Raw genomic sequence first — 44,004 nt, forward strand, 5'->3', positions numbered from 1 at the left:
CCGCCGCGATCTGGCACAACCACAAGACCGGCCAGCCCGTCATACGCTCCTTGATCGCTTATGACCACTGATCACATCGGAATGACTCGTCTAGGGCGTGTCCGATGGGTCTTCGGGCTGCGGGCCGTCGTTGCCGCCGAGCGCCCTGCGGGCGCGTCCTCAATCTCCCCCGGCTACCGCTGGGAGGTGCTCCCGGACAGGCTGTTTCCGCTGAGGTCAGCCGAAACAGCCTGTCCGGCGATTGAGGACACCGCCGCGCAGCGGTGGTGCGCCCGCGTGATCCGCCAGTCAGGTGCTAGCGGCTCGCCGCCCGGACGAGCTTCAGATACCGGTCCCAGTCCCAGTGCGGGCCGGGATCGGTGTGGTCCGTGCCCGGCACCTGGGAGTGGGCGACGATGTGGTCCCGGTCCGCCGGGAACCCGTAGCGCGCGCAGATCCCGGCCGTGAGCGCGGCCGACGCCCGGTACATCGCGTCCGTGAAATCGCCGGGCCGGTCCACGTAGCCCTCGTGTTCTATGCCGACGCTGCGCTCGTTGAAGCGGCGGTTCCCGGAGTGGAAGGCCACGTCCAGCTCGCGGACGGTCTGCGCGACATGGCCGTCCTTGCGCACGACGTAGTGCGCGGCGGCCTGGTGCAGGGGATCGCGGAAGACCCGGAGGGCGTCGCCGTAGCTGCCCTGGACCACGTGGATGACGACCCGGTCGACGGTGTAGTCGGCCGGCCGGTCCGCCCACCGCCAGTTCGCCGACGACGCGGCGACCCACTCGGCGCCGTCGTGGTCGAGCTCGCCGTCCGTGCGCGGATGCTCCAGCCCGGCGGCCCGATAACACCAGCGCACGAGCCCGTCCCGCCCCGCGTACCCCGCGGCCCCGGCGGCCATCACGGCGGCCCCGCCGCCGATCAGCAGCCCGCGACGGCTGATGCGTTTTCGTTCCACGTGTGACCCCCTGATGCGCAGAACGTGTGCGGCGCCGCTCTGGTTCCAGCCGGGGCTCCGCCCCGGACCCCGGTCCTCAAGCGCCGGACGGGCTGGTTTTCCAGCCCGTCCGGACGCACCCCTTACTCTGGTAGAGCTATGACTGACTTCCCCGGTGCACCTTCAGGGCCTCGTGACGGCCGTCGCCTCCGCGTACTCGCCGCAATGTCCGGCGGTGTCGACTCCGCCGTGGCGGCCGCCCGCGCCGCCGAAGCCGGGCACGAGGTGACCGGTGTGCACCTCGCGCTGTCCGCGAACCCGCAGTCCTTCCGTACGGGCGCGCGCGGCTGCTGCACCATCGAGGACTCGCGCGACGCCCGCCGCGCCGCCGACGTCATCGGTATCCCCTTCTACTGCTGGGACCTCGCCGAGCGCTTCCGCGAGGACGTGGTCGAGGACTTCATCGCGGAGTACGAGGCCGGGCGCACGCCCAACCCCTGCCTGCGCTGCAACGAGAAGATCAAGTTCGCGGCGCTGCTCGACAAGGCCCTCGCGCTCGGCTTCGACGCGGTCTGCACCGGCCACTACGCGACGGTCGTGCTGAACGAGGACGGCACCCGCGAGCTGCACCGCGCGAGCGACATGGCCAAGGACCAGTCGTACGTCCTGGGCGTGCTGGACGAGAAGCAGCTGGCCCACGCGATGTTCCCGCTGGGCGACACCCTGACGACCAAGGAAGAGATCAGGGCCGAGGCGGAGCGCCGCGGTCTGGCCGTGGCGAAGAAGCCCGACAGCCACGACATCTGCTTCATCGCCGACGGAGACACCCAGGGCTTCCTCGCCAAGCACCTGGGCACGTCCGAGGGCGACATCGTCGACGAGACCGGCACCAAGGTCGGCACCCACGAGGGCGCGTACGGCTTCACCATCGGCCAGCGCAAGGGCCTGCGCATCGGCCACCCGGCCCCCGACGGCAAGCCGCGCTACGTCCTGGACATCTCCCCGGTGAACAACACGGTGACGGTCGGCCCGGTGGAGGCCCTGGACGTGACCGCCCTGACCGCGATCAAGCCCCGCTGGTGCGGGGTGGCCCCGCAGGGCGTCGGCACGTACACGGCGCAGCTGCGCGCGCACGGCGGCGAGACGTCGGTGACGGCGGAGCTCGTCGGCGAGGAGCTCCGCGTGTCCTTCGACGAGCCCGTCCGCGGCGTGGCCCCCGGCCAGGCCATCGTGCTCTACGACGGCACCCGGGTCGTCGGCTCGGCCACGATCGCCGCGACCGACCGCGTCCCGGCGGGCGCGGCCCACAGCGGCTGACGACTGCCGAACGACTGTCCCGGTACGCCCGGCCCGCACACACGGCGGCGCCGGGCGCCGGTGTTTCCGGCACCCGGCGCCGCCGGACGAAGAGGTGTCCCTCGGAGGTCAGTGCTGCGTCGTGGTGCGCACGACGTTCGTGACCTCGCACTTGCCGCCGCTCGTGGGGCCGCCCGGCTTGGGGACGTAGGGGGTCGAGACGTCGAGGTTGCTCGTCTTGCCCGGCTGGACCCACGGGATGGACGGGTTGCGGGTGCCGACGACGGCACCGTCCGGGCCGGTGAACTTCACGGTGATGCGGTAGTCGTAGGAGGCCGTCGAGCTGCTGTTGGTGGCGGCCAGCTTCGCGGTGATGCCCAGCCGGTCGGTGTACGCGCAGTCGAGGATCTTGATGTCCCGCATCGCGGAGTTCCGGCTGCCGCTGCCGCCGGTCGAGCCGTAGGTGGTCGAGCCGGAGGAGGTCGTCGAGTCGCCGGACGTGCCGCTCGTCGTGCCGGAGGTCGTACCGGAGGAGGTCGTGCCGCCGCTCGTGAGGCCGCTGGTCGAGTCACCGGACGTACCGCCCGAGGTGCTGCTGCTGCCGCCGGAGGAGGACGAGGAGCTGTGGTGGCTGGACCCGCCACCACAGCTGCCGCCGTGGCTGCCGCGCGCACCGGTCAGGGCGACGACGGCGATGGCGAATACAGCGGCGCCGCGGACATGACGAAGCTTCACGTGAGAACTCCCCCGAGGAATGGCTTGATTACGCCCGTTTGACGAGCGCACGTCAGGCTAGCAATGCCGGGCCGAGCCCCCAAATCGCGGCGGGAACTGTGACGGGGTCGCGACGGAACAGATCCGGAAACGGGACAGAGGATGTCCGAAAGCAGGTCATAGCGGAGGTCCGTACGATTCGCGCCCTTGTTCCGGCGGGGTCGAGTCGCCGTCGGGCCGCATATCCGCACGCGTACCGTGGGCTTATGCGTATTTCTGTCTTCTGTTCCGCCGCCGACCTCGACGACCGCTACACCACCCCCGCCCGGGAATTCGCCGAACTCATCGGCAAGGGCGGGCACACCCTGGTCTGGGGCGGTTCGGAGTCCGGCCTGATGAAGGTCATGGCGGACGGCGTCCAGGCGCACGGCGGGCGGCTGGTCGGGATCTCGGTGGAATTCCTCGCGGCAAAGGCCCGTAAGGACGCCGACGAAATGGTGATCACCAAGGATCTCGCCGAGCGCAAGGCACAGTTGCTCGCGCGGGCCGACGCAATCGTGATCATGGTCGGTGGCACCGGAACGCTCGACGAGGCGACGGAGATCCTGGAGCTCAAGAAGCACGGAATGCACACCAAGCCCGTGGTGCTGCTGAACGCCGCGGGTTTCTACGACGGGCTGAAGCAGCAGTTCCAGCGGATGGACGCGGAGGGTTTTCTGCCGCTTCCCCTCGCCGACCTGGTGTTCTTCGCGGAGGACGGCGTGGGCGCGATGGCGTACCTGGAGGAGTCCGCGGGGATTCAGTAGGGCAAGCTGGGCGGTATGGCAACACATCTGATCACTGGGTCCGGTTCCGGCATCGGGGCGGCGGTCGCCCGGCGGCTGCTCGAGCGCGGCGACGAGCTGTATCTGTTCGCGCGGGACGCGGGCCGGGCCAAGGAACTGGCCGCGCAGTTCCCCGGCGCCCGCACGCTCGTCGGCGACCTGTCCAACCCCGACCGGCTGGCCTGGGCCCTCAGCCAGCAGACACTGCCCGACCACGTCGACTCGCTGCTGCACATCGCGGGCGTCTGCGACCTCGGCGGCGTCGGTGACCTGGCACCCAAGGCGTGGAACCGCCAGCTCGCGGCGAACCTCGTCTCCCCGGCCGAGCTGACCCGGCTGTTCCTGCCGCAGCTGCGGGTCACCAAGGGGCACGTGGTCTTCGTCAACTCCGGTGCCGGGATGCGCGCCCATGCCAACTGGGGCGCGTACGCGGCGAGCAAGCACGGCCTCAAGGCGCTCGCCGACGCGCTGCGCGAGGAGGAGCACGGCAACGGCGTCCGGGTCACCAGCGTCTACCCCGGACGCACCGCCACCCCCATGCAGGCGAAGGTGCACCAGCAGGAGGGCAGGGAGTACGACCCGGCGGCGTACATCGACCCCGAGTCCGTCGCGACGACCATCCTGCTCGCCATCGACCTGCCGCGGGACGCGGAGATCAACGACCTGACGGTCCGGCCGGGCCGCTGAGCGGACTCCGGCGGGCCCGCGGTCGGCCACCGGCGCGGGCATGAGACCGGTCCGGCCCCGTACCCTTCCTGCGTGAGCGAGAAGAGCAAGTTCAGCTGGGGTGCGGGCGTCGCCACCGGGGTCGGTTCGATGCCCGGGACGGACGCGCGAGAGGCCGCGAAAACCGTCACGGGGTCGCTGGAGGCCCTGCCGTATCTGCCGGAGCTGCCCGCGCGCGGGCCCGGCGCCGACATGATCGGCAGGACCGCCGGGCTGCTCGTGGAGGTGTTCGCGCACGTCGAGCCGAGCGGCTGGCGGATCAGCGACCGGCCGGGCCGGGACACCCGGCGCGCACGGTCGTGGCTGGGTGAGGACCTGGACGCGATCGAGGAGTTCACCCAGGGGTACGAGGGTCCGCTCAAGGTGTCGGCCGTCGGCCCGTGGACCCTCGCCTCCGCCCTCGAACTGCGCGGCGGCGAGGCGGCGCTGAGCGACCCGGGCGCCTGCCGGGACCTGGCCGCCTCCCTCGCGGAGGGGCTGCGGAACCATCTGACGGAGGTGCGGCGCCGGGTGCCCGGCGCCCAGGTGGTGCTCCAGCTCGACGAACCGTCGCTGACCGCCGTGCTGCTCGGCCAGGTCCGCACGGCCAGCGGCTACCGCACCTACCGCGCCCCCGACCGGGCCGTCGTCGAGGGCGCGCTGCGCGACCTGGTGAGCCTCGCGCGGGACGTCACCGGCGCACCCCCCGTCGTGCACTCGTGCGCCCCCGGTGTGCCGTTCGCACTGCTCCGCCGAGCCGGCGTCGAGGGCGTCTCGTTCGATTTCTCTCTGCTCACCGAGCGTGATGACGAGGTGATCGGCGAGGCCGCAGAGGCCGGCACCAAGCTCTTCGTTGGCGTGGTGCCGGGCGTGGACGGTCCATTGTCAGACCCTGCCGGTAGCGTCATGGGTGTCAGGACGCTGTGGCGCAGGTTGGGGCTGTCGCCGGGGACTCTCGCGGAGTCCGTGGTGATCACCCCGTCGTGCGGGCTCGCGGGCGCTTCGCCCGCATATGCCCGGGCGGCCCTCGGCCACTGCGCCCGGGCGGCGAGATCACTCGCAGACAACCCTGAGTGACTGCGCTCTGGAATAAACGGGAGGACGAGACGGTGGCTGGCGAACAGCACGGCGAACAGCTCGAGGCGAAGACGCCGCTTGCTACGGCACCCGCGGAGGCGCGGGAGAGGCACGCGCTGCTGGCCGAGCAGATCGAGGAGCACCGCTTCCGGTATTACGTGAAGGACGCCCCGGTCGTCAGCGACGCCGAGTTCGACCAGCTGCTGCGCTCGCTGGAGGCCCTGGAGGAGGAGTATCCGGAGCTGCGCACCCCCGACTCGCCCACCCAGAAGGTCGCGGGGTCCTACGAGACGGAATTCAGCGCCGTCGAGCACCGCGAGCGCATGCTCTCCCTCGACAACGCCTTCGACGACGAAGAGCTGGCCGGCTGGGCCGAGCGCGTCGCCAAGGACATCGGCGAGGGCACCCCGTACCACTTCCTGTGCGAGCTCAAGGTCGACGGACTCGCCGTCAACCTCACGTACGAGCGCGGCCGGCTCGTCCGCGCCGCCACCCGCGGTGACGGCCGCACCGGCGAGGACATCACGCCCAACGTCCGCACCATCGAGGAGATCCCCAACCGGCTCCAGGGCGACCGCGTCCCCGCCTTCGTCGAGGTGCGCGGCGAGGTCTACTTCCCGATGGAGAAGTTCCAGGAGCTGAACGCCCGCCTGGTGGAAGCCGGCAAGCCGCCCTTCGCCAACCCGCGCAACGCGGCGGCCGGCTCGCTGCGCCAGAAGGACCCCAAGATCACCGCGACCCGGCCGCTGCACATGGTGGTGCACGGCATCGGCGCCCGCGAGGGCTTCGACATCGACTGCCAGTCGCACGCGTACGAACTGCTGCGTGAGTGGGGCCTGCCCACCGCGGCGCACGCCAAGGTCGTCGATTCGCTGGCCGGGGTGCGGGAGTTCATCGCCCACTACGGCGATCCCGAGGTCCGGCACTCGATGGAGCACGAGATCGACGGCACGGTCGTCAAGGTCGACGAGATCCCCCTCCAGGGCCGCCTCGGCTCCACCTCGCGCGCCCCGCGCTGGGCCATCGCCTGGAAGTACGCCCCGGAGGAGGTCAACACCAAGCTGGTCGACATCCGTGTCGGCGTCGGCCGCACCGGGCGCGTCACCCCGTACGCGGTGGTGGAGCCGGTCACCGTCGCGGGCTCCGAGGTCGAGTTCGCCACCCTGCACAACCAGGAGGTCGTCAAGGCCAAGGGCGTCCTCATCGGCGACACCGTCGTGCTCCGCAAGGCCGGCGATGTGATCCCCGAGATCCTGGGCCCCGTGGTGGATCTGCGCGACGGCACCGAGCGGGAGTTCGTGATGCCCGCCGAGTGCCCGGAGTGCGGGGCCGGGCTACGCCCGATGAAGGAGGGCGACATCGACCTCCGGTGCCCCAACGCCCGGTCCTGTCCGGCACAGTTGCGGGAGCGCATCTTCTACCTGGCGGGCCGTAAGGCGCTCGACATCGAGGCGCTCGGCGAGGAGACGGTCCGCGCCCTCACAAGCCCCGACGAGGGCCCCCGCGCGCTCACCACCGAGGCCGACCTGTTCGACCTCCAGGTCGAGGACCTGCGCGACGTCCGCATGTGGCGCCGCGACACCCGCAAGGGCGCGGCCGAGGACGACCGCCTCCTCGTCCCGTACTTCTACGGCCAGGGGAAGACGGTGGGCCGGGGGGAGGAGAAGCGCACGCTGCCTCCCGAGCCGAAGGAGAACACCAAGAAGCTCATGAACGAGCTGGAGCGGGCCAAGTCCAGCCCGCTCTCCCGCATCCTCACCGGGCTCTCCATCCGCCATGTGGGGCCCGTCGCGGCGGTCGCGCTGGCCCGGGAATTCCGCTCGCTGGACCGGATCGCCGAGGCGAGCGAGGAGGAGCTGGCCGCCGTCGAGGGCGTCGGCGGCACCATCGCGGCCTCGGTGCGTCAGTGGTTCGCCGAGGACTGGCACCGCGAGATCGTGGAGAAGTGGAAGGCCGCCGGCGTCCGCATGGAAGAAGAGGTCGGCGAGGACGAAGGCCCCCGCCCGCTGGCGGGGCTGACGGTCGTCGTCACCGGAACGCTGGCCTCCCACACCCGTGACGGAGCGAAGGAAGCCCTCCAGAGCCGGGGCGCGAAGGTGACCGGATCGGTCTCCAAGAAGACGGACTTCGTTGTCGTGGGGGACAACCCCGGGTCGAAGTTCGACAAGGCCATGCAATTGAAGGTCCCCGTCCTGGAAGAGGACGGCTTCGCCGTGCTGCTCGCCGAAGGGCCCGAGGCGGCCCGCGCGGCGGCGGTCCCCCAGGAGGGTGGCGCGGGCGCCGGCACGGACGACAGTTCGGGTGACGGCGCGGGGGCCGGTCCCGATGCCGGTTCGGGTGCCGGCAAGGCCGACGTACCCGCCGCCGGCTAGCCAGCTCACCGGCTCGCCGGGGGGCGCGCGGGGGTGGCGGCACCCAGGTCGCCACCCCAGCGGAGTAATGCCCGCATAGTCAGTGGGCATTACCTCTACAGCGCCTACCAAAGGCCGGAGGAGGGCGGATCGCAATCGGGCAACCGCTGCCGATCGCTGCCCGTCGTGGCCTTCTGCGGCCTACTGTTGAGATGTGCGCCTGCCGTGGCGCGGGCACCGCCGGCTGTGAGAGGGACGGGCATGAAACCCACCGACAGCGCCGAACCGGCCTCGCGGCTGCGCCGGGTCCCCCCGCCCGCGCTGCCGGCGGTCTGTGTCGTGATGGCCGCGCTCGCGCTCGCCACCGGAATCTGTTGGGCACTCAGCACCGGACACGGGCTCTTTCCCGGCCGTGCCGTCGGCTGGTCGCTGGCGACGCTGACGGCGCTCATCGTCGCCCATCTCGTCGCGCTCGGCCGGGACCGCTGGTGGGGCGGCACCGGCTCCGGCGCCGCCCTCACCCTCGCCGTCCTGATGCTCTACGGCTGGGTCCCGGCCGCCCTCATCAGCATCGCCGTCGTCACCCTCGTCGCCGCCGCCCGAAGGCACCGCTGGCGGCAGGCATTACTCCACGTCGCGGTGGACATCCTCGGGATCGTCGCCGCCGGTCTCGCCCTCGCCCTGTGCGGGACGGCCGCCACCGTCGAGGACCCCTGGCTCCCGGACACCTGGCAGCTCACCGACATCCCCCAGATCGGCGTCGCCGCCTTCCTCTACCTCGTCGTCACCCGCGCCCTGCTCTGGTACTCCATGGCCCCGCGCAACGGCGGCATCAGCAGCATCGCCCGCACGGCCCTGGTCCGGCAGGCGCTCGTCGGCGGCGCCCTCCTCGGCATCGCCCCGCTCATCGCCGTCGTCGCCGACCACGCGCCCCTGCTGCTGCCGCTCTTCGCGGTCCCGCTCATCGCCCTGGACTCCACGCTGTGGATCGCCCACGCCCGCGCCGAGGAACAGCTCCGCGACCCCCTCACCGGGCTGCCCAACCGCCAATGGCTGCTGGAAAGCACCTGGAACGCCCTCGACGAGGCCGAGCAGGCCGGCGACCGCGCCGCCCTCGTCCTCATCGACCTCGACCGTTTCCGGTCCGTCAACGACACCCTCGGCCACCTCGCAGGCGACCGGCTGCTGCTGCAGATAGCCGAGCGGCTCCGGCTCGCGCTGCCGCACGGCGCGGAGGCCGCCCGGCTCGGCGGCGATGAATTCGCCGTACTGCTGCCCACCACCGACTCCCTGACCAGCGCCCAGCGGGTGGCCCGGTCGCTGGTCGCCGCGCTCGGCTCACCGCTCGACCTGGACGGCCTCACCCTCGTCCTCGAAGCCAGCGCCGGCGTCGCCGTCTACCCCGACCACGCCCTCGACGCGGAAGGGCTGCTGCGCCGCGCCGACGTGGCGATGTACCAGGCCAAGCGGGATCGCAGCGGAGTCGAGGTCTACGAGGCCCGTCGCGACGGCAACACCCCGGACCGGCTCGGCCTGTTGGGCGATCTGCGGCGCGCCCTGGACGCGGGCGACGTCGAGCTGCACTACCAGCCCAAGGTCGGCTTCGACGGTCACGTCGCGGGGCTGGAGGCGCTGGTGCGCTGGGTGCACCCCGAGCGCGGCAGGGTCTCGCCGGACGAGTTCATCGCGATAGCCGAATCGTCCGGCCTGATGCCCCGGCTGACCGAGTACGTCCTGGAGACCGCCCTCGGACAGGTCGCCAAGTGGCGCGCCATGGGCCTGGAGGTGCCTGTCGCGGTCAACGTCTCGCCGCGCGACGTCCACACACCGGGCTTCGCGGGCTCGGTCGCCGCCCGCCTCGCCCGGCACGGCGTCCCCGCCGGATCGCTCCAGCTGGAAATAACGGAGCACGTCCTTCTGGAGGACCCGCAGCGCGCCGCCGACACCCTCGCCGGGCTCACCGGCCACGGCGTGAAGATGTCCCTCGACGACTTCGGCACCGGCTACTCCTCCCTCGTCCACCTGCGTCGGCTGCCGGTCAGCGAGCTCAAGATCGACCGTTCCTTCGTCGCCCGCCTCGCCATCGACAACGAGGACGCCGAGATCGTCCGCTGCACGCTCGACCTGGCCCATTCCCTCGGCCTGGTCGTCGTCGCCGAGGGCGTCGAGGACGACGAGACCTGGGAGCGCCTGCGGGACCTGGGCTGCGACGCGGTCCAGGGCTGGCTGGTCGCGGCGGCGATGCCGCCGGACGAGACGACGGCGTGGCTGCGACTGCGCAGCGAAAGCGGTTGGCACCGCGAGGACGAACCCCTCCACGCGGCCGCCGCCGCGGCGGCGGCCGCGACGTCCACGGCCCCGGCGGAGGAGGAAGCGGACCAGCCCGTGACCTAGCGGTCGGGCTGGTACGGCGGTTCCCCCCCACGGGTCGGTTCCGCCAGGGCCCGGGAGCGGTGGCCGGTGGGGCCACGCCCCAGGCCGGTCCGTCGGGCACCGCCGGACCGCGCCGTCGTGGGTGCGCGCCGTTGCGGCGGGATGGAGTGCCGGCCCTGGGCGGGCGCGTCGCGCCGGGGAGACAGCACAACAGCCCGTCCGGCGTTTGAGGACGCGCCCGCAGGGCGCTCGCCGCCGCAGGCGGCACAGCGGTCAGCAGCCGAAGGCCCGCCGGTCAGGCGAGTGGCGGCAACGACGGGCCCGCAGCCGAAGCCCCGTCGGACAGGTCCGAGGCCCGGGACCCCACTCACAGCCCGCCGCAGGCGGCCCGCGCGGCGCTGCGGATCCCTCCCCGACGGTGCGGAAATCGGCATCGGCACAGCGCCCAGCGAAACCGTTTCGCGGGCAGTGCTCGCCGCGCCATAGGATTGGGCGCAATAACCCGCCCAGAACCGTCACGAACCCTGAGGATCGCCGCATGCCTGGCATCACGCGCGAGGAGGTCGCCCACCTCGCACGGCTGGCACGTCTGGAGCTGAAGGACGAAGAGCTCGACCACTTCGCCACGCAGCTCGACGACATCATCGGCGCGGTCGCCCGCGTTTCCGATGTGGCCGACGAGGACGTACCGCCGACGTCCCACCCGCTGCCGCTGACCAACGTCATGCGCTCGGACGACGTCCGTCCGTCGCTGACCCCGCAGGAGGCGCTGTCCGGCGCCCCGGCCCAGGAGCAGCAGCGTTTCAAGGTGCCGCAGATCCTGGGGGAGGACTGACATGACCGACCTGATCAAGCTCACCGCGGCCGAGATCGCCGCGAAGATCGCTTCGGGCGAGGTCACCGCCGTCCAGGTGACCGAGGCGCATCTGGCCCGCATCGAGGCCGTCGACGAGAAGGTGCACGCCTTCCTGCACGTCGACCGCGAGGGCGCGCTGGCCCAGGCTCGCGAGGTGGACGCCAAGCGTGAGCGCGGCGAGAAGCTCGGCCCGCTGGCCGGTGTCCCGCTCGCGCTCAAGGACATCTTCACCACCAAGGGGATCCCGACCACCGTCGGTTCCAAGATCCTCGAAGGCTGGATCCCGCCGTACGACGCGACGCTCACCCGCAAGCTCAAGGAAGCGGACGTCGTCATCCTCGGCAAGACCAACATGGACGAGTTCGCCATGGGGTCGTCGACGGAGAACAGCGCGTACGGCCCCACCGGCAACCCCTGGGACCTGACCAAGATCCCCGGCGGTTCCGGCGGCGGCTCCTCCGCCGCCCTCGCCTCGTACGAGGCCCCGCTCGCCATCGGCACGGACACCGGCGGCTCGATCCGCCAGCCCGCCGCCGTCACCGGCACCGTCGGCGTCAAGCCGACCTACGGCGCCGTCTCCCGCTACGGCATGGTCGCCTTCTCCTCCTCCCTCGACCAGGGCGGGCCCTGCGCCCGTACGGTCCTGGACGCGGCCCTGCTGCACGAGGCCATCGCCGGCCACGACCCGCTGGACTCCACCTCCATCGACGCCCCGGTCCCGCCGGTCGTCGAGGCGGCGCGGAACGGCGACGTCAAGGGCATGCGCGTCGGCGTCGTCAAGCAGTTCCGCGGCGAGGGCTACCAGGCGGGTGTCCTGCAGCGCTTCGACGAGTCCGTGGAGCTGCTGAAGGAGCTCGGTGCCGAGGTCGTCGAGGTGGACTGCCCGTCCTTCGACCTGGCCCTGGCCGCGTACTACCTCATCGCGCCGTCCGAGTGCTCCTCCAACCTGGCCCGCTTCGACGCCATGCGCTACGGCCTGCGCGTCGGCGACGACGGCACGAAGTCCGCCGAGGAGGTCACCGCGCTCACCCGCGAGGCCGGCTTCGGCGACGAGGTGAAGCGCCGCGTCATCCTGGGTACGTACGCCCTCAGCTCCGGCTACTACGACGCGTACTACGGCTCCGCGCAGAAGGTCCGTACGCTCATCACGCGCGATTTCGAGAAGGCCTTCGGGGAGGGTGGTGTCGACGTGCTGATCTCGCCGACCACCCCGACCACGGCGTTCCCGATCGGCGAGCGGGCCGACGACCCGATGGCGATGTACCTCGCCGACCTGTGCACCATCCCGACCAACCTGGCCGGCAACGCCGCCATGTCGCTGCCCTGCGGTCTGGCGCCCGAGGACGGGATGCCGGTGGGCCTGCAGATCATCGCGCCCGCGATGGCCGACGACCGGCTCTACCGGGTCGGTGCCGCGGTCGAGGCCGCGTTCAACGCCCGCTGGGGTCACCCGCTGCTCGAGGAGGCACCGTCACTGTGACCGAAAAGACCGGCAAGCTCGCGAAGGCCAAGGGCTTCAAGAAGTCCCGGCCCGGCACGTACCTGTCCATCGGCACCACGCTCTTCGGGGCCGTGAGCGTCATCAAGCAGGCGAAGAAGGCCCGGGGCGAGCAGGACACCCTGCAGCTCGTGGACGCCGTCGTCTCCGCCGCCGCCATCGCCACCGGTGTCGCCCTGCTCGTGCGCGAACTGCGCCGGATGAGCAGCGACGACGTCCTCGCGGACTGAGAGGTTAGTTTTCCGTGACCACCATTGATCTGGTGTCGTACGAGGACGCGCTGGCGTCCTACGACCCCGTCATGGGCCTCGAAGTCCATGTCGAGCTGGGCACCAGGACCAAGATGTTCTGCGGCTGCTCCACGGAGCTGGGCGCCGAGCCCAACGCGCAGACCTGCCCCACCTGCCTCGGCCTGCCCGGCTCGCTGCCGGTCGTCAACGCCGTCGGCGTCGAGTCGGCCGTGAAGATCGGTCTCGCGCTGCACTGCGAGATCGCCGAGTGGTGCCGCTTCGCCCGGAAGAACTACTTCTATCCGGACATGCCGAAGAACTTCCAGACCTCCCAGTACGACGAGCCCATCGCCTTCAACGGCTACCTGGACGTCCAGCTGGAGGACGGCGAGATCTTCCGCGTGGAGATCGAGCGCGCCCACATGGAGGAGGACACCGGCAAGTCGCTGCACGTCGGCGGCGCCACCGGCCGTATCCACGGCGCGTCCCACTCCCTGCTCGACTACAACCGGGCCGGCATCCCGCTCATCGAGATCGTCACCAAGCCGATCGAGGGCGCGGGCGAGCGGGCCCCCGAGGTCGCCAAGGCCTACGTCGCCGAGCTGCGCGAGCTCATCAAGGCGCTCGGCGTCTCCGAGGCCCGCATGGAGCAGGGCCAGATGCGCTGCGACGTGAACCTGTCGCTGCGCCCGAACGGCACCGAGAAGTTCGGCACCCGCTCGGAGACGAAGAACGTCAACTCGCTGCGGAGCGTCGAGCGCGCCGCCCGCTTCGAGATCCAGCGGCACGCGGCGGTGCTGTCCTCCGGCGGCACGATCGTGCAGGAGACCCGGCACTTCCACGAGGAGGACGGGTCGACCACGGCCGGTCGCATCAAGGACAACGCCGAGGACTACCGCTACTTCCCCGAGCCGGACCTGGTGCCGGTCGCTCCCTCCCGGGAGTGGGTGGAGGAGCTCCGCAAGGGCCTGCCCGAGCTGCCGCGCGTGCGCCGCAACCGGCTGCGCGAGGAGTGGGGCGTCTCCGCGCACGACATGCAGTCCATCCTCAACGCCGGTGCCGTCGATCTGATCGTCGCCACCATCGACGCGGGCGCGGACGCCGCCTCCGCGCGCAAGTGGTGGATGGGTGAGCTGGCCCGTCGGGCGAACGAGGCCGGTACCGACCTCGCCGCCCTGGAGATCACCCCGGAGCAGGTCGCCCGGGTGTGCGCGCTGGTCGCCGAGGGCTCCCTCAACGACAAGCTCGCCCGGCAGGTCATCGAGGGCGTGCTCGCGGGCGAGGGCGACCCCGACGCGGTCGTCGCCGGCCGCGGTCTCGCGGTCGTCTCCGACGAGGGCGCGCTGGGCACGGCCGTCGACGAGGCCATCGCGGCCAACGCGGGCATCGCCGATAAGATCCGCTCCGGCAAGGTCGCGGCGGCGGGCGCGCTCGTCGGCGCGGTCATGAAGGCCACCCGTGGCCAGGCGGACGCGGCGCGCGTCCGGGAGCTCATTCTTGAGCGGCTTGCCCCGAAAGAATAATCAGCACAGTCCGGAGAAGCTGGGCGTCGAGGGCTGATCCCCGCACCGCGTCCAGCAGCGCATTCGTAGAACACAAGGCCGCCCCTCTCACCGAGGGGCGGCCTTTGCGCATGGGTGCATTGGCCGGAATTGGTCGGTGTGGGGCGCACATTCCGAATGGTCCGGCATGATCCCGGGAAACGGGCCGGTTCGGAGTCCGTACCCGAAGGCTGGGGGTAGGTGCATGCGACGGTGGAGTGCAGCGCTGGCCGCGCTGTTGTTGGCGGGTGCCGGGCTGGTGACGACGACGGCTCCGGCCTCGGCGTCCCGGACCGCGTCGGTGACCGGCCCGTCCTCGGCGATGTGCGAGGTCGGCTGGGGAAGCTACGGCAAGACCGGCGCCGACACCTCGTACAAGCCGCTGACCGAGGTGAGAACCGGGCGGCACAAGTGTTTCGACCGGATGGTTCTCGACGTGGAGGGCCAGGGACACCGCCCGGTCGGATACCGGGTCGGTTACGTCGACAACCTCAACCAGGACGGTTCCGGCGATGCCATCCACGTCGCCGGCGGGGCGGTCCTGGAGGTCCGGGTCGCGGCGCCCAGCTACGACCCGGCCACGGGCAGGGCGACCTACCGCGCGAGGGCGGGGCAGCGGCTGCCGGGCGTGGACGTCACGGACTACCGCACCTTCAAGGACACCCGGTTCGTCGGCAGCTTCGAGGGCGACACCCAGATCGGTCTGGGTGTCCGCGCCCGGCTGCCGTTCCGGGTCTTCCAGTGGGACCACCGCATCGTGATCGACGTCGCCCACCGGTGGGGCGCCCTGGACTGACCCGAACCGACCGGCGGCGAGTCCGCCGGCCGTTCGCGCGCCGACCGTGGGGGCCGGCCGGGGCTCTTCCCCCGGTCGACCCCCCTCGGCATGCCCGGGGAACGAAGCAGTGTCCGGCCCCGCGCCTGGGGGCCGGTTCCGTCACCGGCTGATACGCCCGTTCGGCTCACTGTTAGCGCCTTGTGGGCTAACCCACAAAAGGGACAAATGATCTTTTCCGGCTGTCAGAGTTGCTCGGCAGAGGGCCCCCGCTCAGTATCGGCAGCGGCCCATCCGCCCCAGTAGCCATGCGATCGGCACCACGGGATCTTCCCGGTGAGATCGACGCGATACCCGGGAAGCAGCGACTTTGACCTCACTTGCCCGGTGGTGCCTGCGCCGCCGTTTCGTCGTCATCGTGTTGTGGCTCGTCGCCCTCGCGGGCACGACCGCCGCCGCGACGCTGACGGGGTCCGCGTACTCCAACGACTACACCGTCCCCGGCACCGAAGCGTCCCGTGCCACCGCCCTCCTGGAGAAGGCGTTCCCCGGCCAGGGCGGCGACAGCGCCACCCTCGTCTGGCACACCGACCGGGGCACCGTACGGGCGGCCGACATCGAGCAGCGCATGACCGACACCCTGCGCGAGGTCGCCGAGCTGCCCGGCGTGGCCTTCGTCAACGGCCCGTACGGCAGCGACGGCGCGAGCCGGATCAGCGCCGACGGGCACACCGCCTACGCCCCCCTCGCCTTCGAGAGCTCCTCCGGCGAACTCGACAAGGCCGAGGTCCAGCGGGTGATCGACACCGCGCGGTCCGCCGCCACCGGCAATCTGGACGTCGCGGTCGGCGGCAGCGCCGCCGGCGCCGCCGAGGGCAAGAGCGGCCACCTCAGCGAGATCATCGGCGTGGTCATCGCCGCCGTCGTGCTCTTCCTCGTCTTCGGCTCACTGGCCGCGAGCCTGCTGCCCATCGCCACCGCCCTCGTGGGCGTCGGCACCGCCGCCATGGGCACCGTCCTGCTCGGCCACCTGATGTCCGTCGCGGACTTCGCCCCCATGCTGGGCACCCTCATCGGGCTCGGGGTGGGCATCGACTACGCCCTGTTCATCGTCACCCGGCACCGCCGCGGCCTGCGGGCCGGGCTCCCGGTGCACGTCGCGGCGGAACGGGCCGTCGCCACCACCGGGCGGGCCGTCGTCTTCGCCGGCGGCACCGTCTGCGTCGCTCTGCTCGGCATGCTCATCCTGCGGCTCAGCTTCCTCAACGGCGTCGCCATCGCCGCCTCCCTCACCGTCGTCCTCACCGTCGCCGCCTCCGTCACCCTGCTGCCCGCCCTCCTCGGGGTCATCGGGCCGCGGGCGCTCAGCCGCCGCGAACGCCGCCGGCTGACCGAGCACGGCCCGCGGCCGGAGATCCCCACCGGGCTCGCCGCCCGCTGGTCCGCGTTCGTCGAGCGCCACCCCAAGCTGCTGGGCACCCTCGCCGCGGCCGTCATGCTGGTGCTGGCCCTGCCCACGCTCTCCCTCCACCTGGGCACCTCCGACCAGGGCAACAACCCGGCGGCCTCCTCCACCCGGCAGGCCTACGACATGCTCGGCGAGGGCTTCGGCCCCGGCGTCAACGGCCCGCTCACCCTCGTCGCCGACCTCGGCGGCGCCGCCGACCGGCTCGCCTTCGACAAGCTGCCCGGCACCCTCCGGCAGACCGAGGGCGTCGCCTCCGTCAGCTCCTCCACCCTCAGCGGCAGCGGCGACACCGGTGTGATCACCGTCGTTCCCAGCGCCTCCCCGCAGTCCACCGACACCAGCGAACTCGTCGAACGGCTGCGCACCGACGTCCTGCCGAAGGCCACCGCCACCACCGGCATGGACGTCCACGTCGGCGGCGTGACCGCGAGCTACGACGACTTCGCCCAGGTCATCCTCGGCAAGCTGCCGCTGTTCGTCGGCGCGGTCGTCGGCCTCGGCTGCGTCCTGCTGCTCCTGGCGTTCCGCAGCATCGGCATCCCGCTCAAGGCCGCCGCGATGAACATCGCCGCCGTCGCCTCCTCCTTCGGCGTCGTCACCGCGATGTTCCAGTGGGGCTGGGGCAGCGAGCTGCTCGGCCTCGGGGCCGCGGGCCCGATCGAGCCGTTCCTGCCGGTCGTGATGGTCTCGGTGCTCTTCGGGCTCTCCATGGACTACCAGGTCTTCCTGGTCAGCCGGATGTACGAGGAGTGGCTCGCCACCCGCGACAACACCCGGGCCGTCCGCGTCGGCCTCGCCGAGACCAGCCGCGTCATCAACTCCGCCGCGGTCATCATGATCGCCGTGTTCCTGGCCTTCGTCCTCAGTGGCGACCGCGTCATCTCGATGTTCGGCATCGGACTGGCCTCGGCCGTCGCCCTGGACGCGTTCGTGCTGCGGACCCTGCTGGTCCCGGCCCTCATGCACATGCTGGGCGGCGCCAACTGGTGGCTGCCGAAGTGGCTGGACCGCAGGCTGCCGCGCATCAGCATCGAACCGCACGAGGACAGCGCGGTGGTCCCGGCGAGCCCGGTGGGCCCGATGGACCTCATCCCGGTCCCGGCGGCGGCCGAGCCGGCCAAGGTCCCTTCCCAGGTCCTCTGAGCAGGGTCGAAGACCTGCCTAAGGCCCCACCGGGGGCGGGGATGAGGCAGTCGCCCGATGTGTGCGACCCCCCTGGGGGGCGAAGCTTCTCGTGGGCCAAGAAAGGCCCGGCAGAAACCGAGAAGCCCGTCATCACCAGGGGGAAACCACCATGTTCGACTCCAACCTCGCCCTCCACCACTTCCGCGCCGCCGACTTCGCCCGTGACGCCGCCGAGCACCGGCTGGCCGACGAGGCCCGGCTCGCCGCCCGGACCGAGGGTGCCCGCGGGACCCGTCAGGTACGCCGGGAAGCCGAGGGGCGGGTGAGGACCACGGGCGCCTGGCGCCTCGCCCGTCGCCACGGCCGGACCCACCGCGCCACCGCCTGAGCACCGTGGCAGCCATCCTGCCCACGGCGACGCACCCGGTGATCATGGATCCGAGGGCCGTGCCGACCCTCGGATCCGTGGATATCCGTACCCCGTTGTCGGACGGTTGTGCGATGCTCACCACCGTGCAGAACACCAACGTCAGCCCCGTGTTCGTCGGCCGCGCCGATGAACTGGCCGCGCTCACCGACGCGCTCGCCCGTGCCGCCGAGGGCGAGCCGCAGGCGCTGCTCGTCGGCGGAGAGGCCGGCGTGGGCAAGACCCGGCTCGTCGAGGAGTTCCTGACCGCCGCCGCGGCGGCGGGCGCGGTCACCGCGGTCGGCGGCTGCGTGGAGATCGGCGCGGACGGCCTGCCGTTCGCGCCCGTCTCCACCGCCCTGCGCGCCCTGCACCGCAAGCTCGGCGACGCCCTCGCCGTCGCCGCCGCCGGCCAGGAGGGCGAACTGGCGCGGCTGCTGCCCGAACTGGGCGAGACCACCCGCGAGTCGCACGACGAGGACGGCCGCGCCCGGCTGTTCGAGCTGACCGCCCGGCTGCTGGAGCGGCTCACCGCCGACCGCACGCTCGTGCTCGCCATCGAGGACCTGCACTGGGCCGACCGCTCCACCCGCGAGCTCCTCGGCTATCTCTTCCGCTCGCTGCAGACCGCCCGGCTGGTCATCGTCGCCACCTACCGCTCCGACGACATCCACCGCCGCCACCCGCTGCGCCCCTTCCTCGCCGAACTCGACCGCATGCGCAGCCTGCACCGCGTCGAACTCTCCCGCTTCACCCGCGCCGAAGTGGGCGCCCAGCTCACCGGCATCAGCGGCGCCCGCCCCGACCGCGAGCTCCTCGACCGGGTCTTCGAGCGCTCCGACGGCAATGCCTTCTTCGTCGAGGAGATCGTCGCCTCGCTCTCCTGCGGCTGTTCCACCGGGCTCAGCGAGTCCCTCCGCGACCTGCTGCTCGTCCGGGTCGAGGCGCTGCCCGACCGTGTGCAGCGCGTGATCCGCATCGCCGCCGAGGGCGGCTCCACCGTCGAGTACGAACTGCTGCGCGCCGTCACCGGCCTCGGCGAGGACGAGCTGATCGAAGCGCTGCGCGCGGCCGTCGGCGCCAACATCCTGCTCCCCACACCCGACGGCGACGGCTACCGCTTCCGGCACGCCCTGGTGCGCGAGGCCGTCGTGGACGACCTGCTGCCCGGCGAGCGCTCCCGGCTCAACCGCCGCTACGCCGAGGCGCTGGAGACCGAGCCGGGCATCGTCCGGGCCGACGAGCGCCCGGCCCGCCTGGCCAGCTACTGGTACCACGCCCACGATCCCGCCAAGGCGCTGCCCGCCGTGCTCGACGCGGCGGTGCGGGCCCGCGGCCGCTACGCCTACGCCGAGCAACTGCGGCTGCTGGAGCGCGCGCTCGAGCTGTGGGAGGACGTGCCGACCGAGGTCCGCAAGCGCCAGCGCCCCGTCGACGACGCGGGCGTCTACCCCGCGTGCGGGTGCAGCGACGAGGCCCTGCGCCGGCTGGACCTGCTGGCCGAGACCGTCGTCGCCGCGCAGATGGCGGGCGACCGGGAACGGGCCCTCGCGATCATCAAGAGCGGGCTGCGGCTGCTCGACGAGCACAAGGACCCGCTGCGGGCCGCCTGGTTCCGCACCCAGCGCGGCAGGATGCTGGGAGCCCTCGGCCGGGGCGACGCCCGGGTGGAGTTCGCCCACGCGCAGGAGCTGGTGCGCGGGCTGCCGCCGTCCGCCGTGCACGCCGAGGTGCTGACGCAGGTCGCCGCCTGGGAGGCCACCCACACCCCGGGACCGGGGAGCTACGGCATCGCCGAACGGGCCGTCGAGCTGTCCCGTCTCGTCGGTGCCGAGAGCATCGAGCTCAACGCCCGGCTCACCCTGGCCGGCCTGAAGATCGACGCCGGGGACGCGGAGGGCGGCATCGCCGAGATGCGCGCGGTCTGCGGGCGCGTCGTCGAGCTGGGCAACGTCCATGTGCTCGGCAGGTGCTACATCAACCTGTCCTCCGCCCTGGAGGGCGTCGGCCGGTCGGCGGAAGCCGTCGAGGTGACGGCCGAGGGAGCCGGGGAACTGCGCCGCTTCGGCCTGCCCGACGCCCGTTCCTGGGTGTTCGGGAACGCGTCGGAGTCGCTGTTCTCGCTCGCCCGCTGGGAGGAGTCGGAGGAGGCCGCCCGCGAGTGCCTGCGCATCGCCCAGAGCCGCAAGTCGCGCGGCATCGCCGCCAGCCGCTTCACCCGGCTGGCACTGGTCCGTGGCGACTGGGAGCTTGCCGAGCGCGAGCTGGCCGCCGCCCGTGAGCACTACGACGCCCACCAGCCGGAACCGCAGCACACCATCCCCCTCGCCCGCTTCACCGTCGAGCTCGCCGCCGTCCGGGGCAGGATCGCCGAGGGTCGCGCGGCCCTGGAGGGCGTGCTGGAGCAGGGGGTGAACCCGGCCGTCCAGCGCTACGTCTGGCCGCTCCTGGTCGCCGCCGCCACGGCCGAGGCCGACGCCCGCGGTCTGCCCGCCGCCGAGCCCGGCCGGGCCGCTGTGCTCGCCCGGATCCGGGCCGGGGCCAAGGAGCTGGCCCGGTCCGTGCCCGTCTGGGACGCGTACGGGATCTTCCTGGAGGCCGAACTCGAGCGGGCCGAGGACGGCCGGCAGGACGCGGACCGCTGGGCGGAGGTGGTGGCCGCCTTCGAGGCCACGGGCCGCCCCTACGAGCTGGCCCGGGTCCGCTACCGCTGGGCCGAGGCCCTGCTCGCCACCGACGGAGCCGGGGCGGAGGCCGCCGCCGAGCCACTGCGGCAGGCCCACGGGACCGCGGAGCGCATCGGCGCCGGGCCCCTGCGCGAGGCCGTGGAGCTGCTGGCCCGCCGCGCCCGGCTGCCGCTCACCCCGGCCACCGCGGCGCCGCGGGCCGCCGAGGAGCCCGCGCCCGCGGAGTCGCTCGGCCTCACCCCGCGCGAGCGGGACGTCCTCCGGCTGGTCGCGCTGGGCCACAGCAACCGCCGGATAGCCGAGGAACTGTTCATCTCGCCGAAGACGGCGAGCGTGCACGTGTCCAACATCCTCGCCAAGCTGGGAGTCTCGGGCCGTGGCGAGGCGGCGGCCCTGGCCCACCGGTTCCGGCTGTTCAGCCCTGCCGAGGCCGGATGACCACCTGGCCGGACTCGAGGTCGATCGGGCCCTTGCCCGGGTCGGCGTCGCCGATGTCGTCGCGGACCAGCGCCAGCCGGTTCTGCTCCTCTTCCTCGTGCTTCCGCCCGGGTGCGAACAGTTCTTCGAAAACGTTGAACACGTCAACCCCCATCGCTCAACTGTCCCCCTCAGTGTAGGCAGACGGTGCGCGCGTCCCCGGGCGCGCGCACCCGGCGGCACCCGGGACCGTCAGCGCACCTTCAGCCGCAGCAGACGATCGTCCTGGTCACCGGGGGTGCCGCGGCCGTCGGTGTTGCTCGTGGTGAGCCACAGCCCGCCGTCGTCCGCCGCGACGACCGTCCGCAGCCGCCCGTACTCACCCGGCAGGAACGGCTGCGGGTCGGCGACCGGCTTCGCGCCCGCCAGCGGGACGCGCCAGAGCCGCTCGCCGCGCAGACCGGCGAGCCACAGCGAGCCCTGCGCGTAGGCGAGGCCGCTGGGGGAGGCGTCGGCGGTCTTCCACTGCGCGACCGGGTCCACGTAGCCGCTCCTGCCGCCCTTGCCCTCGACGAGCGGCCAGCCGTAGTTCTTGCCCGGCTCGACGAGATTCAGCTCGTCCCAGGTGTCCTGGCCGAACTCCGCCGCCCACAGCCGCTTGTCCGCGTCCCAGGCCAGACCCTGCACATTGCGGTGCCCCAAGGAGTAGACGACCGAGTCGGGCCACGGATTGCCCGGGGCGGGTCTGCCGTCCGGGGTCATGCGCAGGATCTTCCCGCCGAGCGACTCCCGGTCCTGGGACAGGCCGCGCCGCCCGCTCTCGCCCGTACCCGCGTAGAGCATCCTGTCGGGGCCGAAGGCGATCCGGCCGCCGTTGTGGACGGTGCCCTTGGGGATGCCCCGGAAGATCGTGTTCGGCGCGCCGAGCCGGCGTCCCGCGGGCTTCCGCTCGTCGTAGAGCATGCTCGCGACGCGGTTGTCGGACTCGGTCGTGAAGTAGGCGTACACCTGGTGATCGGTGTCGAAGTCGGCGCTCACGGCGAGGCCCAGCAGCCCGCCCTCGCCGCCCGGCGCGACGCCGGGCACGGAGCCCAGCTCGGTCTGCTTGCCGTCCTTCACCGCGACCCGGAAGATCTTCGCCGTGTCGCGGGAGCCCACCAGCAGATCCCCGTCGGGCAGCGTGGCCACGCCCCACGGCGCATTGAGCTTCGTGGCGAGCGTACGGACGACCTCGACCGATCCCTTGGCCGGGGCGGGGGAGGCGGCGGCCGTGGCGGAGCCCGAAGGTCCGCCCGCGCCGGGGGACTTGGCCCCGGACGGCGCCCGGTCGCCGGAGGTGGTGACGCCCTCGGGGAGTTCGCCGGTGGAACAGCCCGTGACGATCAGCAGCGCGGCGGCGGCCAGCGCGGCGGTGACGGCGGTACGTCGCACGGTTCGTTCCTCTCACGGGGACGGCCCGCCGGAGCGCGGCGCTCTCCTGTACTGCGTTCCTGCGTACTGCGACTGATTTCCTGTGTGCTGCTGTACTGCGTTCCTTATACACCGCACCGTCACGGACCGTGCCGCACCACGGGTACCGCGCCGCCGTGCCGGTGGCGCCGGGGCCGCCCGGTCAGTACCAGGAGCCCAGCGCCCTCGGCAGCGCCGCCAGCTCGGCGAAGTCCTCCCCGGTGAGCCGCAGTTCGGCCGCCGCGGCGTTCTGTACCGCCCACCGTGCCTTCTTCGTGCCCGGCACGGGCACGACGTGTCGCCCCTGGGCCAGCACCCACGCCAGCGCGACCTGCGCGGCGGACGCGCCGTGGCGGTGCGCGACCCGGCGCAGCCCCGCCACGATCGGCTGGTTGGCGGCCATCATCTCCGCCGTGAAGCGCGGGTGGCGGGCCCGGATGTCCTCCGGCTCGAAGCCCTGCCCCGGCGTGAGCGTGCCACTGAGGAAACCATTCCCCAGCGGCATCGCGGCCAGCAGCCCGACCCCTCGCGACGCGCACCACGGGACCAGCGCGTCCAGCGCCTCCCGCGACCACACCGAAAGCTCCGCCTGCACACAGCTCACCGGGAAGACCTGCTGCACCCGCTCCAGCTGCCGGACCGTCGCGTCGTAGAGCCCCGCCCGGGACCGGCGACGGGTGCGCGCCCCGATCGCGCACCACCCCAGCGCGCGGACCTTGCCGGCGGAGACCAGCTCCGCCATCGCGCCCCAGGTCTCCTCGATCGGCACCTCGGGGTCGGGCCGGTGGAGCTGGTAGAGGTCGATGACATCGGTCTGGAGGCGGCGCAGCGAGGCGTCGCACGCCCGCTTCACATAGCCGGGGCGGCCGTTGGCGACGATGTGCTGCTCGCCCACCAGCAGCCCGCACTTGGTCGAGACGAACGCCTCCGAGCGCCGCTCCCGCAACACCCGCCCCACGAGCAGCTCATTGGTGAAGGGCCCGTACATATCGGCGGTGTCCAGCAGGCTCACCCCGGCGTCGAGCGCCGCGTGCACCGTGCGCAGAGCTCCCTCGCCGCTCTGCTGGGAGGCGGTGTACGCCCAGTGCATGGGCATGCAGCCGAGGCCGATCGCGCCCACCTCGAGCGCCGTCGCACCGATTGTCCTGCGCTCCACCCGCCGTGCCCTCCCGTTCCTCGCCCCCAAACTAACCTCTGCGCTCCGGCCCGGTTCGCATAGCCTCCTGGCATGAGTGCAGATCACAGCGGTTCCGGGCGCCCACTGGCATGGCTGCCCCTCCACCCCGAGGAGATCGACGGGCTGCCCGCCGAACTCGACTACGCCTACTGGGCCGGGGTCTCGGACTTCCCCACCGACCCCGCCCGGTGCGTTTTCTACGGCGTCCCCTATCTGGCGCCCCCCGAGGTGTCCGCCCGTCCCCTGGCGCACATGCCGCGGCTGCGGGTCGTGCAGACCCTGACCGCCGGCGTGGACGACATCCTGCCCGCCGTGCCGCGGATGCCGTCGGGCACCCTGCTCTGCAACGCGCGCGGGCTGCACGACGCGAGCACCGCCGAGCTGGCCCTCGCGCTGACCCTCGCCGCCCTGCGGGACATCCCCGGCTTCGTGCGCGCCCAGGACGCGGGGCAGTGGCGGCAGGGGTTCCGCCCGGCGCTCGCCGACAGCTCCGTACTCATCGTGGGTTACGGTTCGATCGGCAGTGCGATCGAGGACCGGCTTGCGCCCTTTGAGTGCGCGCGGGTGGCGCGCGTCGCGCGCTCCGCGCGTAACACCGCGCGCGGGCCGGTGCATCCGGTCGCCTCCCTGCCCGAGTTGCTTCCCGACGCCGACGTGGTGATTCTCGCGACGCCGCTCACCGAGGAGACCCGGGGGCTCGTCAACGCGGGGTTCCTCGGCCGGATGAAGGACGGGGCCCTTCTGGTGAACGTCGCGCGCGGCGCCGTGGTGGACACCGAGGCGCTCCTCGCCGAGCTGGAGAGCGGTCGGCTGCGGGCCGCACTGGACGTGACCGACCCCGAGCCGCTGCCCCCGGGGCACCCGCTGTGGACCGCTCCGGGAACTCTCATCACCCCCCATGTGGGTGGTCCTTCGTCGGCGTTCCTGCCCCGCGCCAAGGCCCTGCTCCGCGATCAACTGGCCAGATTTGTACTGGACGAGCCTCTACGAAATGTCGTAGTCAGCGCCGCGTAGCGGCACGTAGAGGTACCGTTTGACTGCACTGCGTATCCATAAACCCCCGCCTGGTTACGCTGTGTATATGAGCTATGTCCCTGAGTGACGAGTCTGGTGTATCGTCCCGACCGGGGGCTGCGCCGCGCACCGTACGGCCGCAGCGAGGGACCGCGACTCGAGGGGGGCGACGGGCGATGCACGGCCAATGGACGATCTACCCGACGCGGCTCATGCGCCGATCACGACTCCGCCACGACGCGACCGCTGTTCCACGGCTCCTTGCGAGCCCCCGGCCCGGGACGGCGGCGCGGTGAGCGCCCCCGGAGCGACGCTGCCCCGCCAGCCGGCCCCCGCCGGCTCCGGGCTGTGGTCCCAGCTCCTGCTGGCCCTGGTCTGCGGCGGCTACGCCACGGGCGCGGCCCTCGGCTGGGGCTCGCCCGAGCTGGCGCGGGTCATGGGCGATTTCGGGCTCAGCGCCGCCGCCGTCGTCGCCGCGATCTCCTGCTCCTGGTACAGCCGCACGCGCAACACCCGCTTCCGCCCCGCCTGGCTGCTCTTCGCGGCCTCCTCCGCGATGGCCGGCTTCGGCAACGCCGTCTGGGGCTGGTACGAGGTGATCCTGCGCCAGCCGGTGCCCACCCCGTCCCCGGCCGACTTCTGCTTCCTGCTCTTCGCGCCGCCCGCCATCATCGGCCTGCTGGTCCTCGCCCGCCGCCCGGTCACCCGGGCCGGCTGGGTCTGCCTCGCGCTCGACGCGTGGCTGATCGGCGGTTCCCTGCTCACGCTCTCCTGGAGCCTGGCGCTCGCGCACACCGCGCACTTCGAGGGCGAGACCGTGGCGCACACCGCGCTCTCGCTGGCCTACCCGCTGCTCGACATCGTGCTGGTCTCGATGGTGCTGGCACTGCACTTCCGCCGCTCCTCCGCCAACCGCTCCGCGATCAACACCGCCATCGCGGCCCTCGCCCTGACCGTCCTGTGCGATGCCCTGTTCACCTCGCCGCTGCTGAAGGTGAACTACCGCTCCGGCCAGATCCTCGACGCGGGCTGGTTCGCGGGTTACATGCTGATGGCGTACGCGCCCTGGGTGGCCCGGGAGAAGGGCGACGAGAGCGTGGCCCAGGCGGGGTACACGGGCCAGCACCCCAGCCGACCCATCGCCGGCTCGCTCGCCGCGCTCACCCCGTATCTCGCCGCCGCCGTCTGCACGTTGGGCATCCTGTACAACGTCCTCGACGGCCACCAGGTCGACCGCGTCGTGCTCTTCACCGGCTGCACGGTCGTCCTGGCCCTCGTCATCCGGCAGGGCATCATGCTGCTGGACAACATCTCCCTCACCCAGGAGCTGGCGCAGAAGGAGAACCACTTCCGCTCCCTGGTCCAGGGCTCCAGCGACGTCATCATGATCGCCGCTCCCACCGGAATACTGCGCTACGTCAGCCCCGCCGCCGCCGGGGTCTACGGCCGTGACGCCGAGGAGCTGGTCGGCTCCGAGCTGGCCTCCCTCATCCACCCCGAGGACCTGGGCCGGGTCGTCCACGAGGTGCGCCGCTTCCTCGCCGCGCCACCCGCCGAGGAGCCCACCACCCGCATCGAGTGCCGCTTCCGCTCCGGCAGCGGCGACTGGCTCAATGTGGAGTCCACCGTCAACCGCCACCACGGCGGCCTCATCTTCAACAGCCGGGACGTGACCGAGCGGGTCCGTCTCCAGGCCCAGTTGCAGCACACGGCCGAGCACGACCCGCTCACCGACCTGCCCAACCGCGCCCTGTTCACCCGGCGCGTCCAGCAGGCCCTCGCCGGCCGCAGAGCGACCGACGCGGGCACCGCCGTGCTCTTCATCGACCTCGACGGCTTCAAGGCGGTCAACGACACCGTCGGCCACCAGGCAGGCGACGAGCTCCTCGTCCAGGCGGCCCGTCGGCTCCAGGAGTCCGTGCGGGCCGGGGACAGCACCGCCCGGTTCGGGGGTGACGAGTTCGCCGCGCTGATCATCGGCGACGGCACCCGTGACCCCGCCGCGCGCGAGTACCGCATCCATGAGATCGCCGACCGGCTGCGGCTCACCCTCTCCCAGCCGTACAAGGTGGAGGGCGGCCAGGAGGTCCGCGTCGCCGCCAGCATCGGTGTCGCCTTCGCCGAGCCCGGCATCACCCCCGGCGGCCTGATGCGCAACGCCGACCTCGCGATGTACCGCGCGAAGCAGGCCGGCAAGGGCCGCGTCGAGCTGTACGCACCGCAGATGCAGGCCGACGTGGTCCGCCGCGCCGAGCAGGCCACCCGGCTGCGCACCGCCCTGCACGACGGCGAGTTCGCGCTGCTGCACCAGCCGGTGGTGGAGCTGTCGACCGGCCGGATCACCGCGGTCGCCGCACAGCCCCGCTGGCGCTCGACCCAGGGCATCCTCTTCACCCCGGCCGAGTTCCTCCGGGTCGCCGAGCTGGAGCGGGCCGACGAGAGCGCGCGCACCGCAGAGCTCGGCCGCTGGACGCTGGAGAAGGCGCTCGAGCACGCCGCGCAGCGCCGCCTCGCGGGCTACGGCGTGCCCGTCTACGTCCGGCTCTCCGGCGCCCGCCTGCTGGACAAGTCCCAGCCCCCGAAGAATCTGGAGGCGCTGCTCATCCGGCACGCCCTGCCCACCGGCGCGCTCACCCTGGAGCTGTCCGGCAGCGACCCGCGGATCCCGCTGGACGAGCTGGAGCGCCGGCTGGTCGCGCTGCGCCGCTTCGGGGTACGCATCGCCCTGGACGGCTTCGGCAGCGGATACGCCGCGATCAGCGCGCTGCGCAGGCTCCCGATCGATGTGCTCAAGATCGACCGGGGGCTGGTCGAAGGAGTCATCGAATCCCCCCGGCTGCACAAGATCACCGCAGGGCTGTTGAAGATCGCGGACGATCTCGGGATGCAGTCCGTCGCCGAGGGCGTGGACGTCCCCGAGCAGGCGCACGCCCTGCGCACCATGGGCTGCACCCACGCCTTGGGCGCCGCCTTCGCCGGGCCCGTCGACGAGCACCGGCTGCGCCACGCCCTCGACCGGGGGGCGTACGCCGTACCGGCCGCCGAATCCGTTCCGGTGGAAGAGGCGGAACAGGTACTCGTCGGGGGTTCGCTGCCCGTACGATCCGGGGCGGCGGGCGGCGCGGGCTCGCTCGCGCATGCTCCATTGCGCTCAAATAATGAGACGCCCGTCCCACCCACTTGACACCTCGTGGGCGCCGGGGGGAGGGTCAGTGCCATGCGCACCCGAATTCTCGTACTTGGAAAGCGCGTCGGCTGAAGCAGGGCATCGTCTTGATCCCCTGCCGACCACCCCGACGCGCTCCCCTCGCTTGCCTCCCGGCACGAGGGGTTTTTTGTTGCACCGGAACCTCGCAGACCCCCACAAATCTCCGTCGTATTTCCATCGAATCCGTCGAAATCGCCGAATCCTTCGAGAAGAGAAGTCGATGACCGAGCAGGCCACCGGGGCCCATCATCCGCAGCCGCGGGCCCGTAGCGGCGGGGCGCAGCAGCCCGCCACCGTCGAGCACGTCACGGGTGCGCAGTCCCTCATCCGCGCGCTGGAGGAGGTCGGGGCCGACACCGTGTTCGGCATCCCGGGCGGTGCGATCCTCCCCGCGTACGACCCGATGATGGACTCCTCGAAGGTCCGCCACGTCCTGGTCCGCCACGAGCAGGGCGCGGGTCACGCGGCCACCGGATACGCGCAGGCCACCGGCAAGGTCGGGGTCTGCATGGCCACTTCGGGCCCCGGCGCGACCAACCTCGTCACCCCGATCGCCGACGCCCACATGGACTCCGTCCCGCTGGTCGCCATCACCGGTCAGGTCGCCTCCAAGTCGATCGGCACGGACGCCTTCCAGGAGGCGGACATCTGCGGCATCACCATGCCGATCACCAAGCACAACTGGCTGGTCACCGACCCGGCGGAGATCCCCCGGACCATCGCCGAGGCGTTCCACGTCGCCTCCACGGGCCGACCCGGCCCGGTGCTCGTCGACATCGCCAAGGACGCCCTCCAGGCACAGACCACCTTCGTCTGGCCGCCGCACACCGACCTGCCCGGCTACCGCCCGGTCACCAAGCCGCACGCCAAGCAGATCCGCGAGGCCGCCAAGCTGATCACGCAGGCCAGACGGCCGGTGCTCTACGTCGGCGGCGGTGTGATGAAGGCCCGTGCCACGGCCGAGCTGAAGGTCCTCGCCGAGCTGACCGGCGCTCCCGTCACCACCACCCTGATGGCGCTGGGCTCCTTCCCCGACAGCCACCCGCTGCACGTCGGCATGCCGGGCATGCACGGCGCGGTCGCCGCCGTCACCGCCCTGCAGAAGGCGGACCTGATCGTCGCCCTCGGCGCGCGGTTCGACGACCGCGTCACCGGGAAGCTCGACTCCTTCGCCCCGTACGCCAAGATCGTCCACGCGGACATCGACCCCGCCGAGATCGGCAAGAACCGCGCCGCCGACGTCCCCATCGTCGGTGACGCCCGCGAGGTCATCGCGGACCTGATCGTCGCGCTCCAGGCGGAGCACGCCGCCGGCCACAAGGGTGACTACGACGCCTGGTGGACCGACCTCAACCGCTGGCGCGACACCTACCCGCTCGGCTACGACCAGCCCGAGGACGGCAGCCTCTCCCCGCAGCAGGTCATCCAGCGCATCGGGCAACTCGCCCCGGAGGGCACCATCTACGCGGCCGGCGTCGGCCAGCACCAGATGTGGGCCTCGCACTTCATCGACTACGAACAGCCCGCCACCTGGCTGAACTCCGGCGGCGCCGGGACGATGGGGTACGCGGTCCCGGCCGCCATGGGCGCCAAGGCCGGTGTGCCCGAGCGCACGGTGTGGGCCATCGACGGCGACGGCTGCTTCCAGATGACCAACCAGGAACTGGTCACCTGCGCGCTGAACAACATCCCGATCAAGGTCGCGATCATCAACAACGGCGCGCTCGGGATGGTCCGCCAGTGGCAGACCCTCTTCTACAACCAGCGTTACTCCAACACCGTGCTGCACTCCGGTCCCGGACACGACGGCAAGGAGGCGGCGGCCGGCACCCGGGTCCCGGACTTCGTCAAGCTGTCGGAGGCCATGGGCTGCGTGGGGCTCCGCTGTGAGGACCCGGCCCAGCTCGATGCCGTCATCGAGCAGGCCAACGCCATCAACGACCGCCCCGTGGTGGTGGACTTCATCGTCCACCAGGACGCCATGGTCTGGCCGATGGTCGCCGCCGGCACCTCCAACGACGAGATCCTCGCGGCGCGCGGCGTCCGCCCGGACTTCGGCGACAACGAAGACGACTGAGGACCGAAGAGGACGACGAGGAAGAACGAGATGACCAAGCACACGCTCTCCGTCCTGGTGGAGAACACCCCCGGCATCCTCACCCGGATCGCCGCGCTGTTCGCCCGCCGCGGCTTCAACATCGACTCGCTCGCCGTCGGGGTCACCGAGCACCCCGACATCTCCCGCATCACCATCGTCGTCAACGTCGAGACGCTGCCGCTGGAGCAGGTGACCAAGCAGCTCAACAAGCTCGTCAACGTCCTGAAGATCGTCGAGCTGGAGGACAGCGCCGCGATCCAGCGTGAACTCGTCCTGGTGAAGGTCCGTGCCGACAACGAGACGCGCTCCCAGATCGTCGAGATCGTCCAGCTCTTCCGCGCCAAGACCGTCGACGTCTCCCCGGAGGCCGTGACCATCGAGGCCACCGGCGGCAGCGACAAGCTCGGCGCGATGCTCAAGATGCTGGAGCCCTTCGGCATCAAGGAGCTGGTGCAGTCCGGGACCATCGCCATAGGGCGTGGCGCCCGGTCCATCACGGACCGCAGCCTGCGCGCCCTGGACCGCTCGGCCTGACGAACACCGCGGCGCGCGGCGTCCTCGCGAGGGACGTCGCCGCCCGCCCCGCCCCTCGATCCGGGACGCGCCCGGATACCGAGACCCGAACACCTTCCCGCACCCGCCCGTCATACGGTGGGACGTACAACCGGAAATCAAGGAGATATCCCAGTGGCTGCCGAGCTGTTCTACGACGACGACGCCGACCTGTCCATCATCCAGGGCCGCAAGGTCGCGGTTATCGGATACGGCAGCCAGGGCCACGCCCACGCGCTGTCGCTGCGCGACTCGGGCGTGGACGTCCGCGTCGGTCTGCACGAGGGCTCCAAGTCCAAGGCGAAGGCCGAGGAGCAGGGCCTGCGGGTCGTCACCCCGGCCGAGGCGGCGGCCGAGGCCGACGTCATCATGATCCTCGTTCCGGACCCGATCCAGGGCAAGGTCTACGAGGAGTCCATCAAGGACCAGCTCAAGGACGGCGACGCGCTGTTCTTCGGCCACGGCCTGAACATCCGCTTCGGCTTCATCAAGCCCCCGGCCGGCGTCGACGTCTGCATGGTCGCCCCCAAGGGCCCCGGCCACCTGGTGCGCCGTCAGTACGAGGAGGGCCGCGGCGTTCCGTGCATCGCGGCCGTCGAGCAGGACGCCACGGGAGGCGGCTTCGCCCTCGCGCTCTCCTACGCCAAGGCCATCGGCGGCACCCGCGCCGGTGTCATCAAGACCACCTTCACCGAGGAGACCGAGACCGACCTGTTCGGTGAGCAGGCCGTGCTCTGCGGCGGCGCCTCCGCGCTGGTCAAGGCGGGCTTCGAGACCCTGGTCGAGGCGGGCTACCAGCCGGAGATCGCGTACTTCGAGTGCCTCCACGAGCTCAAGCTGATCGTGGACCTGATGTACGAGGGCGGCCTGGAGAAGATGCGCTGGTCGGTCTCCGAGACCGCCGAGTGGGGCGACTACGTCACCGGCCCGCGGATCATCACGGACCAGACCAAGGCCGAGATGAAGAAGGTCCTCGGCGAGATCCAGGACGGCACCTTCGCCAACAACTGGATGAAGGAGTACAACGACGGTCTGCCGAAGTACAACGAGTACAAGAAGGCCGACGAGGACCACCTGCTGGAGACCACCGGCAAGAAGCTCCGCAAGCTGATGAGCTGGGTGGACGACAAGGAGTAAGCGTCTGCGCCGTGCGTCGCCGGGCGGGCTCGCCGTCGAGCCCGCCCCGCGGCGTCCCGCGACACGCGCCCGCACCGGGCGGGTGACCTTTTCCCGTCCGCCCAAGGCCGGGCCCGGGTCCCCGATACACTGCGGAGCACAAACGCGTCAGGCTCACAGCGTCGTGCGTCTTCCACGCGGCTGCCCCCTTCACCGCCTTCGGCCGTAGGGACGGCCGTCCCGCAAAGGACTAGTGAGGACCACGTGAGCACTGCTTCGTCCCGTAAACCCGTCGTACTCATCGCCGAAGAGCTGTCGCCCGCCACTGTCGACGCCCTCGGCCCGGACTTCGAGATCCGGCACTGCAACGGCGCGGACCGCGCCGAGCTGCTGCCCGCCGTCGCCGACGTGGACGCCATCCTCGTACGCTCCGCCACCAAGATCGACGCCGAGGCCATCGCGGCCGCGAAGAAGCTGCGCGTCGTGGCCCGCGCCGGAGTCGGCCTGGACAACGTCGACGTCTCCGCCGCCACCAAGGCCGGCGTGATGGTCGTCAACGCCCCGACGTCCAACATCGTCACCGCCGCCGAGCTGGCCTGCGGTCTGCTCATCGCGACCGCCCGCAACATCCCGCAGGCCAACACCGCGCTCAAGAACGGCGAGTGGAAGCGCTCGAAGTACACGGGCGTCGAGCTGTCCGAGAAGGTCCTCGGCGTCGTCGGCCTCGGCCGGATCGGTGTCCTCGTCGCCCAGCGCATGTCCGCGTTCGGCATGAAGGTCGTCGCCTACGACCCGTACGTCCAGCCCGCGCGCGCCGCGCAGATGGGGGTCAAGCTCCTCACCCTCGACGAGCTGCTGGAGGTCGCGGACTTCATCACCGTGCACCTGCCGAAGACCCCCGAGACCCTCGGGCTGATCGGTGACGACGCGCTGCACAAGGTCAAGCCCTCGGTCCGCATCGTCAACGCCGCTCGCGGCGGGATCGTGGACGAGGCCGCGCTGGCGACGGCCCTGAAGGAGGGCCGGGTAGCCGCCGCGGGCCTGGACGTCTACACCACCGAGCCGTGCACCGACTCCCCGCTCTTCGAGTTCGACAACGTGGTCGCCACCCCGCACCTCGGCGCCTCCACGGGCGAGGCGCAGGAGAAGGCGGGCATCGCGGTCGCGCGGTCCGTGCGGCTCGCGCTCGCGGGCGAGCTCGTGCCGGACGCGGTCAACGTCCAGGGCGGCGTCATCGCCGAGGACGTCAAGCCCGCGCTGCCGCTGGCCGAGAAGCTCGGCCGGATCTTCACCGCCCTCGCGGGCGAGGTCGCGGTCCGGCTCGATGTCGAGGTCTACGGCGAGATCACCCAGCACGATGTGAAGGTGCTCGAACTGAGCGCGCTCAAGGGTGTGTTCGAGGACGTCGTCGACGAGACGGTGAGCTACGTCAATGCCCCGCTGTTCGCGCAGGAGCGCGGCGTCGAGGTCCGGCTGACCACCAGCTCCGAGTCGCCCGACCACCGCAATGTGGTCACCGTGCGCGGCACGCTCTCGGGCGGCGGCGAGGTGTCCATCTCCGGCACGCTGGCGGGCCCGAAGCACCTCCAGAAGATCGTCGCCGTGGGCGAGCACGACGTGGACCTCGGCCTCGCCGACCATATGGCCTTCCTCCGCTACGGCGATCGCCCCGGCGTCGTCGGCACGGTCGGCCGCATCCTGGGCGGGGCGGGCATCAACATCGCCGGCATGCAGGTCTCCCGCGCCACGGAGGGCGGCGAGGCGCTGGTCGCCCTTACGGTCGACGAGTCGATCCCGGCACCCGTGCTCGCGGAGATCGCCGAGGAGATCGGCGCCGCGTCCGCCCGCGCCGTGAATTTGATCGACTGACGGCCGTCCTCAAACGCCGGACGGGCTGCTGTGCTGTGTCCTCAAACGCCGGACGGGCTTGGTGGCTGAGCTCAGCCACATCCAGCCTGTCCGGCGTTTGAGGACGCGCCCGCAGGGCGCCCGCCGCCGCAGGCGGCCGGGACGGCTCGCGGCCGAAGAACCGCCGGCCGGGCGAGCGGCTCAGTGGCGGGCCAGGACCGCCTCGGGGGCGGTCTCCGCGACGGGTCGTTCCGGCGTCGTCGTCACACCGCGCAACGCGGCCACCGCACCGACGGCGGCGAGGGCCAGCACGGCGGCTCCGCCGAGGGCGGCGAGGTTCATACCGTGGGTGAAGGCGTCGCGGGCGACGGCCAGCACGGTTTCGCCCGCCCGGCCCGGCAGCCCGGCCGCCGCGCCCACCGCCCCGCCGAGCGTCTCGCGGGCCGCTTCCAGTGCCCCGTGCGGCAGGTCCGCGGGCAGGGAGTCGGTCACGTCACGGCGGTAGACGGCGACGCCGACGCTGCCGAAGACCGCCATGCCGAGCGCACCGCCGAACTCCTGCCCCGTCTCCAGCAGCGAGGCCGCCGAACCGGCCTTCTCCGGCGGGGCGGTGGACAGGGCCATGTCGGAGACCAGGGCCATGACCGTCACGATGCCGCAGCCGATGACGCCGGCGCCGATCAACGTGGTCCACAGCGAGTCGGTGCCGGCCCGGGTCAGGACGGCGTAGCCCAGGGCGGCGACGACGAATCCGGCGGCGATGACGTACGCCTTGTCGACCTTCTGCGCGATCGCCGTCGAGAGGGGGGCGGCGATACCGACGGCGAGGGACGGGACGACGCTCCACAGCGCGGCCTCCATCGGGCCCTTGCCGAGCACGGACTGCAGATACTGGGTGGTGAAGTAGACCGAGCCCATCATGCCGAACGCCGCGACGGTGTTGAGCGCGATGCCCGCCCCGAAGGCGCGGTGGCGGAACAGCTCCCGGCTGATCATCGCGGACCGCAGGGTGCGCTGGCGGCGTACGAAGATCCAGCCCATGACCAGGCCCGCGGCGACGCACAGGGCCATCGCCGCGCTGAACCCCTCGGCGGCGATCTCCTTGAGCCCGTAGGTCACCGGGAGCACGGCGGCCATCGACAGCGGCACGCTCAGCAGGTCGAACCGGCCCGGCTTCGGGTCCTTGTACTCCGGCACCAGGAACGGCACGAGCACCAGGAGCAGCACCATCGCGGGGACGTTGATCAGAAAGACCGAGCCCCACCAGAAGTGCTCCAGCATCACCCCGCCGAGCACGGACCCCAGCGCGATCCCGCCCGCCATGGCGCCGGACCAGATGCCGATGGCCTTGGTGCGCTGGGTGTCGTCGTGAAACAGGTTCCGCACCAGCGCCATCGTGCTCGGCATGAGCGTCGCACCGCCGATCCCGAGCACGGCACGCGCCGCGATCAGCATCTCCGCGCTCTGCGCGTACGCCGCCGCCACCGAGGCCGCCCCGAAGGCCGCCGCGCCGAACATCAGCAGCTTGCGCCGGCCGATCCGGTCACCGAGCGACCCCATCGTGATCAGCAGCCCGGCGAGGGCGAAGGCGTAGACATCGAATATCCACAGCTGCTGGGTGGCGGAGGCGTCGAGCGACTCGCTGATGGAGGGGACCGCGAAGAACAGGACGGAGGCGTCCATCGAGACCAGAAGGAGGGGCAGTAGGAGGACGACGAAAGCCGTCCATTCCTTCCGCCCGGCGCGTGCGCTGGGGTTCGTCATGGCCACGAATATACGGATGTATTAAACGCTTGTCTATGACGCTTGTATAAGACGCTCGTCTGGTACGGGCGTATGGGGCGGCGCTAGGGTTCCGGCATGGGACATCGTGAAGATCTGCTCGAAGGCGCGAAGCGCTGCCTGCTCGACAAGGGCTGGGTGCGCACCACCGCGCGCGACATCGTGGCCGCCTCCGGCGCCAACCTCGCCTCCATCGGCTATCACTACGGCTCGAAGGACGCGCTGATGACGACGGCGTTCTTCCAACTGGTCGAGGAGTGGGGTGACGGTGCCACGCGCAGGCTCGCGGCGGGACGCGACCGGGAGTCGGGCCCGGAGCGGCAGCTCGCGCAGACCGTGGACGCGATGTTCGGGGAGTTCGAGCGGGACCGGCAGTTCTGGCTGGTCCAGATGGAGGTCATCGGCCAGTTGGACCGCAACCCCGATCTGAAGAAGCGCTTCGCCGAGGTCCTGCCCAGCGGTCGGGAGGGCATGCTGGCGATCTTCGAGGGCGTCGACGACGTCGATGTGCCCGCCGAGGCCACGCGGACCGCGGGGGCCTTCGTCCACGCGCTCTTCATCGGCATGTGGGTGCAGTGGCTCATGAACCCGGAGGCCGTGCCGACGGGGCGTGAGCTGGTGGAGGGCATGCGCAGGGTCCTGACCGGCGCGGCCCTGAGCAGCGAGCCCCTGCCGGACGCCTGACGGGTGCGGGTGCGCGGGGGACTTGTTGGCTGTTGAACGGAAATATGGCCCGAACCGTACGCAGTCCGGCAACCTGATGCCCCGCCATGGGTAGGGAAGGGGGAGGACGTCAGTCCCGAACTGGGAGGTTGACCGTGACCCGGAGCCGCACCAGCAGCGACGTCGTTGTCGACGACGGCACCACCGAAGCCGACAGCCGCGCGGAGAAGAGCGCCACCGCACCCGTTTTCCCCCATGAACGCACCTGCCCCTACCAGCCCCCCGCCGGCCATGAAGCCCTCGTCGCGGACGGCCCCCTCTCACGCGTGACGTTGTACGACGGCCGTGAGGTGTGGCTGGTGACCGGGCACGCCGAGGGGCGAGCCCTGCTCACCGACCAGAGGCTCTCCTCGGACCGGCAGAATCCGGCCTTTCCGGTCTTCGCCCCCCGGGCCGAGGGGCAAGGCGAGACCCCCCTTCCGCTCATCGGCTACGACGACCCCGGACACGCCCGGCAACGGCGCATGCTGATCCCCAGCTTCGGGCTCAAGCGGATCGCCGCCATGCGCCCGCAGATCCAGCGGATCGCGGACGAGCTCATCGACGCGATGCTCGCCGACGGCACGGAGGCGGAGCTCGTCTCCGCGTACGCCCTGCCCCTGCCGTCCATGGTCATTTGTTCACTGCTCGGCGTCCCCTATGAGGAGCACGAACTCTTCGAGTCCCTGTCGCGGGCCCTGCTGCTCTCCGAGACGAGCGCCGAAGCGCGCGAGAAACGGCTGGAGTTCGAGAACTACCTCGACGGGCTCATCGCCCGCAAGGAGGCGGCACCGGGCGACGGGCTGCTCGACGAACTCATCGCCGACCGGCTCGCGGAAGGGCAGCTGAACCGCCGCGAGCTGGTCATGACGGCCATGGTCACGCTCATCGCCGGGCACGAGACCACGGCCAACATGATCACCCTCGGGATGTACACCCTCCACGAACACCCGGACCAGCTCGCCGCGTTGCGCGCCGATCCGGCACTGATGCCGGGGGCCGTCGAGGAACTGCTGCGCTATCTGTCGATCGCCGACGTCATGATGCGGGTCGCCACCTCGGACATCGAGATCGACGGCCGGACCATCCGGGCGGGGGACGGGGTCGTCCTCTCGGCCTCGCTGATCAACCGTGACGCGGAGGTCTACGACCGGCCCGGGGTGCTCGACGTGCGCCGCTCGGCCCGGCACCACGTCGCGTTCGGCTTCGGCATCCACCAGTGCCTGGGCCAGAACCTGGCCCGCGCCGAGCTGGAAATCGCCCTCACCACCCTTTTGACCCGCATCCCGAGCCTGCGGATCACCGTTGCCCGTGACGAGCTGCTCATCAAGCCCGCCACGACGCTGCAGGGACTGTTCACCCTGCCGGTCGCGTGGTGACGAGAGCGGCCGACCAGCGGCCCATGGAGAGAACGGAGCCCGTCACATGAAGATCAGCATCGATGCGGACACCTGTATCGGCAGCGGCCAGTGCGCCCTCACCGCGCCCGGTGTCTTCACCCAGGACGACGACGGATTCGGCGCCGTCCTGCCGGGCCGTGAGGACGGCGCCGGCGACCCGCTCGTACGGGAGGCGGCACGGGCCTGCCCCGTCCAGGCCATCACGGCCAAGGAAGCCTGAAGTCGTCCCCGGGATGATTACAGCCGGGACGCCTTGAGCGACATGTGCAGCAGCAGCCGGTCCTCGCCCTCGTCCAGGTCGAGGCCGGTGAGCTGCTCCACGCGCGCGAGCCGGTAGTAGAGCGTCTGGCGGTGGATGCCGAGGGCGGCGGCCGCCCGGCCCGCCTGGCCCGCGGAGTCCAGGAAGGTCTCCGCGGTCCGGGCCAGCTCGGTGTTCGCGGGCTCCAGCAGGCGCAGCACGGCCGGATCCGCCGCGCGGTCGGCCGGCAGCGCCGTCAGCGCCCGGTACGCGCCGAGCGTCTCCCACTCCGCCACCGGTCCCAGCCGTCGCCCCGAGCCGGCTGCGGCTCCCGCCGCGCGGGCCGCGGCCAGCGCCTCCGACCAGGCGGTGGGCAGCTCGGCCAGGCCCCGGCGAGGGGTGCCGATCCCCGCCGTGGCGGCCGAGGCCGGACCGGCCGCACGCGGGGAGCGCAGCAGCCGCTCCGCAGCGGTGCGGGCCGGGGCGGGCGTGGTGAGGGCGCGCAGCCGGACCAGTGCGGCGAGCGCCGCCGAGCCGCCCGGAGTCGCGTCCGGGACGGCGCAGAGCGCGGCCACGCCCGACTGCGCCGCGAGCATCGAGCCGGGGCCCGTGTCCGGCGGCACCGCCGACCGGTCCGGCTCGGCCCCGGTGGAACCGGGTTCGCCCACCGGGTGCCAGGGGGCCACCGCGACGAGCGCCAGCGGGCCGTCCGCCGCCGCTCCGAGCGCCTCCCGCAGCGCGCCGCGCGCCGCGTCCCGCCCGGCGGGGCGGGCCGTCAGCAGCTCCCGCAGCAGTTCGCCCAGCTCGGCCCCGGACCGGGCCTCCGCGGCCAGCAGCGCGCCGATGCGGTCGGCGGTCTCCATGGCGTGCGCGAGCCGGGGGTCCGCGTACGGCAGGGCGAGATCGAGCCCCGCCAGCTGCTCGTCGTCCAGCAGCCAGACATAGCCGTGGACCACCCCGCGGTGGCGCACGGGCAGACAGATGCGCCCCTTGAAGACCCCCGCCGCCGGGTCCGGCGGGATCCGCAGCGGCGACAGCGCCCGCGCGATGCCGAACGCCTCGAACCATGCCCGGACCGCCGCCGTCGACCGGCGCTGGAGGATCGAGCGGGTGCGGACCGGGTCCATCATCAGGTCGAGATCGTCGTCACCGCCGTGGGCGCCGAACGCGATCAGCCCGAAGTCGCGGTCCTCGAGCGTCGCGGGCGCGCCGAGCGCCGCCGAGATGTCGTCCACGAGCTGCTGATAGTCGCCCCGCATGCCGCGCTCCGCTCCTTTCCTCGGGTATTCCCCATGCCCGTGCCCCCATTGTCATACATCTGTCTGAGATCCCGGCCACGGATGCGTGACAGCTGTCGATGGTCGCGCGGTGGCATGAACTCTTAGTTTCACGTTGAGTTACTTATGCCGACTCCCCAGGTGGGAGCGGCCGTCATTGTGGAGGTGCCCGTGCTGGCTCCCGTGATTCTCGCCGCTTCGCGCAGCGACAAGATGCGCCGTTTCGTGTCGGCTGCCCCGGGCACCAAGCAGGTCGTCGACCGGTTCATCGCCGGCGAGACCGTCGACCAGGTCATCCCGATCGTGCAGGACGCCTCGGCCAAGGGCCTCGAGGTCACCCTGGACGTCGTGGGCGAGGACATCACCACGGTCGAGCAGTCGCACGCCGCCCGTGACGCCTACCTGGAGCTGGTCGACCGCCTCAAGGCGCTCGGCCTCGGCACCAAGGCCGAGATGTCGGTCAAGCTCTCCATGTTCGGCCAGGCGCTGGAGGGCGGCCACGAGCTGGCGCTCGCCAACGTGCGCCCGGTCGTCGAGGCCGCCGCCGCGATCGGCACCACGGTCACCCTGGACGCCGAGGACCACACCACCCTCGACTCGATGTTCGCCATCCACGAGGAGCTGCGGAAGGACTTCCCGCAGACCGGCTGTGTGATCCAGGCCTACCTCTTCCGCACCGAGGACGACGCCCGCCGGCTCGCCGCGGCCGGCAGCCGGGTGCGTATCGTGAAGGGTGCGTACAAGGAGCCCGCCTCCGTCGCGTACCTGGACAAGGCCGAGATCGACAAGGCTTTCGTCCGCATCGTCAAGATACTCATGCAGGGCGAGGGCTATCCGATGATCGGGTCGCACGACCCGCGTCTGATCGCCATCACGCAGGAGCTGGCCCGGCAGGCGGGGCGCAAACTGGATGAGTACGAATTCCAGATGCTGTACGGCATCCGCAGCGACGAGCACGTCCGGCTGGCCGCCGAGGGCCACCGGATGCGGGTGTACACCGCGTACGGCACCGACTGGTACGGCTACTTCATGCGCCGCCTCGCCGAGAAGCCCGCGAACCTGCTGTTCTTCGCCCGTTCCATCCTCACCACGGGCTGACCCCCGAACCCCCGCAAGAGCCCCGAAGGAGACACGGAACTCATGGACGCCGTCACCCAGGTCCCCGCGCCGGTCAACGAGCCGGTGCACAGCTACGCCCCCGGTTCCCCGGAGCGTGCCCGCCTCGAGGCCAAGCTCAAGGAGCTGGCCGGCAACCCCATCGACCTCCCGATGACCATCAACGGTGAGAAGCGGATGGGCGGCGGCGAGCCGTTCCAGGTCGTGCAGCCGCACAACCACGCGGCCGTCATCGGCACCTTCAACAACGCCACCACCCAGGACGCCCAGGACGCGGTCGACGCCGCCCTGGCCGCCGCCCCGGCGTGGCGCGCGATGTCCTTCGACGACCGCGCGGCGATCATCCTGCGCGCCGCCGAGCTGCTGGCCGGCCCCTGGCGCGAGACGCTGGCCGCCTCCACCATGCTCGGCCAGTCGAAGACCGCCCAGCAGGCGGAGATCGACACCCCCTGTGAGCTCGTCGACTTCTGGCGCTTCAACGTGCACTTCGCGCGCCAGATCCTCGCCGAGCAGCCGGTCGCCAACTCCGCCGGTGTGTGGAACCGCAGCGACCACCGTCCGCTCGAGGGCTTCGTCTACGCGATCACGCCCTTCAACTTCACCGCCATCGCGGGCAACCTGCCGACCGCCCCGGCCCTGATGGGCAACGTGGTCGTATGGAAGCCGTCCCCGACCCAGACCCACTCCGCCGTGCTGCTGATGCAGCTCCTGGAGGAGGCGGGCCTGCCCAAGGGCGTCATCAACCTGGTGACCGGTGACGGCATCGCCGTCTCCGAGGTGGCCCTGAACCACCCCGAGCTGGCCGGCATCCACTTCACCGGCTCGACCAAGACCTTCCAGTACCTGTGGAAGACGGTCGGCAACAACATCGAGAAGTACAAGTCCTACCCGCGTCTGGTCGGCGAGACCGGCGGCAAGGACTTCGTCGTCGCCCACCCGAGCGCCGACCCGGCGATCCTGAAGACCGCGCTGACCCGTGGTTCCTTCGAGTTCCAGGGCCAGAAGTGCTCGGCCTCCTCCCGCGCCTACATCCCGCGCTCCCTCTGGGAGAACGGCTTCAAGGAGCAGTTCGCGGCCGAGGTCGACGGCATCACCATGGGTGACGTCACCGACCTGTCGCACTTCATCGGCGCCGTCATCGACGACCGCTCGTTCGCCAAGAACAAGGCCGCGATCGACCGTGCCAAGTCCGACCCGACCTGCACGATCATCGCGGGCGGCACGTACGACGACTCGGTCGGCTACTTCGTCCGCCCGACGGTCATCGAGTGCACGGACCCGGAGAACGAGGTCTTCACGACCGAGTACTTCGGCCCGATCCTCGCCGTCCACGTCTACGAGGACGCCGACTTCGACGCGATGCTGGCCCAGATGGAGTCCGTCTCGGCGTACGCCCTGACCGGCTCGATCATCGCTCAGGACCGCTACGCGGCGGCCGACGCGATGGAGAAGCTCCGCTTCGCCGCGGGCAACTTCTACATCAACGACAAGTCGACCGGTGCCGTCGTCGGCCAGCAGCCCTTCGGTGGCGGCCGCGCGTCCGGCACCAACGACAAGGCCGGCGCCGCGTCCAACCTGATGCGCTGGACCTCGACCCGCTCCATCAAGGAGACGCTGGTTCCGCCGACCGAGTACGGCTACCCGCACATGGGCTGATCAGCCCTTCATGAGTTCCGCCCCCGTCCGGCTCCCCAGCCGGGCGGGGGCGTCGCTTTTTCGGGGTCCTCCAGGGCCGGCCGCCGGACCGGCCCTGGAGGGGTGCCGCGGAGGGGGCGGCGGTGGTACTACAGGCCGCCGCAGTACGGCGGGATGATGTTGGCGTGGGCCACATAGCCACGGGTGCCCTTGGGCAGCCCGCCCCTGCTCTTGGCCTTCAGCTGGACGTAGTCCCACTTGCCCGACTTGCTGAGGATCCGGATCGGGTCCTTGAAGTAGAGCTGGCCCTTGACGCCGCTCGACGCGCTCGCCTTGGTGCGCAGCCGGGTGCCGTCGGTGTAGATGACCGCGTTGTCCGCGTTGCACGGCTTGGCGGCCGCCGCGCGCTGCGGCGCCGCGGTGGCCGCCTGGGCCGGGGCGGCCAGGGCGGCGGTGCCGAGCAGCGCGACGGTGGTGAGCGCGAGGGATATTCGACGCACGGGCATGTCCTCCGGTGGGTGGAGCGAGGGGTGGAACGGTGAATCAAGATCGCGGCTGCTGCCGCGGCGATCACCTTAGGCGCCGTCGGGTCGTGCTCGTATGGCGGTTTTGTCACGCCCCTGTCACGGCGGCAGCCGTCACAGCGTCACCAGCATCGCCAGTGGCAGCGCGAGCAGCAGCGAGCCGAGCGGGTCGAGGAGGCCGCCGAAGCCCGGCAGCCAGGTGCCCGTGCCCCGCACGCCGGCCTCACGGGTGATCGCGGATCCGAGCAGGCCGCCCACGACACAGCCGCACAGCACCGCGGCCCACAGCGTGACCGTGAACCCGCCGACCGCGCCCAGGCCGGCGGCCACCCCCATGCCCCCGGTGAGCGCGTGCGCCCACGTCCGGTCGGGGGAGAGCCGGGACAGCGGCCGGGCGAGGCCGCCGCCCAGCCGGGTCGCCAGGACCCCGCCGCACCAGGCGGCCACGTCACCGAAGGCGACCGCCACGACCACGGCGATCGCCGTGCCCTCCAGTACCACGAGCCCGCTCAGCGCCAACGGGATCCACAACAGCCCGAAGACCGTGCGCGCCGCCCGCTCACCGGCCCTCGCCGGGTCCCCGGACAGCACCGCCGCCAACACGCACACGATCAGCACGAGCACCGGGAACCGCAGACCGAAACGCACGTCTTCCGGCAGCGCGTGGGCCACATACGCCACCGGCGGCAGCAGCACGGCCGCGACGCCCAGCACCACCCGCTCGCCCCGGCCGAGGCGCATGAGAGCCGCGTACTCGGCCACCGCGATCAGCCCCAGCACAGCCGGCAGCAGCAGCGGCCCCGGCGAGTCCACCGGGTACAGCGCGGCGAGGAACAACAGCGCCGCCACGACCGAGGTGCCCCAGGCGCGGCGCAGTTCACGACGGGCGGTGACGCGCGCGGGGAGAACCGCGACGGCCAGGCCGGCGACGGCCATCGCGACCGCGACGACGGGCAGGGCGCGGCCGAATGCCTCCTCGGCCTCCAGCAGCGCGCTCATCGCGCCTCGTCGGGCAGGAGACGGGCCGGGGCCCAGGGTTCGCGTACGTACTGGCCGTTCATGGGCCCTACTGTCGCCGACCCGTTTCCGGGCCGAGCGGGCGGGTGGACCCGCGCCCGTCTCAGATAGTAGGAAGGCCGACTAAATGTGCAGACAGCGCGGCCCCGCTGACCTAGCGTGGAAGCAGCCGAACGGCCCGCTCCATCGAGCGAAGGCGGTTGCGGCCCGGTGCGTGAGCGCAGGTGACCCCTGCCGTACGCGGGCCCCCGCACTCTTTCCGGCTCTCATCCGCACTTCTCGGGCTTCCATTCAGAGGAGACGTGACTTCATGGCCGAGACCGTCGTCCGCAGGACCCGCCGCAGCGCCCGCGGCACCCGCACGTCCGACACCACCGCCCGCAAGACCGACCGCGCCAACGCCGCCGCCGCGCTCCAGCGCGCGCTCGACCGCCGCGACAACGGCGGCGTGACGGGCCACTGATCGCCCGTCCGGCGGATCTTTCGGCTGCGGGCCGTCTGTGCCGCCTGCGGCGGCGGGCGCCCTGCGGGCGCGGGCTTCACCCCCCAGAAAGGAGTGAAGGAAACCCCCCCCGGGCTCGGGCACCACCCC

General features: G+C 71.7%; 35 protein-coding genes. 26 read left to right on the forward strand and 9 right to left on the reverse strand.

What is annotated here, in order from left to right:
- Positions 1 to 295 precede the first annotated feature (295 nt).
- Positions 296 to 880 carry an N-acetylmuramoyl-L-alanine amidase gene (locus ACZ53N_RS06485; RefSeq protein WP_469139977.1) on the reverse strand — a complete coding sequence of 195 codons (585 nt, stop codon included), beginning with the start codon at positions 878 to 880 and terminating at the stop codon, positions 296 to 298.
- A gap of 195 nt (positions 881 to 1,075) precedes the next feature.
- Here ACZ53N_RS06485 and mnmA point away from each other — a divergent pair, with 195 nt between their 5' ends.
- Positions 1,076 to 2,233, forward strand: a complete 1,158-nt coding sequence (mnmA, locus tag ACZ53N_RS06490; RefSeq protein WP_469139829.1) for a tRNA 2-thiouridine(34) synthase MnmA — start codon at positions 1,076 to 1,078, stop codon at positions 2,231 to 2,233.
- Positions 2,234 to 2,341: 108 nt separating this feature from the next.
- On the opposite strand, the gene ACZ53N_RS06495 is transcribed toward mnmA, so the two are convergent.
- Entirely contained in the window at positions 2,342 to 2,947 is a 606-nt protein-coding gene (locus ACZ53N_RS06495; RefSeq protein WP_469139830.1) for a hypothetical protein, read from the reverse strand.
- A gap of 245 nt (positions 2,948 to 3,192) precedes the next feature.
- On the opposite strand from ACZ53N_RS06495, the gene ACZ53N_RS06500 reads away from it, so the two are divergent.
- The 13 genes from ACZ53N_RS06500 to ACZ53N_RS06560 all read left to right on the forward strand — a co-directional run bounded on the left by ACZ53N_RS06500 (position 3,193) and on the right by ACZ53N_RS06560 (position 21,280).
- A complete protein-coding gene (locus ACZ53N_RS06500) occupies positions 3,193 to 3,732 on the forward strand; it encodes an LOG family protein (RefSeq protein ID WP_469139831.1) in 540 nt (179 codons plus the stop codon).
- A gap of 15 nt (positions 3,733 to 3,747) precedes the next feature.
- Positions 3,748 to 4,437, forward strand: coding sequence for an SDR family oxidoreductase (locus ACZ53N_RS06505; RefSeq protein ID WP_365371721.1), 690 nt, complete (start codon positions 3,748 to 3,750; stop codon positions 4,435 to 4,437).
- 72 nt (positions 4,438 to 4,509) lie between these two features.
- On the forward strand, positions 4,510 to 5,532 hold the full coding sequence (locus ACZ53N_RS06510) for a methionine synthase (RefSeq protein WP_469139832.1): 1,023 nt from the start codon (positions 4,510 to 4,512) through the stop codon (positions 5,530 to 5,532).
- Between the two features lie 32 nt (positions 5,533 to 5,564).
- Positions 5,565 to 7,904 (forward strand): NAD-dependent DNA ligase LigA, encoded by a 2,340-nt coding sequence (gene ligA, locus ACZ53N_RS06515; RefSeq protein ID WP_469139833.1) that lies wholly within the window; start codon positions 5,565 to 5,567, stop codon positions 7,902 to 7,904.
- Between the two features lie 240 nt (positions 7,905 to 8,144).
- Positions 8,145 to 10,277, forward strand: coding sequence for a putative bifunctional diguanylate cyclase/phosphodiesterase (locus ACZ53N_RS06520; RefSeq protein ID WP_469139834.1), 2,133 nt, complete (start codon positions 8,145 to 8,147; stop codon positions 10,275 to 10,277).
- A 517-nt stretch (positions 10,278 to 10,794) separates the two neighbouring features.
- The gene (gene gatC / locus ACZ53N_RS06525) at positions 10,795 to 11,091 is read left to right on the forward strand and encodes an Asp-tRNA(Asn)/Glu-tRNA(Gln) amidotransferase subunit GatC (RefSeq protein ID WP_130880053.1); all 297 of its coding nucleotides are present in this window, start codon (positions 10,795 to 10,797) and stop codon (positions 11,089 to 11,091) included.
- Position 11,092: 1 nt separating this feature from the next.
- Positions 11,093 to 12,592 (forward strand): Asp-tRNA(Asn)/Glu-tRNA(Gln) amidotransferase subunit GatA, encoded by a 1,500-nt coding sequence (gatA, locus tag ACZ53N_RS06530; RefSeq protein WP_130880054.1) that lies wholly within the window; start codon positions 11,093 to 11,095, stop codon positions 12,590 to 12,592.
- Positions 12,589 to 12,840 (forward strand): hypothetical protein, encoded by a 252-nt coding sequence (locus ACZ53N_RS06535; RefSeq protein ID WP_356452815.1) that lies wholly within the window; start codon positions 12,589 to 12,591, stop codon positions 12,838 to 12,840. Before gatA ends, ACZ53N_RS06535 begins: the two co-directional genes overlap by 4 nt.
- A gap of 14 nt (positions 12,841 to 12,854) precedes the next feature.
- Positions 12,855 to 14,363: an Asp-tRNA(Asn)/Glu-tRNA(Gln) amidotransferase subunit GatB gene (gene gatB / locus ACZ53N_RS06540; RefSeq protein ID WP_469139835.1), complete on the forward strand. Its 1,509-nt coding sequence runs from the start codon at positions 12,855 to 12,857 to the stop codon at positions 14,361 to 14,363.
- 223 nt (positions 14,364 to 14,586) lie between these two features.
- On the forward strand, positions 14,587 to 15,177 hold the full coding sequence (locus tag ACZ53N_RS06545) for an AMIN-like domain-containing (lipo)protein (RefSeq protein ID WP_469139836.1): 591 nt from the start codon (positions 14,587 to 14,589) through the stop codon (positions 15,175 to 15,177).
- Between the two features lie 349 nt (positions 15,178 to 15,526).
- Complete coding sequence (locus ACZ53N_RS06550; protein ID WP_469139837.1) at positions 15,527 to 17,767, forward strand: MMPL family transporter; 2,241 nt, start codon at positions 15,527 to 15,529, stop codon at positions 17,765 to 17,767.
- Between the two features lie 151 nt (positions 17,768 to 17,918).
- Entirely contained in the window at positions 17,919 to 18,137 is a 219-nt protein-coding gene (locus tag ACZ53N_RS06555) for a hypothetical protein (protein ID WP_469139838.1), read from the forward strand.
- Positions 18,138 to 18,250: 113 nt separating this feature from the next.
- Positions 18,251 to 21,280 carry a helix-turn-helix transcriptional regulator gene (locus ACZ53N_RS06560; RefSeq protein WP_469139978.1) on the forward strand — a complete coding sequence of 1,010 codons (3,030 nt, stop codon included), beginning with the start codon at positions 18,251 to 18,253 and terminating at the stop codon, positions 21,278 to 21,280.
- Here the strand turns inward: ACZ53N_RS06560 and ACZ53N_RS06565 are convergent.
- The 3 genes from ACZ53N_RS06565 to ACZ53N_RS06575 all read right to left on the reverse strand — a co-directional run bounded on the left by ACZ53N_RS06565 (position 21,258) and on the right by ACZ53N_RS06575 (position 23,864).
- On the reverse strand, positions 21,258 to 21,434 hold the full coding sequence (locus ACZ53N_RS06565; protein WP_469139839.1) for a DUF6191 domain-containing protein: 177 nt from the start codon (positions 21,432 to 21,434) through the stop codon (positions 21,258 to 21,260). The genes ACZ53N_RS06560 and ACZ53N_RS06565 overlap by 23 nt on opposite strands.
- Positions 21,435 to 21,511: 77 nt before the next feature.
- Positions 21,512 to 22,690 carry a PQQ-dependent sugar dehydrogenase gene (locus tag ACZ53N_RS06570; protein WP_469139840.1) on the reverse strand — a complete coding sequence of 393 codons (1,179 nt, stop codon included), beginning with the start codon at positions 22,688 to 22,690 and terminating at the stop codon, positions 21,512 to 21,514.
- A gap of 181 nt (positions 22,691 to 22,871) precedes the next feature.
- Positions 22,872 to 23,864 carry an aldo/keto reductase gene (locus ACZ53N_RS06575; RefSeq protein WP_469139841.1) on the reverse strand — a complete coding sequence of 331 codons (993 nt, stop codon included), beginning with the start codon at positions 23,862 to 23,864 and terminating at the stop codon, positions 22,872 to 22,874.
- 72 nt (positions 23,865 to 23,936) lie between these two features.
- On the opposite strand from ACZ53N_RS06575, the gene ACZ53N_RS06580 reads away from it, so the two are divergent.
- The 6 genes from ACZ53N_RS06580 (at position 23,937) to serA (ending at position 33,742) form a co-directional block, all read left to right on the forward strand.
- Positions 23,937 to 24,899 carry a 2-hydroxyacid dehydrogenase gene (locus ACZ53N_RS06580; RefSeq protein ID WP_469139842.1) on the forward strand — a complete coding sequence of 321 codons (963 nt, stop codon included), beginning with the start codon at positions 23,937 to 23,939 and terminating at the stop codon, positions 24,897 to 24,899.
- Between the two features lie 292 nt (positions 24,900 to 25,191).
- The gene (locus ACZ53N_RS06585) at positions 25,192 to 28,083 is read left to right on the forward strand and encodes a putative bifunctional diguanylate cyclase/phosphodiesterase (RefSeq protein WP_469139843.1); all 2,892 of its coding nucleotides are present in this window, start codon (positions 25,192 to 25,194) and stop codon (positions 28,081 to 28,083) included.
- Between the two features lie 244 nt (positions 28,084 to 28,327).
- Positions 28,328 to 30,184: an acetolactate synthase large subunit gene (locus tag ACZ53N_RS06590; protein WP_469139844.1), complete on the forward strand. Its 1,857-nt coding sequence runs from the start codon at positions 28,328 to 28,330 to the stop codon at positions 30,182 to 30,184.
- 30 nt (positions 30,185 to 30,214) lie between these two features.
- Positions 30,215 to 30,739, forward strand: a complete 525-nt coding sequence (ilvN, locus tag ACZ53N_RS06595; RefSeq protein ID WP_130880067.1) for an acetolactate synthase small subunit — start codon at positions 30,215 to 30,217, stop codon at positions 30,737 to 30,739.
- Positions 30,740 to 30,892: 153 nt separating this feature from the next.
- Entirely contained in the window at positions 30,893 to 31,894 is a 1,002-nt protein-coding gene (ilvC, locus tag ACZ53N_RS06600; protein WP_469139845.1) for a ketol-acid reductoisomerase, read from the forward strand.
- A 243-nt stretch (positions 31,895 to 32,137) separates the two neighbouring features.
- The gene (gene serA / locus ACZ53N_RS06605; protein ID WP_469139846.1) at positions 32,138 to 33,742 is read left to right on the forward strand and encodes a phosphoglycerate dehydrogenase; all 1,605 of its coding nucleotides are present in this window, start codon (positions 32,138 to 32,140) and stop codon (positions 33,740 to 33,742) included.
- Between the two features lie 180 nt (positions 33,743 to 33,922).
- On the opposite strand, the gene ACZ53N_RS06610 is transcribed toward serA, so the two are convergent.
- On the reverse strand, positions 33,923 to 35,485 hold the full coding sequence (locus ACZ53N_RS06610; RefSeq protein WP_469139847.1) for an MFS transporter: 1,563 nt from the start codon (positions 35,483 to 35,485) through the stop codon (positions 33,923 to 33,925).
- Positions 35,486 to 35,581: 96 nt separating this feature from the next.
- Between ACZ53N_RS06610 and ACZ53N_RS06615 the strand changes: the two genes are divergently transcribed.
- The 3 genes from ACZ53N_RS06615 (at position 35,582) to ACZ53N_RS06625 (ending at position 37,825) form a co-directional block, all read left to right on the forward strand.
- A complete protein-coding gene (locus tag ACZ53N_RS06615) occupies positions 35,582 to 36,187 on the forward strand; it encodes a TetR/AcrR family transcriptional regulator (RefSeq protein ID WP_469139848.1) in 606 nt (201 codons plus the stop codon).
- 134 nt (positions 36,188 to 36,321) lie between these two features.
- Positions 36,322 to 37,584, forward strand: a complete 1,263-nt coding sequence (locus ACZ53N_RS06620) for a cytochrome P450 (RefSeq protein WP_469139849.1) — start codon at positions 36,322 to 36,324, stop codon at positions 37,582 to 37,584.
- A gap of 46 nt (positions 37,585 to 37,630) precedes the next feature.
- The gene (locus ACZ53N_RS06625) at positions 37,631 to 37,825 is read left to right on the forward strand and encodes a ferredoxin (RefSeq protein WP_469139850.1); all 195 of its coding nucleotides are present in this window, start codon (positions 37,631 to 37,633) and stop codon (positions 37,823 to 37,825) included.
- 17 nt (positions 37,826 to 37,842) lie between these two features.
- On the opposite strand, the gene ACZ53N_RS06630 is transcribed toward ACZ53N_RS06625, so the two are convergent.
- Complete coding sequence (locus tag ACZ53N_RS06630) at positions 37,843 to 39,102, reverse strand: PucR family transcriptional regulator (RefSeq protein WP_469139851.1); 1,260 nt, start codon at positions 39,100 to 39,102, stop codon at positions 37,843 to 37,845.
- Positions 39,103 to 39,291: 189 nt separating this feature from the next.
- Between ACZ53N_RS06630 and ACZ53N_RS06635 the strand changes: the two genes are divergently transcribed.
- Positions 39,292 to 40,218: a proline dehydrogenase family protein gene (locus ACZ53N_RS06635; RefSeq protein ID WP_469139979.1), complete on the forward strand. Its 927-nt coding sequence runs from the start codon at positions 39,292 to 39,294 to the stop codon at positions 40,216 to 40,218.
- A 42-nt stretch (positions 40,219 to 40,260) separates the two neighbouring features.
- A complete protein-coding gene (pruA, locus tag ACZ53N_RS06640; protein WP_469139852.1) occupies positions 40,261 to 41,892 on the forward strand; it encodes an L-glutamate gamma-semialdehyde dehydrogenase in 1,632 nt (543 codons plus the stop codon).
- 128 nt (positions 41,893 to 42,020) lie between these two features.
- Here pruA and ACZ53N_RS06645 read toward each other — a convergent pair whose 3' ends face one another.
- Positions 42,021 to 42,371: an SH3 domain-containing protein gene (locus tag ACZ53N_RS06645; RefSeq protein WP_469139853.1), complete on the reverse strand. Its 351-nt coding sequence runs from the start codon at positions 42,369 to 42,371 to the stop codon at positions 42,021 to 42,023.
- A 138-nt stretch (positions 42,372 to 42,509) separates the two neighbouring features.
- The gene (locus tag ACZ53N_RS06650) at positions 42,510 to 43,394 is read right to left on the reverse strand and encodes a phosphatidate cytidylyltransferase (protein ID WP_469139854.1); all 885 of its coding nucleotides are present in this window, start codon (positions 43,392 to 43,394) and stop codon (positions 42,510 to 42,512) included.
- Positions 43,395 to 43,722: 328 nt separating this feature from the next.
- Here ACZ53N_RS06650 and ACZ53N_RS06655 point away from each other — a divergent pair, with 328 nt between their 5' ends.
- Positions 43,723 to 43,875, forward strand: a complete 153-nt coding sequence (locus ACZ53N_RS06655; protein ID WP_469139855.1) for a hypothetical protein — start codon at positions 43,723 to 43,725, stop codon at positions 43,873 to 43,875.
- The last annotated feature ends 129 nt before the right edge of the window (positions 43,876 to 44,004 follow it).

Source organism: Streptomyces sp. NPDC033229 (assembly GCF_055576875.1).

What these genes read in the sequence shown, in the direction of transcription:
- ACZ53N_RS06580 (WP_469139842.1), top strand. Translation starts at nt 23,937, where the DNA reads ATGAGTGCAGATCACAGCGGTTCCGGGCGCCCACTGGCATGGCTGCCC.
- gatC (WP_130880053.1), top strand. Translation starts at nt 10,795, where the DNA reads ATGCCTGGCATCACGCGCGAGGAGGTCGCCCACCTCGCACGGCTGGCA.
- ACZ53N_RS06500 (WP_469139831.1), top strand. Translation starts at nt 3,193, where the DNA reads ATGCGTATTTCTGTCTTCTGTTCCGCCGCCGACCTCGACGACCGCTAC.
- ACZ53N_RS06565 (WP_469139839.1), bottom strand. Translation starts at nt 21,434, where the DNA reads ATGGGGGTTGACGTGTTCAACGTTTTCGAAGAACTGTTCGCACCCGGG.
- ACZ53N_RS06630 (WP_469139851.1), bottom strand. Translation starts at nt 39,102, where the DNA reads ATGCGGGGCGACTATCAGCAGCTCGTGGACGACATCTCGGCGGCGCTC.
- ACZ53N_RS06560 (WP_469139978.1), top strand. Translation starts at nt 18,251, where the DNA reads ATGCTCACCACCGTGCAGAACACCAACGTCAGCCCCGTGTTCGTCGGC.
- ACZ53N_RS06485 (WP_469139977.1), bottom strand. Translation starts at nt 880, where the DNA reads ATGGCCGCCGGGGCCGCGGGGTACGCGGGGCGGGACGGGCTCGTGCGC.
- ACZ53N_RS06520 (WP_469139834.1), top strand. Translation starts at nt 8,145, where the DNA reads ATGAAACCCACCGACAGCGCCGAACCGGCCTCGCGGCTGCGCCGGGTC.
- mnmA (WP_469139829.1), top strand. Translation starts at nt 1,076, where the DNA reads ATGACTGACTTCCCCGGTGCACCTTCAGGGCCTCGTGACGGCCGTCGC.
- ACZ53N_RS06615 (WP_469139848.1), top strand. Translation starts at nt 35,582, where the DNA reads ATGGGACATCGTGAAGATCTGCTCGAAGGCGCGAAGCGCTGCCTGCTC.
- ilvN (WP_130880067.1), top strand. Translation starts at nt 30,215, where the DNA reads ATGACCAAGCACACGCTCTCCGTCCTGGTGGAGAACACCCCCGGCATC.
- ACZ53N_RS06655 (WP_469139855.1), top strand. Translation starts at nt 43,723, where the DNA reads ATGGCCGAGACCGTCGTCCGCAGGACCCGCCGCAGCGCCCGCGGCACC.
- ACZ53N_RS06590 (WP_469139844.1), top strand. Translation starts at nt 28,328, where the DNA reads ATGACCGAGCAGGCCACCGGGGCCCATCATCCGCAGCCGCGGGCCCGT.
- gatA (WP_130880054.1), top strand. Translation starts at nt 11,093, where the DNA reads ATGACCGACCTGATCAAGCTCACCGCGGCCGAGATCGCCGCGAAGATC.
- ACZ53N_RS06545 (WP_469139836.1), top strand. Translation starts at nt 14,587, where the DNA reads ATGCGACGGTGGAGTGCAGCGCTGGCCGCGCTGTTGTTGGCGGGTGCC.
- ACZ53N_RS06505 (WP_365371721.1), top strand. Translation starts at nt 3,748, where the DNA reads ATGGCAACACATCTGATCACTGGGTCCGGTTCCGGCATCGGGGCGGCG.
- ACZ53N_RS06555 (WP_469139838.1), top strand. Translation starts at nt 17,919, where the DNA reads ATGTTCGACTCCAACCTCGCCCTCCACCACTTCCGCGCCGCCGACTTC.
- ACZ53N_RS06625 (WP_469139850.1), top strand. Translation starts at nt 37,631, where the DNA reads ATGAAGATCAGCATCGATGCGGACACCTGTATCGGCAGCGGCCAGTGC.
- ACZ53N_RS06610 (WP_469139847.1), bottom strand. Translation starts at nt 35,485, where the DNA reads ATGACGAACCCCAGCGCACGCGCCGGGCGGAAGGAATGGACGGCTTTC.
- pruA (WP_469139852.1), top strand. Translation starts at nt 40,261, where the DNA reads ATGGACGCCGTCACCCAGGTCCCCGCGCCGGTCAACGAGCCGGTGCAC.
- ACZ53N_RS06650 (WP_469139854.1), bottom strand. Translation starts at nt 43,394, where the DNA reads ATGAGCGCGCTGCTGGAGGCCGAGGAGGCATTCGGCCGCGCCCTGCCC.